The sequence below is a fragment of the Geotalea sp. SG265 genome (genome assembly GCF_022808985.1).
Taxonomy (GTDB): Bacteria; Desulfobacterota; Desulfuromonadia; order Geobacterales; family Geobacteraceae; genus Geotalea.
Map to the genome: position 1 here is coordinate 1 of NZ_JAKZFT010000001.1, position 56,337 is coordinate 56,337.

Consider the following 56,337-nt stretch of genomic DNA (forward strand, 5'->3'; position numbering starts at 1 on the left):
CAAACTACCAAACTTATTTCCGACTGTCAACAACTTTTTTTACTTCTTTTTTCTTTCAACCTTCTCCGCTCTCGCGGCGAAGTCCAATCTTATATCCTAACTGCTTTTCCCTGTCAAACTATTTTTTTTCGCCGGACAATCTTTTTTTCCACTCAATCTACCGGCCCCGTTCAACAGGAGGACGGTTATATCAGATCAGTTCTGACCGGTCAATAACTATTTGCTTAATTTTACCTAAGACAGCAGCGATCTTGAAAACTTGCGATGATTTCCCTGAGGCTGATAGCTGCTGCCGCTGAACACACCAAAAAGTAGGCATACGCTGTGTCTAATGCATCAAGACAGTTAGAGAATGCCTAGACAAAAATCACCTTAGCGAAACGCCGCTTGCCAACCTGGATGATTACCTCGCCGACCGCAGATACTTCACAATTTTCGTCGGCGATCTTCTCTCCATTGAGTTTAACTCCTCCCCCCTGGATGGAACGACGCCCCTCGCTGTTGGACTTGACCAGGCCGGCCTCGGCCAAAAGGCGCGCCAAAAGAATCTTTCCGTCCCTGGCAGCGACTTTTACCTCCGGCACCTCATCCGGGGTCTGTTTATCCCTGAAACGCTTGACGAAAATTTCCTCGGCCTCACCGGCAGCTTTATCGCCATGGAACCGCGCAACCATCTCCCTGCCCAGGCGCTTCTTGGCCTCCATAGGATGCACCGTGCCCGATTTCAGGTCCGCCTTGAGCTGCTGCAGTTCAGCCGTGCTCAAGTCGCTCAAGAGCTCATAGTAGCGGAGCATCAGCTCGTCGGAAACCGACATGACCTTGCCGAATATTTCATCGGCAGGCTCATTGATGCCGATATAGTTACCCAGGGACTTGGACATCTTGTTGACGCCGTCCAGTCCCTCAAGGAGAGGCATAGTAATCACCGTCTGTGGAGTCTGTCCCCACTCCCGCTGCAGTTCACGCCCCACAAGCAGGTTGAATTTCTGGTCGGTCCCCCCCAGTTCCACGTCTGCTTTGAGCGCAACGGAATCGTAGCCCTGAATGAGGGGGTACATGAACTCGTGGATACTGATCGGTTGCTGGTTCGAGAAACGTTTATCGAAATCTTCTCGCTCAAGCATTCTGGCAACGGTATATTTGGAGGCAAGGCCGATCATGTCCGAGGCTGAAAGCTTTGCCAGCCAGTCTGAGTTGAAAACTACCTTCGTCTTTTCCGGGTCGAGGATCTTGAAAACCTGCTCCTTGTAAGTCTCTGCATTTTTCAGCACGTCCTCCCGGGATAGAACCTTGCGGGTTTCCGATTTTCCGGTGGGGTCGCCGATCATGCCGGTAAAATCCCCGATGAGGAAATATATTTCATGGCCAAGCTGTTGGAACTGCCGCAGCTTGTGGAGGAGGACCGTATGGCCCAGATGAAGGTCTGGCGCAGTCGGATCAAATCCTGCCTTTATTTTCAGCGGAACCCCGGTAGAGACAGCTTTCTCCAGCTTCTCGACCAGTTCCTTCTCCAGCAGAATCTCGACAGCTCCCCGCTTTATTATTTCCAGCTGCTCTGCGACAGTCATACACCCTCCCAAAATGCTAGCCCGGCTCAGTTACCGCATGACACGGAAATCCGCTCTATGGACAGAGCTTTGCCGGATATATCGTCCACTTCAATAACAACGGCGTTAAGCCTGATGTTCTTTTTCGCCACCTCGAATTTGGTCGGCAATTGGGTAAGGAACCTCTCGATGGCTTCTTCCTTGCGGACGCCGATCACCGAATCGAATGCCCCACACATGCCCACATCGGTCATGTAGGCCGTGCCTCCCGGGAGAATCCGCTCGTCGGAGGTCTGCACATGGGTGTGGGTACCGACCACCGCGCTGACACGACCATCAAGGTAAAAACCGAGTGCGACCTTTTCAGATGTGGCTTCCGCATGGAAATCCACAAGGACAATGGGAGTTTCCGCATGAAGGCGGGCAATCTCACGGTCTGCCACCCTGAAAGGGCAGTCCAGATTGTTCATGAAAACACGCCCTTCCAGGTTGAGGACGGCAACTTTCACACCGCTTGCGGTTCTAACAATGGTACTCCCCTGCCCCGGCGTGCCCTCCGGGTAGTTTGCCGGGCGGACCAGCCGTTCTTCCTTTTTGATGTAGGAAAGGGCGTCCTTCTTGTCCCAGATATGGTTGCCGCTGGTGAGCAGATGGATGCCGCAACCGAAGAGGTCTTTGGCGGTTTCCTCCGTGAGGCCGAAGCCGCCGGCGGCGTTTTCGCCGTTGGCTATGACCAGATCCACAAAGTGGCGATCAACCAGCCGGTGCAGTTCATAGGAAAGGGCCTGCCGCCCGGGTTTCCCGACCACATCCCCCAGGAACAGCAGTTTAACGGGCATATTCAGTCGCCCTGGTCTCTCGAATAACATTTACCTTGATTTGGCCAGGATAGGTCATTTCCGTCTCGATCTTTTTGGCAATGTCTTTGGCGAGTATCAGGGAACGCTCGTCACTGACCTCTTCGCTGGCAACCATGACCCTGATCTCGCGGCCGGCCTGGATAGCAAAGGATGTGGTGACGCCACTGAATGAAGAAGCGATCCGCTCCAAGTCGTCCAACCGCTTGACGTAGGTTTCCATCATCTCGCGGCGGGCACCAGGGCGGGCACCTGAAAGGGCATCTGCCGCCTGGACCAGCACGGCAAGCACTGTTGCAGGCTTTTCGTCCTCATGGTGGGCCATGATTGCATGGACAATTTTCGGCGACTCCCCGTATTTCTTCGCCAATTCAGCCCCGATCACGGCGTGTGAACCTTCCACTTCGTGATCTACAGCTTTGCCGAGATCGTGAAGAAGTCCGGCCCGTTTGGCCTGCTTCACATTGATCCCCAATTCAGAGGCCATGATCCCGCAGAGGAATGCCACCTCCAGGGAGTGCTGGTACACATTCTGACTGTAGGAGGTCCGGTATTTGAGCCGACCGATCAGCTTCAGGATCTCCGGATGGATACCGTGGACCCCCAGGTCGAAGGCAGCTTGCTCGCCGGCTTCCTTCATGGCCTGCTCGATCTCTTCCTCGGCCTTGGCCACGACCTCTTCGATCCTTCCCGGGTGGATCCTGCCGTCGGCAATGAGCTTCTCTAGGGAAAGCTTGGCCACCTCACGGCGGACCGGATTAAAACCGGAGAGGATGACAGCCTCCGGAGTATCGTCAATAATGAGATCAATGCCGGTTGCTGCTTCCAAAGCACGGATGTTGCGCCCCTCGCGACCGATGATGCGCCCCTTCATCTCATCGGAAGGGAGGGCCACCACGGAAACGGTCCGCTCGGCCACGTATTCACCCGCATAGCGCTGAATGGCCAGGGCCATAATCTCCTTGGACTTTTTGTCTGCAGTCTCTTTCGCTTCTTCCTCGATGGCCTTGATCCGCTTGGCGGCATCCAGCTTCGCCTCACTTTCCATCGTCTCCATGAGGAGCTTTTTGGCCTCGACCGCCGTCATCCCTGAGATATTTTCCAGGCGTGTCCGCTCTTCATTGATCAACTGGTTCAGCTTCTCTTCTTTTTGCCCGATCCCCTGCTCCTTGGCGATCAGGGTCTGCTCTCTCTTGATGAATTCCGCATCCCGCTGGTCGAGCAGGTTAACCTTCTTATCAAGATTTTCTTCCTTCTGCTGCAACCTTTTTTCAAGGTTCTGCAGATCACGGCGCTTTTCCTTTGTCTCCCTTTCGAATTCAGCTTTGGCCTGATAGACTACGTCCTTAGCCTGCAAAGTCGCTTCTTTGGTAATGGTTTCCGCCTGGCGTTTGGACTCTTCCAGCATCTTGGCCGCCAATTCCTCTGCTGAGGCAACAATGGCATCGGAAGATTTTTTCTTTAAGAGACTACCTATCAAAAAGCCCGCGGCAGCAGTGATTACTGCTATTACAATTGTCATCATGTCTATTTGCAAATCCGTTTACCTCCCGTCTATATGGTTAAATCAAGGACGAACCATCCTTGTTTCGGTGAAGATCAGATCCATGGTTACATCATGGGGTTCGCCAACAATCTCATCCACCAGTTGAAAATCGTAGCAAAATCCTACCAATCGGCCGCGCCCTTCGAGGGCATGAAGGGTCCGGTCATAGAAGCCCTTACCATAGCCGATCCTTCGTCCAGCCAGATCGAATGCCACTCCCGGAATAACAAACAGATCAATACGTTCCGGAGGGAGAAGAACGGTATGTTCCCTGGGTTCGAGAATGCCGAAGGCCCCGTTGGTCAAATCGGAAGCGGCACGAATCACCTTGAATGTCAGGGTGCTTCCGTCCACCAACGGGTAAAGGACCTGCTTTCCAGCAAGCAGGGACTGGCATTGCAATGCTGCAGTGTCTACCTCATTATGAATGGGCGCATACAGTGCCAGGGTGCCGGCTTGGGCAAATTCGGCGGATGCTATGAAAGACTGCAGAATTCGGAGACTGTGCCCGGCAACTTCCGCAGGAGTCAACGCTCTTCTTTTTGCCAGCATCAACCGGCGCAGCAAACGCTTTGGCATGCCGTCCTTTTCAGTAGTGCGAATCGACAGTTTTCGGGGCGAGCCCGCAACAGGAGGGTACTCTGGAGGGAGATCGGGGGAGGAGGTCAGGTCAGCCAGGGACTGTCAGGTGAAGTCGCTCCGTACATGCGTCAGCTACTAGAGCAAACTTTACCTTTATTGGACATATTCATCATATGTATTACAGCCACCTATCAGCGAAACGAGGCAACCAGGCTCAGAAACTGCCTCGAAAAACTATACACCGACCTGCATCCAGAACCGCTTATATGAAAAATCTCCCTTTGAGAGACCCTTAAAAAACTAGTCCGCTAGCACACTCAGCCGCTCAAGCAGGCCAGCAATCCGCAAATCATCGGATTTTTGTTCCTTCTCAATCCGGTCAAGCAGCACCAGATAATCTTCAGCCAGATTGAGCAGAGTCAGAATGATTGCCAGATGGTTATCGCCAGTACTCCCCGCTTCTAAGACCTGCGCCACCTTTCCGGCGACAAACGATTCTATGCGGTGAACCGTGCTTTCATCGGCGGTGCTTCGGACATTTATTTCCTGCCCCAGCACCACTATCCGGTGGGAAGCGCTCAAAGATGCTCGACCTGCTGCAGCCTTGCCAGAATAGCATCTATACGCCTCTTGATACCGTTCCTGTCCTCTTGCAACTTGGTATTTTCGGTCCGCAGAAGATCGTTTTCCTGTCTCAGCGCTACGATAGTCTGCACGAGTTGCTCGACTTTACGCTCCAGCTCATCGAAGAGCAAATTGTCCATTCTGCCACCTTTTCGGCGGAAATCTTATGTAAATAACAGGCAAAAGTCAAGGTGATTATTGAGGTTATCTAAAATATGGCATCGACGAACTGCTGCGGCTCGAAGCGGCGAAGGTCTTCCACCCCCTCCCCAACGCCGATATATCGTACCGGTAAGGAAAACTCGTGGCTAACCGCTACAACGATCCCCCCCTTGGCTGTGCCGTCCAGCTTGGTGAGAATCAGGCCGGTGACCTGCGCCGCCTCTTTAAAGAGGCTCGCCTGGGAAACGGCATTTTGACCCGTTGCCGCATCGAGGACCAGCAGGGTCTCATGGGGGGCTCCTGGAATCTCCCGTTCGATGACCCGGCGGATTTTTTTCATCTCTTCCATAAGATTCACCTTGGTGTGAAGACGACCCGCCGTGTCAATGAGAAGGATGTCGCAGTCCCTGGCTACGGCAGCCTTACAGGCGTCGAAAGCCACGGCAGAAGGGTCCGCCCCTTCCTTGTGGCGCACAACCTCTGCCCCTACCCGCTCACCCCATATTTCCAATTGTTCGGCAGCCGCTGCGCGGAAGGTATCTCCGGCAGCAAGCAGCACCTTTTTCCCGGCCCTCCGGTACTGAGCCGCCAATTTACCTATGGTGGTGGTCTTACCCACACCATTTACACCGATAACCAATATGACGAAAGGCTTGGCTGCAGAGACATCCAGATCAGAATTCACTTGTGCCAGCCGATCACTGATTTCCTGTTTCAGGGCGGCTTTCAGTGCCTCACCGTCACCCAATTCATTCCGCTTCAGGCGTTGCTCAAGGGTCCTGATCAGCTCTACGGTCGTCTTGACCCCCATATCGGCAGTAATCAAAATTTCTTCCAGTTCCTCCAGCACGTCGGCATCGATCTGTTTTTTTCCCAGAAGAAGGGTATCGATCCTGCCGATAATGCTCTCGTGGGTCTTGGTAAGCCCTTGCTTCAGACGGTCGAAGAGACCTTTTTTCTCTTTCGGTTCGGCAGGTATGGCTTCTTCAGCCTGTTCAACTTTCGTATCGGAAGCGTCAGCAGTAAACTTGTTCAGCAAGCCCTTGAAAAAGCCCTTCTTTTCTTCGGCCATTAATATATCTCCTTTACCAGCAATCGGGTTGCGCGTGCAAAGGCTCGTTCAGCCCGGCCACGCAGCGCATCAGTCTCCATGGTCATTACCAGCGAGTAATCCGCACCGACTACACCGACAATGAAAAGCTGACTCTCGGTTTTTATGGACAGATGGGTCAGCTCGCCAGCTGCCGGAAATCCCTTGAGAACGTCCCTCAACTGGCTGATGATTATCCCCTGGTGGGCCGCCGTCACCTTCAGCTCGTACGTATCAGTCAGGCAGTACTGTTCAACGGCTTCACCCTCCCAGTCTGCCAGTATGGCCCCGGTCGAACCCGGAACACTTTCCACCAGTTCCTTCAGAATCGCGATAAAAGGCACGTCCAACTCCTCAGCTGCTCGGCTCAAGGCGCCGTAAGTAATGTCAGTTCAGCTTTACCGAAACCAGCTTTGAAACGCCGGGTTCCTCCATGGTAACGCCGTATAGGGTATCGACCACAGCCATTGTTGTTTTGTTGTGGGTTATGATGATGAACTGGGAGTTTTGGCTCATCTCCTTCACCATCTCATTGAACCGGCCGATATTTGCATCGTCCAGGGGAGCATCGACCTCGTCGAGCAGACAAAACGGCGTTGGCTTTATCAGGAAGAGGGAAAATATCAGCGCCACAGCACTGAGTGCTTTTTCCCCCCCTGAAAGAAGGGTGACGTTCTGCAGTTTCTTGCCGGGTGGCTGGACGATGATCTCCAGGCCACTCTCCAGCAGGTCATCCTCGTTGGTCAGTTTCAGTTCCGCTCGCCCACCGCAGAAAAGACGCGGAAAAACCTCCTGGAACTTCTCGTTGACCAGGTGGAATGTCTCCAGAAACCGCCTGCGGGTCGTCTTGTTTATCCGCTGGATTGCCTTCTGCAGCGAACGGAGCGATTCTTCAAGATCTGCCTTCTGCTCATCAAGGAACTGATAGCGCTTCTCAAGCTCCTGAAATTCTTCAATGGCGGTCAGATTCACATCACCCATATCTTCAACAGTCTTCAACAACTCACTCTGTCGGGCGAGCTTCTCGGCTTCGTCATAAACAATGGTATCGTACTGCGGCAGCATCTCCGCCAAGCCGAGGCGGAATTTGTCCAAAACGTGGGTTTCCAGCTGGCTCAGATGCATGGCAATCTGGGCTGCATTGAGGGTATGAGCCGAGATCGTTTCCTTGGAAGTAACCACCATCTCCCGTAGTTTTTTCTGTTGTGCCTCATCTTCCCGATGGGCGCCGAGCTCCGCGTCGTACTCTTCCTTCAGCGCATTGTAGGAGCCTTCCAGGGCGGCCTGTTTATCCAGCAGTGACTTCAGCAATTCCTCACTCTGGTCGATGGCAAGAAGCAGCTTCTCCCGATCCAGCACCGATTTTTCCACCTCTGCGGCGTGGTTTTCGGCTTGCTGCTTCAAAACGGCCATCGAGGATTCCACTCGGGCAATGTCCTGGCCTATGGCATCCGCTTTTTCCTTGAGCGATGCAACCTTCACCTTTCTGTCAGTGACCGCTTCACGGACATCGGCAATTCGTTCCTTCCGCACCTCCCACGACTGCTGCAGGTGCGCCAATTCCTGCTCAAGAACCGATTTCCGCTCATCGCCCCCGGAAAGGATCTCCCGCAGATCGGATATTTCCCGATCGAGAAGGAGTTTCTCTTCGTCAAGCTGCTCATTTTCGATCAAACTTACCGATGCGCGTTCATCAAGCCTTTCAACCTCTTCCCTGGCCCGCGTCAGGTCTTTTTCCGCGTTAAGCAAGGCTATTTCCGCCTGATGCAACTGCTGCCGTATCTCCCGGAGGCCTTCCCCCGTAGCAAGAAATTCCTCCTTCAGCTGAATTCTCAGCTCTTCCAACTGGGCGATCTGTTGCGACAGGAGTTCCGCCTCCTGGGTGAGCTCTTTTATTTCACGTTTTTTATGGATAAGTCCCTGATAGGCAGCCTCCGGCGAACCACCATTAACGATCGCACCGGAGTGAACCATATCCCCCTGGGAGGTAACGAACATCAGCTGGGGAAACTTTTTGCCAAGTACAAGCGCCGTATCCAGGTCAGCCACAAGGTAGGTGTCCGCCAGCAGCGGCTCGATGTACGCCCTGAATTGGCCGGCAATGGTTACATTATCCAGAAGGGGAGCGGCCTCCGGAGAAGCCGCTACTTGCTGCGGTCTGGTAGGATGCTGTAGAACGAAACTGCACCTGCCTCCCGATACTTCCCGCAAGTGGGCCACGGCATGCAACGCATCCGTATCATCGTGGCATACCAACCACTGGAGCTTCTCGCCAAGAGCCACCTCTACTGCAGCCTCAAAGGCCTCACCTGTTTCAACCATGTCGGCGACCATTCCCTTGAACCTGCTTTTAAACTGCTCATTGGACAAGAGAGTTTGGACCCCTTGGCCGTAGCCGGCAAACTGAGCCTCCAGTTCCTGCAACGATTTCAGCCGCGAGCTTTGCGCAGCAAAGCGGTTGCGCTTTTGGTTAAGATCCGTTTCAGCTGCGGACAGCAACGATTTCAACTCCACCTCGCGCTGGGCGAGGCAATTCATCTCTTCCGCATCCTGGTTTTTTGTATCCTTGATATTCTTGGAGGTAGTTTCGAGCCTGGATACAGCCTGGAATGCTTCCGCCCTTTGTTCTTGAAGTTTTACGATCTCGCGCCGGTTACGCTCATATTTTTCTGCCAGAGATTCCAGCCGCTTAATATCGGTTGTCAATTTGTTATTCGACTGGGCATTAGCGGAAAGCACCTGAAACAATTCGTTCCTTGTTTCCTCGATTTTAGCCGAGGCGCCCTGCTCGGTTCTCGTTGACTCCTCCAGAAGGCGCTCACTCTCAACCAGCAGGCCCGCTTCATGCTCCAGTTCGGCAAGCAGCAAAGTCTTCTGCTCATGTAAGGCAGCCAGCTCGGTCTGCGCCTCCCCATGGCGAAGATGGCAGGAATCATGCTCTTGCCGGGATCTCTCCACAAGCCGGTCGAGGTTTTCCAATTCCTTCCGATGGAATTCCCGGCGGCTCTCTCCGGCCAGAAGTTCGCCCTTTATCCTATATATCTCCTCCTGGGCTTTCTGGATGCGCTCTTCATGCTCAGCCAGGGTAAGGCGCTGCTGTGCAAAGACCAGTTCACCTCTCTCCTGATCGACAATCTGCACCGAAAGCTCTTTTTGCAGCAGCTCCAATTGCCGGTCAAGCTCCTCCTTCTCCTTCACTAGGGCCACATACTTCTTTACGGAGAAAAGAATTTCTATTTCTTTTAATTCCTCCCTGCATTCCCTGAACTTCTCCGCCTTCTTGGCCTGCCGTTGCAGCCCTCCCAGCTGCCTCTTTATTTCACTGATTATATCGGTAATTCTGAGGAGGTTGTTCCTAGTGAGGTCGATTTTTTTCAGGGCAACCTGTTTTCGGGCCTTAAATTTGGTGACACCCGCCGCCTCCTCGATCAATACACGGCGCTCCTCAGGCTTGGAGTGCAGGATCATCCCGATCTTGCCCTGTTCGATAATGGAATAAGCCCGTGCACCGACACCGGTATCCATGAACAGTTCGGCAATGTCCAGCAGGCGGCACGGAGATTTGTTGAGCAGGTATTCGCTTTCGCCGTCTCGATAAAGCCGCCTGGTCACCTGTATTTCGCTGAAACTGAGATATTTGGCGGGGACGCGACCATCCTCTGTGGAAAAGACCAGTGACACTTCGGCCATCCCCAGAGGCTTCCGGCTCTCGCTACCACCGAAAATAATGTCCTCCATCTGTTTGCCGCGAAGGTTCTTGGCAGACTGCTCCCCCATGACCCAGCGGATTGCATCAACCACATTGGACTTGCCGCAACCATTAGGCCCGACAATGCCGGTAATGCACTGCTGAAAATCAAGGGAAACCTTGTCATGGAAAGATTTGAAGCCCACTATGTCAACGCGTTTTATTTTCATAAGCTTTAAATATTAACAGAGTGTCTCTTGCGTTGCAAAGGTTAAGATCATGCGGCAGCAGCCATGCAAGGCCGCTTTCACCGTGTTGAGATAAAAAAAAAGGCACAGTTTCCTGTGCCTTTCATAGAAAAATCGAAGGGTGCCTTAATCAGCTTTGGCTTCGCAATCCTCGGCAGGGTCCTTAACCCCCTGTTGCACATCTGCTTCTTCAGCAACAGGAGCAGCTTTTACAGCCTTGGGTGCAGCTTTTTTTGCTGGTGCCTTCTTTTTGGCTTTCGGAGCCTGAACAGCCTCTTCAACCAATTCGATGACGGAAAGGGGCGCATTATCACCCGGACGGATACCGAGCTTGATGATGCGGGTATAGCCACCAGGACGATCTGCATAGCGAGGTGCTATGGTAGTGAACAGCTTGGTGACCACTTTCTTGTCGCGAATGAAGGCCGCAGCCTGCCGCATGGCAGTGAGATCGCCCTTTTTGCCGAGGGTGATCATTTTTTCGGCGATTGAGCGAAGCCCTTTCGCCTTGGCATCGGTGGTCGTTATCCTTTCGTGATTCAGGAAAGAGGTCACCATGTTCCTGTACATGGCTATCCTGTGACTTGTGGTTCTTCCCAACCTTTTACCTGCATTATTATGACGCATGACTGCTTGTTCCTTTCTCGTTTAAGCCTTGCGGATTATTCTTCTTCTTTCTGCTCGCCCCTCAGTCTGCGCATGATCTCAGGGTCGGGAAAGTTTTCCAGCTTCATCCCCAGCGTCAGTCCCATGTCAACAAGAATATCCTTGATCTCGTTGAGTGACTTCCTGCCGAAGTTCTGGGTTTTGAGCATCTCTGCTTCGCTGCGTGAAACCAGCTCGCCGATCAGTTTGATGCCGGCGTTTTTCAGGCAGTTTGCCGAACGAACAGACAATTCGAGCTCATCAACGGAGCGATAGAGGTTTTCGTTGAGACGCTCACGTTCTTCGATCGGCTCAGCCTCTTCGACCGGCTCAGCTTCCTCATCAAAATTGATGAAAATGGTCAACTGATCCTTGAGGATTTTTGAGGCATAGGCCACGGCATCCTGGGGCTTAACGCTGCCGTCGGTCCAGACCTCAATGGTAAGCTTATCATAATCGGTGATCTGGCCCACGCGGGCATTGGTCACAGTGAAATTCACCTTGGTCAGGGGCGAAAAAATAGAGTCAATGGGAATGGTTCCCACCGGCGCTTTTTCGTCGCGGTTCCTGTCTGCGGGCACGTAACCCTTGCCAAGTCTGACCACCATCTCCATTTCCAGATTCGCATCCTTGGAACAGGTGGCTATGTGATGGTTCGGATTAAGCACTTCTATATTGGGATCGGTAATAATATCGCCAGCACGGACAATCCCTTCGCCTTTCTGGGCGATTCTGACCACCCGCGGCTCATGGCCGTGCATCTTGAAGCGCACACCTTTCAGATTCAGAATAATATCGGTTGCATCTTCCGTAACACCGGGAATAGCCGAAAATTCGTGGAGAACCCCTTTTGCCTTTACGGAAGTGATCGCTGCCCCCTGGAGCGAGGAAAGTAGAACCCTGCGCAGGGAGTTGCCAAGGGTGGTGCCGAAGCCGCGCTCAAATGGTTCCGCATAAAATTTACCGTATGTATTTGTAAGCGATTCAGTCTCAACCTGGAGCTTCTTAGGCTTAATCAGGTCGCGCCAGTTTTTGTACATGTAATTCCTCCCTATACCGGGGTCTTTGAAGCTTTTACTTGGAGTAGAGCTCTACTATGAGTTGCTCTTGGATCGGCATGGTGATGTCTTCCCTGACAGGAAGCGTCTTTACCGACCCCTTGAAAGCCCCTTTATCAAGCTCAAGCCACTGCGGAATGCCGCGACGGACGACGGCTTCAAGTGACTCGCTGATGGAAGCCACTTTCCGGCTTTTCTCCCTGAGCTCGACAATGTCTCCGGTTTTGACCTGGATGGAAGGAATGGTGACCTTTCTCCCGTTGAGGGTGAAATGGCCATGTCTTACCAGCTGACGAGCTTCAATTCTTGAAGAAGCAAAACCAAGCCGATAAACTATATTATCGAGGCGCCGCTCAAGCAAGAAAAGCAGGTTTTCACCAGTAACGCCTTTCAGCCTGTCAGCTCTCTCGAAATAACCACGGAACTGGTTCTCCAGAATGCCGTAGATACGTCTTACCTTCTGTTTCTCGCGGAGTTGCACACCGTAATCGGAAGTTTTCGATCTTCCTTGCCCATGCTGACCCGGGGGATAGTTTCTTCTCTTGATGGCACACTTGTCCGTATAGCAGCGCTCACCTTTGAGGAACAGTTCTGTATTTTCCCTTCTGCACAATCTGCATGAGGGGCCTGTATATCTAGCCAATGAAGACCTCCTTCACTCTTTCCTGAAAATTTTTAAACCCTTCTGCGTTTGGGGGGGCGACAACCATTATGGGGGATCGGGGTAACGTCACGAATAAAGCTGATGGAAAAGCCAGCTGCCTGAAGGGCACGCAGAGCGGATTCGCGACCTGAGCCAGGTCCCTTGACATAGACCTCGACGCTGCGCATCCCATGCTCCTGGGCCTTTTTGGCGCAATCCTCTGCAGCTATCTGTGCAGCAAAAGGAGTGCTTTTGCGGGATCCCTTAAAGCCTTTGCATCCTGAGGTGGACCAAGCTACCACATTGCCGACAGGATCGGTAATGGTGATCATGGTATTGTTGAAAGTGGCCTGAATGTGCGCCACTCCATTGGGAATATTTTTCTTTTCTTTTTTCTTTTTGACGATTTTTTTAGCCGGGCTAGCCATTATTCCTCCAAGATCTTGACACTATTTCTTCTTACCTGCAACTGTACGTGCAGGTCCTTTTCTCGTGCGTGCGTTGGTCTTGGTCCTCTGACCGTGAACGGGCAGGCCCTTCCTGTGCCTGAGCCCCCGGTAACAACCCAGATCCATCAATCGCTTTATGTTCATGGAAATATCGCGACGAAGATCGCCTTCCACTTTGACATTCTTGTCTATATTTTCCCTGATCTTGGCGACCTCTGACTCAGTCAGATTGTCGCTGCGAGTATTGGCATCAACACCGGCTTCAGCCAGTATTTTCTGCGACGTTGCGCGACCAATACCATAGATATAGGTCAGAGCAATCTCAATCCTTTTATTCCTCGGTAAATCTATTCCAGCGATACGTGCCAATGCCCGTCCCTCCTATCCGTTACTTGTTGACCTATCCCTGTCTCTGCGAATGCTTGGGAATATCGCATATTACCCGCACAATGCCCTTACGTTTCACTATTTTGCATTTCTCGCAAATTTTTTTTACTGAAGCTCTTACCTTCATAGGAATTCCCTCTCATCCATTTGCTTTAAATCATTGTCAGTATTTCGGGTCCGTTCGGCGTTATGGCAACCGTATGCTCGAAATGAGCAGAAAGGCCACCATCAACGGTAACCGCTGTCCAGCCATCCTCAAGAACCTTGACATCAGGCTTTAATTCATTGATCATCGGCTCTATAGCCAGAACCATCCCTGGCTTGAGCTTTACACCACGACCGGGAGGTCCGTAATTGGGAATTTGCGGCCCCTCATGAAGGCTCCGGCCAATCCCATGACCTACGAAATCCCTTACAACAGAAAAACCCCGTGATTCCACATATGCCTGTACTGCATGGGAAATATCCGAAAGTTTGTTGCCTGCTACAGCCTGCTTGATGGCAACATACAACGATTCCTCTGTCACGGTAAGTAGCTTTGACGCAGCCGCACTGACCGAGCCAACAGGAATCGTCAAAGCCGCATCACCATAAAAGCCGTCAATCACCAGTCCAAAGTCTATACTGATGACATCACCGTCGATTAATTCACGACGTGACGGCATGCCATGCACGACTTCATCATTTACCGAGCAACACAGGGAATAAGGATAGCCACCATATCCTTTGAAAGCCGTCTTGGCTCCAAGTTTGGCAGCCTCGCGCTCAGCCTGGGCATTCAGCTCCAAAGTAGTAATACCCGGCCGAATCGTCCCCTTCAAGAGCTTCAGAACCTCTGCTACAGCCTTGCAAGGAACCCGCATTCTGTCGATCTCTTGTGGAGACTTTAGAATGATCACCTTTTCAGCCTTGCAGCGCGGATACAATCTTTTGTTGTATCTCTTCTATGGAACCAACACCCTGAATCGACCGGAGCAGCAATTCGCGTTGGTAATAGGCAATTAGGGGCGAAGTTTGCTGCTCATACACCTCAAGCCGCTTACGCATGGTGTCTTCCCGGTCATCATCACGCTGATAAAGCTCGGCGGAACAGTCATCACAGACACCCGCGTTTTTGGGAGGATCGAAGGTTACGTGGTACCCCTTGCCGCAGTTGCGACACGTTCTTCTGCCGGTAATCCTCTCCAGAAGTTCTTCCTTGTCGACAACAATGGATATGACATGATCAATGGAGCGCCCAAGGTCAGCCAACACTTTGGCCAGAGCATCAGCCTGAGCAACCGTCCTGGGAAAGCCATCCAGTATGAACCCTTTGTCACAATCAGCCTGATTCAGCCGCTCCTGAATAATGCCAATAACGACTCCATCGGGAACGAGCGCACCGGCGTCCATGTATGCCTTGGCTTTGAGCCCCATTGGAGTCATTTCTTTAACGGCACCCCGAAGGATATCACCTGTTGATATCTGCGGAATCTGATACTGCTTTATCAGCAGCTTAGCCTGAGTACCCTTACCGGCACCAGGCGGCCCCAAAAGAATCAGGTTCATGAATTGGCTTCCTTGAAAGACTAGCGCCGGCCCTTGATCCTCACACCCTTCATGAACCCTTCATAGCTACGGGTTATGAGGTGCGACTCGATCTGCGCGACGGTATCCATACCGACACCAACGGCGATGAGGAGGGCGGTACCGCCGAAATAAAAGGGCAGATTGAACTTCCCAATGAGTATCGAAGGCAACACGCAGACGGCCGAAATATAGATGGCACCGGCGAACGTCAGCTTAGTCAACACCCGATCGAGAAACTCGGATGTCTCCTTCCCAGGCCGAATACCGGGGATATACCCACCTTGCTTTTTGACATTTTCCGCCACATCAACCGGGTTAAAAGTTACAGCCGTATAGAAGTAACAGAAAAAGACTATAAAAGCAACATAAAAAAGGTTGTATGCCCAGTTTCCAGGCGTCAGGCTTTTCGAGGCCTTTTGAATCCAGGGGATATTGATGAAATTGCCGACAGTGGCCGGAAACATTATGATGGATGAAGCAAAGATCGGAGGAATGACCCCTGCCATATTCACTTTAAGCGGTAGATGCGAGGTTTGCGTCCCGTAAGTCTTCAGCCCGACGACGCGCTTAGCATAGTGGATCGGCAGCCTGCGCTGCCCGCGCTCGACGAAAACTACAGCAGCAATAACCAGGAACATAAGGGCAAGGACAAAAATAATGGCGAACAGCGGGAGCTCGCCGGTCTTGATAAGCCTGAAGCTGTTAAAAATGGCGGTCGGTATACGGGCCACAATGCCAGCAAATATAATCAGAGAAATACCGTTGCCGATCCCTTTTTCAGACATCTGCTCACCGAGCCACATGATAAAGGCCGTTCCGGCTGTGAGGGTGATTACGGTCATGAGGCGGAACCCCCAACCGGGATTCGGGACAACCAACTCACCTGCCGGGCCTCTCATGCTCTCAAGACCGATACTGATGCCCAGGGCTTGAACTACGCTCAGCACAATAGTGCCGTAACGAGTGTATTGAATGATCTTCTTCCTGCCAGCTTCTCCTTCTTTCGAGAGTTTTTCGATGGCAGGGACGACTACAGTAAGCAACTGAAAAATAATGGAGGAGGAGATATAGGGCATGATGCCCAGCGCGAACACGGTCAGCTTTTCAAGCGCACCACCGGAGAACATATCGAATAGCCCGAGAAGAGTGCCTTGTGCCTGTTTGAAAAAGTGGGCCAGAGCCTGACTGTCGATACCTGGTGTAGGGATATGACAGCCGACCCTATATACCGCAAGCATGGCCAGGGAGAATAGAACCCTTTTTTTCAATTCCGGGATTTTGAATATGTTCTGGAAGGCATCTAACAAGGTTATATCTCCTCGATGGTTCCACCGACAGAAGTAATTTTTTCCCGTGCTGCTGCGCTGAACTTGTTGGCTTTGATGGTAAGAGATTTTGTGAGTTCACCGGTTGCAAGTACCTTGATGCCGTCACAAACGTCTTTAATCAGGCCGCTCTTCTGCATGGCATCGGCGTCTACACAACTCCCCTGCTCGAATGCTTCCAGCTGGGAAAGGTTGACAACGGCATACACTTTTTTGGACAGGGATTTAAAGCCGCGCTTCGGCAACCGGCGATGCATGGGCATCTGCCCGCCTTCAAAGCCGGCTTTTACACTGCCCCCACTACGAGCCTTCTGGCCTTTATGACCCTTAGTGGCGGTTTTACCATGACCGGAGCCGGTGCCACGGCCAATCCTTTTCCTATTTTTCGAAGCACCTGCTGCAGGCTTTATGCTGTTTAATTCCATTTGACACCTCAAGAGGATTACTCATCAACTTTAAGCAGATGGCTCACTTTATTGATCATGCCCCGCACTTCGGGGGAATCCTTCAACGTGACCGTCTTTTGCCGCTTGGTCAACCCAAGACCATTGAGAACAGCTTTAACGCTGGTGGATTTTCCTATATGACTTCTGACAAGGGTAACTTTAACTTCTGCTGACATATCTTGTGCTCCTTAAGCGTTTTTGCTACTGCTCAGCAAGGCCCCTTCTCATGATCAGTTCTTCCGGCGTCCTGAGCCTCATCAGACCGGCGAAGGCAGCTTTAACAACATTGTGAGGGTTATTGGAGCCGAGACATTTGGCAAGAATGTTGTGAACACCTGCTGATTCAAAGACAGCCCGGGCAGCACCGCCGGCAATAACGCCGGTACCGGCCGAAGCAGGCATCATCAGAACTTTTCCTGCCCCGAAACGACCTTCGATCTCAAAAGGAATTGTCTGGCCTTCAACAATGGGAACCTTGATGAGATTCTTTTTTGCCTGTTCTACCCCTTTCCGGATAGCTTCCGGCACTTCGTTTGCTTTGCCGAGGCCATAGCCCACATATCCATTACCGTCACCCACGACAACAAGCGCGGAGAAGCTGAAGCGCCTACCACCCTTGACAACTTTGGCGACACGGCTAATATGAACGACTCGGTCCGTAAGATTAATCTCGTTTGGGTTGATCTTAAGCAATTAAATCCTCCTTAAACTGTCCTTAGAAGGACAAGCCGTTTTCACGAGCAGCGTCTGCAAGCGCCTTGATTCTGCCGTGGTAAAGAAAGCCATTCCGGTCAAACACGACCATGGTTATTTCTTTTGCCAGTGCTTTTTTAGCCAGTGCAGCGCCTACTTTCTGAGCAGCCGCTATGTTGCCAGTATAACCAAGACCGTTACTGACCTCGTCCAGCAAGGTAGAGGCCGAAGCCAAAGTCGAGCCGTCCACATCGTTGATCAACTGGGCATAGATATGCTTCGCCGACTTGAAAACATTGAGCCGTGGGCGCTCAGCGGTTCCTTTGATTTTTTTTCTGACCCGTACTTGCCTTTTCAGGCGGGAATTTTTTTTCTGGGATAGAGAACTCAATGTTCTTCTCCTTCTTATCTAATGCTATTTTTTACCGGTTTTGCCGGCTTTTCTCAGGATAGTCTCATCGGCATACTTGACACCTTTGCCCTTATAAGGCTCAGGCCCACGGAAATCCCTGATTTTCGCAGCAGTCTGGCCGACAAGCTCCTTATCCACACCCTTGACCAGTATTTTGGTCATCTTGTCGACTTCCACGGTAATTCCCTTGGGAAGCTGAAAGTTGATCGGGTGGGAGTAGCCGAGACTCAGGTTAAGCACGTCGCCTTTCAGCTCTGCCCGGTAACCGACGCCGTTTATTTCCAGAGCGGTCTCGAAGCCTTTAGTCACACCAGTTACCATATTGTTGATCAGGGTCCGGGTGAGTCCGTGGGCAGAGCGTGATTTGATCGCATCGTTATCCCTTGAGACGGAAACAGAATTTTCTGTCACTTCTATGGAAACGCCAGGCATGATGGTCCGGGAAAGAGTACCTTTGGGACCGACAACCTGCAGGTTCGAGTCTGTATAGGATATTTTTACTCCCTTGGGTATCTCTATGGGAAGTTTTCCAATTCTAGACATACATTGCTCCTTTAATGCTACCAGACTGTGCAGATAAGCTCGCCACCAATGCCAAACTCCCGTGCAGTCTTATCCGAGATAATACCTTTGGAGGTGGAAAGCACCGCGACGCCAAGGCCGTTCTTGACCTTGGGAATCCCTTCGCTGTCGACATATACCCGGCCACCTGGCTTGCTGATACGCTTGATCTCGTTGATGACATGATCCTTTTCATCAATATACTTGAGATAAACACGCAAAACACCCTGCTTGTTATCCGCGATAACCTTATAATTCTTGATGAACCCTTCGTTTCTCAGAAGGTTAGCCAGGCTGACCTTCAGGTTTGACGATGGGATATCAACTTTTTGATGCTTTGCCATACCAGCATTTCTGATTCGTGTTAGCATATCGGCAATCGGATCAGTCATCGACATTGAATCTACTCCTCTTTCCCTTTAACTTTAGATACTACCAGCTTGATTTGATGACCCCGGGGATTTGACCAGAAGAGGCAAGTTTTCTTAAGCAAATCCGGCACATGTCAAATTTTCTGTAGTAAGCTCTGGGACGCCCACACAGAGGGCAGCGGTTATACTCACGTACCTTGAATTTGCTTCCACGTTGCGCTTTTATAATCATCGATGTTTTTGCCACTGGTTCCTCCGAACTGGTCTTTAATTCCTGAAAGGCATGCCCATGAGCTTGAGCAGGGCTTTTCCTTCTTCGTCGTTCTTCGCAGATGTTACTATGGTTATATTAAGACCCTTGATCTTGTCGATCTTGTCGTAATCGATCTCAGGAAAGATAAGCTGCTCCTTTACACCCAGCGAATAATTACCTTTGCCGTCGAACCCCTTGCCCGAAATGCCCTTGAAGTCCCTGACACGCGGCAAAGAAACATTGATCAGGCGATCGAGGAATTCGTACATTTTTTCCCGGCGCAAGGTCACTGCACAACCAATGGGCATGCCCTGACGGAGTTTGAATCCCGCGATGGATTTCTTCGCCTTGGTAATAACCGGCTTCTGCCCCGAGATAAGCGAGAGCTCCGAAACGGCGGAGTCAAGAATCTTCACGTTCTGGATCGCTTCGCCCAAGCCCATGTTGATGACGATTTTTTCAAGCTTCGGAACCTCCATGATGTTCCGATAGTTGAAATCCTTCATCAGCTGTGGAACCAGCTCTTTATTATAAAGCTCACTTAGCCTTGCCATTCAATCCTCCAGACTATTTGTCAAATGCCTCGCCGCACTTCGCACATACCCTCACCTTCTTACCGTCTTCAAGGGTATTAGTGCGTGTCCGTACAGGCTTATTGCATTTGCTGCAGTATATCATAACGTTAGAAATGTGAATCACCGCTTCCTTTTCCACGATGGAACCGGCTTCACTTCCACGGGGCTTGCTGTGACGTTTCGTTATGTTGACTCCCTCGACAAGAACGCCATCTTTCTTGGGGAGTATTTGCAGAACTTTGCCGGTCTTTGCCTTGTCCTTTCCAGCAATTACCATAACGGTGTCATTCTTTTTTACATGCAGTTTTTTGCCCAGCATTGATTTATCTCCAAGATAAAAATTAAAGGACTTCCGGTGCCAGCGAAATAATCTTCATGAACTTCTTAGCGCGCAGTTCCCTGGCAACGGGGCCGAATATACGGGTTCCTACCGGTTCCTTCTGGTTGTTGATGACAACTCCCGAATTACCATCGAAGCGGATATAGGAGCCGTCGGGCCGACCAATCTCTTTTGCAGTCCGGACGACCACTGCCTTGACAACATCCCCTTTCTTGACCTTCGAGTTGGGGATAGCTTCCTTGACGGACGCCACTATGATATCGCCTATACCGGCATATTTACGTTTGGAACCGCCCAGTACCTTAATGCAAAACAGTTTCTTTGCACCGGAGTTGTCGGCAACATCCAAAATAGTCTGCATCTGTATCATTAGTTACTCCTACTTAAGCGTTTCGCTCGATGATCTGTCTGACTTTCCAGCGTTTGTCCTTGCTCATGGGACGTGTCTCTACAATGAGGACCCTGTCGCCGGTTTTGCAGCTGTTGTCAACATCATGGGCCTTATATTTGGCGGATCTCTTGATGTATTTGTTGTAGACGCTGTGTTTGATCAGGCGGTCAACCTTGACCACGACCGTCTTGTCCATTTTGTCGCTGACTACAACACCAATCTGCGTTTTTCTATTGCCACGTTCACTCATATAGCCTCTCTAGCCCCTTTTCGCGCGGAGTACGGTTTTTACCCGTGCAATGTCTTTCTTTATGCGAGCTGGTTTTGACGTATCTTCCAGGCGACCGGTATGAAGCTGGAACTTCAGGTTGAAGAGCTCTTTGGTTAACTCGGCTTCCGTCGACCGAAGCTCATCAACGGTAGATTTTATAAGATCGCTAGCCTTCATTGGCGTCCTTCCTTGATGTAAATTTAGTGGGTATCGGAAGTTTGTGGGCAGCAAGCCTAAACGCCTCGCGGGCCACCTCCTCGGTAACACCCTCCATTTCGTAAAGGATCCGACCCGGTTTGATGACACAGACCCAGGAGTCGGGCGATCCCTTGCCTTTCCCCATACGAGTTTCAGCCGGTTTTGCCGTCAGGGGCTTGTCGGGGAATATACGGATCCAGATTTTACCACCCCTTTTGATATAGCGGTTCATGGCAATACGGGCAGCTTCGATCTGTCTGGAGTCGAGCCAGCCGCACTCGGTAGCCTGCAGGCCGTACTCTCCGAAAGCCAATGAAACCCCTCTTTGCAGGGTGCCGGTCATCCGGCCCTTCATTTGCTTTCTATGTTTAACTTTTTTTGGCATTAACATCGCAAAAAACTCCTGTTTCTATTATTTGCCGGAGAGGACTTCGCCTTTGAAAATAAGCACCTTGACGCCGATGATTCCGTAAGTGGTCTTTGCCTCGGCAAAACCGTAATCTATATCTGCCCTCAACGTGTGAAGCGGTACCCTTCCCTCGCGATACCATTCGGTACGTGACATTTCAGCGCCGCCAAGACGTCCGGAGCAGGTGATCCTGATGCCTTTGGCGCCGAATTTCAGCGAGGAGGTGACGCTTTTTTTCATGGCCCTGCGGAACGCAACACGCCGCTCAAGCTGGAGCGCGATGTTTTCGGAAACTAGCTGCGCATCAAGTTCAGGCTTACGGACTTCCTGGATATTCAGATACACTTCCTTGTCGGTAAGTTTGGCCAGTTCCTTTTTCAGGGTTTCGACCTCTGATCCCTTCTTGCCGATAATCAGGCCTGGGCGGGCAGTGTATATGTTAATCTTGGCCTTTCCAGCGGCACGCTCGATCTCGATCTTGGACACACCGGAATGATAGAGACGTTTTTTGAGGAACGACTTCAGTTTCAAGTCTTCATGAAGAAGCTTGGAAAAGTCTTTTTCCGCGTACCATTTCGAGTCCCAGGTTTTGATTACGCCAAGTCTGAAACCAATAGGATTTACTTTCTGACCCAAAACTTCACCTCCAAGCTGTAAGCTTATTTCTTCTCCGCCAGCACAACACAGATATGGCTGGTCGGTTTTCTTATTTTGCTGGCCCGGCCCATGGCGCGCGGCACGAATCGTTTCAAGGCGGTACCACCGTTCACATAAATTGTTTTCACGTAAAGACGGTCAACGTCTGCCACACCCTTTTGCTCGGCATTGGCAACTGCCGAGGAAAGCAGCTTGGAGACAAGCTTTGCCGAAGGTTGCGGTGAAAAACGTAATGTATTGAGAGCGTTCTGAATCCCTTTACCCCTTACCATGTCTACAACCAGACGGGTCTTGCGGGGAGAAAGACGTGCAAATGACAATTTGGCGCTTGATTCCATTCATAACTCCTTTGAAAACTTACTTCTTTTTCAGCTTGCTTTTTTTGTCGGCGGCATGCCCGAAAAAGGTCCTGGTAGGAGCGAATTCGCCCATCTTATGTCCCACCATGTTTTCGGTAACAAAGACCGGTATGAATTTTCTGCCATTATGCACGGCAAACGTCAGACCGATAAAATCGGGTGTTATCGTAGAACGTCTCGACCATGTTTTAATAACTTTTTTTGAGGATGCCCCTTCTGCCTGGACTTTAGCTGCTAAGTGAGCGTCTACAAAAGGTCCCTTTTTTATCGATCGTGCCATCTTAAAATCCTCTGTTCAGTTTAAAGATTATTTTGTCCGCCGCTTAACAATGAATCGGGTCGAGGTCTTGTTAGTCCTGGTCTTGTACCCTTTGGTTGGAATACCCCACGGAGTAACAGGGTGACGGCCACCAGAAGTCCTACCTTCACCACCACCATGGGGATGGTCGACGGGGTTCATTGCAACGCCTCTTACTTTCGGCCGTTTGCCCAACCAGCGAGAGCGGCCGGCCTTGCCGATGGATACGTTTTCATGGTCAAGATTCCCCACCTGACCGATGGTTGCCATACAGTCCATAAGGACCATGCGCACTTCGCCGGACGGAAGTTTGACCTGGGCATATTTTTCTTCTTTAGCCATAAGCTGCGCAAAGGTACCGGCACTGCGGGCAAGCTGTGCCCCTTTGCCAATTTTCAGCTCAATGTTGTGAATAATGGTACCCAAAGGTATGGAGCGGATCGGCAACGCATTTCCCGGTTTTATGTCGGCGTTGGCACTGGCCAGGACCGTATCCCCAACTTTCAGGTCGAGCGGAGCGATAATGTATCTCTTTTCCCCATCAACATAATTGAGCAGAGCGATCCTGGCGCTACGGTAAGGATCGTACTCTACGGAAGCAACCTTTGCCGGGATATCCTTTTTGTCGCGACGAAAATCAATAATCCGGTACTTTTGCTTGTGACCACCACCGATATGACGCGAGGTAACCCTGCCGAAGTTATTGCGACCACCCGTCTTTTTCAGCTTGACGAGAAGCGACTTCTCAGGCTGGCTGGTGGTAATCTCTTCAAAGGTTGAGCAGGTCTGGTGCCTGCGCCCTGCTGACGTTGGTTTGTAACTTTTGATAGCCATTATCTAAACTCCGCAAAAAGGTTTATGCTTCAAAGAAATCGACATTGTTACCCTCTTTCAGGGTAACATAGGCCTTCTTCCAGTTCGAGCGCTTACCGATATTCTTACCGACTCTTTTGACTTTGCCGGCAACATTGACAGTCTTAACCGATTCAACTTCAACATTGAAAAGAGTCTTGACAGCATTCTTGATTTCAATCTTATTGGCGTCGTTGTCGACAATAAAGGCAATGACGTTGTGATCATCTTTCTCGATAGTAGTTTTCTCAGTGATCAGCGGCTTTTTGATAACACTGTAGATGTTCATGACTGTAATGCTCCTTCTACTTTGCGCACCGAATTTTCTGTGAAAATTACTCGCTGATATTTCATGAGATCAAAGATATTAAGCCCTTCCGACTTCAAAACCTTGACGTTCTTGATATTGCGAGCCGAAAGCTCCAGATTGCGGTTTTCTGCATCGGTAATGACCAGAGCCTTATCGAGGGAAAAACCTTTCAGAACGCCGGCGAAATTCTTTGTGGATATGCTGTCGAGGTTGAGCGCATCGAGAACAGTCAGCTTGTCGTTCTTGAACAACAGGGACAGCGCTGACCTCAGGGCGGCACGACGAGCCTTCTTATTCATGGACAGATTGTAGGTCTTCGGCTGGGGGCCGAAAGCAACCCCGCCGCCAGGATATTGGGGAGCTCTTTTGCAGCCCTGACGAGCCTGGCCGGTGCCCTTCTGCTTGAAAGGCTTTTTGCCGCTACCCGAAACTGCAGCCCGGTTCTTTACTGCCACGGTACCCGCACGACGGTTGGCCAGCTGGATTTTAACAGCTTCATGAATGAGGTACTCACGCACTTCATCGTTGAAAACCGCATCGCTGAGCTCTATCTCGCCGACTTTTTTGTGACTTGTATTGTATACATCAAGTTTTGCCATAACCTATCTCCAGACCAGCAATTATTTCTTTGCCTTAACGCTATCCTTTATGAGTACCAGACCGTTGGTGGAACCGGGGATTGCCCCCCCCACCAGAATAAGGTTGTCTGCAGCATCGACTCTGACAACTTTCAATCTCTGAACGGTAACCCGCTCGTTTCCAAGCTGTCCCGGCATCTTCTTGTTCTTGAATACGCGGGAAGGAGTAGCCGAGCAACCGATGGAGCCGGGAGCCCTGTGGAAGCGAGAACCATGACTGGAACGTCCACCCTTGAATCCCCAACGCTTGATGACGCCCTGGAAGCCTTTACCAATGCTCGTTCCTGTTACATCGATGAGATCGCCTGCAGAAAAAACGTCAGCGCTAAGAACATCACCGATATTATAGGAGTCCACATTATCTATGCGAAGCTCGCGGAAAAAGGTAAAGACGCCGCTGCCGGCAGACTTGCAGTGACCAACAGTCGCATTGTTTGCCTTGGCAGCCTCTTTGGCACCAAATCCTACCTGGATAGCATTGTAGCCATCCTTTTCCTTGGTTTTCTTCTGGATAACAACACAAGGGCCTGCCTCAACAACAGTCACCGGAATACGGCGGCCGTCCTCGGCAAATATTTGCGTCATACCAAGCTTTTTACCAATCAATCCCTTATTCATGGTTGATGATCCCCATCCTTATATTCTCAATTAAAGCTTTATTTCCACATCCACGCCTGCAGAGAGGTCCAGTTTCATCAGAGCGTCAACGGTCTGCTGTGTGGGCTCGAGGATATCGATCAACCTCTTGTGGGTTCTGATCTCAAACTGCTCACGGGATTTCTTGTCAACATGAGGTCCACGCAAGACGGTATATTTATTGACGACAGTCGGAAGAGGAATGGGGCCGGCAACCCTGGCACCAGTTCTCTTGGCTGTATCCACAATCTCACCGACGGAGACATCGAGCAGTTTGTGATCGTAGGCTTTCAAACGGATTCTTATCTTCTGACTTGGCATGGTACCCTCAACTTTTATTCGATAATGGAGCTGACAACCCCGGCGCCGACGGTACGGCCACCTTCACGGATGGCGAAACGAAGTCCTTCGTCCATGGCGATGGGGGTGATCAGATTTACGGTTACTGCTACGTTGTCGCCGGGCATGACCATCTCGGTGCCTGCGGCAAGCTCTACCACGCCGGTCACGTCGGTGGTCCGGAAGTAGAACTGCGGACGGTAGCCGTTGAAGAACGGGGTGTGACGGCCACCTTCTTCTTTGGTCAGAATGTAGGCTTCTGCCTTGAATTTGGTGTGCGGGGTGATTGAACCGGGCTTTGCCAGTACCTGACCGCGCTCGATGTCTTCACGTTTGACGCCACGGAGCAGGGCGCCGATGTTGTCGCCTGCACGCCCTTCGTCGAGCAGTTTACGGAACATTTCGACACCGGTGACGGTGGTCTTGGAGGTTGCGCGCATGCCGACGATCTCGACTTCTTCGCCAACTTTGACAATACCTCTCTCGACCCGTCCAGTGGCGACGGTTCCACGTCCGGAGATGGAGAAGACGTCTTCTACGGGCATGAGGAACGGACGGTCGATGGCGCGCTGCGGCTCGGGAATGTAGCTGTCTACGGCTTCCATGAGCTTCAGGATGGCGGGCTCGGCCAGTTCTCCCTGCTCGCCGTTCAGTGCCTGAAGGGCGGAGCCTTTGATGATGGGGATATCGTCGCCGGGGAAGTCATAGGAGGAGAGCAGTTCGCGGATCTCAAGCTCGACGAGTTCGAGGAGCTCTTCGTCGTCGACCATGTCGGCTTTGTTGAGGAAGACGACGATGTAGGGTACGCCTACCTGACGGGCAAGCAGGATGTGTTCGCGGGTCTGGGGCATGGGTCCGTCGGCTGCGGATACGACGAGGATGGCACCGTCCATCTGGGCTGCACCGGTGATCATGTTCTTGACGTAGTCGGCGTGGCCCGGGCAGTCAACGTGGGCATAGTGACGTTTTTCGGTCTCATATTCTACGTGGGCGGTGGCGATGGTGATTCCACGCTCACGCTCTTCAGGGGCGTTATCGATCTGGTCGAAGGCCTTGAATTCTGCCTGGCCTTTGCCTGCCAGTACTTTGGTGATGGCGGCGGTCAGAGTGGTCTTGCCGTGGTCAACGTGACCGATGGTCCCTATGTTTACATGGGGTTTAGTTCTTTCGAATTTCGCTTTTGCCATGAAGGTATCCTCCCTCTTATAGGAATTGCTTAGCCTTTAACTTTCGCAACTATCTCTTCGGCTACCGACTTCGGCACCTGCTCGTAATGGTCAAAGGTCATGGTATAAGTCGCACGACCCTGAGTTGCCGAACGGAGATCGGTTGAATAGCCGAACATCTGGGCCAGAGGTACCATGGCACTGACAACCTGTGCACCGGCACGGGAATCCATGCCCATAATGCGACCACGGCGGGAGTTGAGGTCACCGATAACGTCGCCCATATATTCTTCCGGGACAACTACTTCTACAGACATGATCGGTTCAAGGAGCACTGGTGCTGCTTTGGAACAGCCTTCCTTGAATCCCATGGAACCCGCAATCTTGAAGGCCATCTCCGAGGAATCGACCTCATGATACGAGCCGTCGATCAAGGTGACTTTAAAGTCAACAACCGGGAAGCCGGCCATGACACCGGTATCCATCGCTTCCTGGATACCTTTATCAACAGAAGGAATATATTCACGGGGCACGACCCCACCCTTGATGGCATCGACAAATTCATAACCTTTGCCGGGCTCCTGTGGTTCGAGTTCAAGCCAAACATGACCGTACTGACCACGACCACCGGACTGGCGTACGAATTTGCCTTCGACCTTGACCTTTTTGGTAATGGTCTCACGGTAAGCTACCTGGGGTTTGCCCACATTGGCCTCGACTTTGAATTCACGCATCAGTCGATCAACGATAATCTCTAGATGAAGCTCACCCATACCAGAAATGATGGTCTGACCGGTTTCCTCATCAGTCTTGACGCGGAAGGATGGGTCTTCCGAAGCGAGTTTCTGCAGGCTTAGGCCCAGCTTCTCCTGATCAGCCTTCGTTTTCGGCTCAATGGCGATGGAGATAACCGGTTCAGGGAATTCGATAGACTCCAGGATAACAGGATTATCTTCTACACAGAGAGTGTCGCCGGTGGTGGTGTACTTCAAGCCAACGGCAGCGGCTATATCCCCTGCATATACCTCTTTTATCTCTTCACGCTTGTTGGCATGCATTTTCAGAATGCGGCCGATACGCTCCCGCTTGCCTTTGGTAGCGTTATACACATAGGAACCGGATGTAAGCACACCTGAGTACACCCTGAAAAAGCACAGCTGGCCAACGAAGGGGTCTGTCATAATCTTGAAGCCCAGGGCCGAGAATGGCTCGCTATCGGATGCCTTACGCTCGATGGGGGCTTCAGTGTTGGCATCGATACCCTTGATGGCAGGAATATCGGTCGGAGCCGGCATGTAATCAATGACGGCATCAAGCAGGTTCTGAACGCCTTTATTCTTGAAAGCGGAACCACAGATGACCGGAATAATCTGGATAGCAATAGTAGATTTACGGATGGCAGCCACGATTTCGGCTTCCGTGAGCTCTTCCCCGGCAAGATATTTCTCCATCAGCGCATCATCGTGCGTCGACAGCTCCTCGATCATCTTCTCGCGGTATTCCTGGGCTAGCTCAAGCTCTTCTGCAGGAACATCGACGACCTGGAAGGTAGCGCCCAAAGATTCTTCATCCCAAAGGATCGCCTTCATTTTAACCAGATCAATGACACCCTTGAAAGTATCTTCCTTGCCGACTGGAAGCTGGATTGGTACCGGGTTGGCTTTGAGCCGATCCTTAATCATGGATACGCCACGAAAGAAGTCGGCACCGATACGGTCCATCTTGTTGATGAAGGCGATGCGCGGTACCCCGTACTTGTCAGCCTGACGCCATACGGTTTCAGACTGGGGCTCGACGCCGCCGACCGAACAAAAAACAGCCACGGCACCATCAAGCACGCGCAGCGAACGTTCAACCTCAATAGTGAAGTCCACGTGACCCGGAGTGTCGATGATATTTATGCGGTGATCCCGCCAGTTACAGGTGGTAGCGGCAGAAGTAATCGTGATACCACGCTCCTGCTCCTGCTCCATCCAGTCCATGGTAGCAGCACCATCATGCACTTCGCCGATTTTATGGGAAACACCGGTATAATAAAGGATACGCTCAGTTGTTGTCGTCTTACCGGCATCAATGTGAGCCATAATCCCAATATTGCGTGTCATTTCCAACGATACTAAACGTGCCACAAAAACCCCCGAAAACTATATATATGAAACTACCAGCGGTAGTGAGCGAAAGCCCTGTTGGCTTCAGCCATTTTGTGCGTATCTTCACGCTTCTTGACCGCTGCGCCACGATTGTTGTAGGCATCCAGAATCTCACCTGCAAGCTTATCGGTCACAGTCTTCTCGGACCGGTCATTGGCATACTTGACCAACCAGCGCATGGCCAGAGAGACGCGGCGCTCAGCCCTGACCTCGACAGGAACCTGGTAAGTAGAACCACCAACCCTCCTGGACTTCACCTCCAGCATTGGCTTAATATTATCAAGACTCTTTTTGAGAATCTTGACCGGCTCTTCGTTCACCTTTTCACTGACGATCTCAAGCGCTCCATACAGAGCCCTCTCGGCCGTGCTTTTTTTACCATCAAACATAATGATATTGACCAGCTTCGCAACAACCCGATCACCATATTTAGGATCAGGCAAGATCACTCTTTTAGCCACTTCTCTTCTTCTTGGCATACCTACCTCTCAAATTGTTCGTTTACTTCGGCCTTTTCGCACCATACTTGGAACGACTCTTCTTGCGATCCTTCACACCGACGGAGTCGAGCGTTCCGCGCACGATGTGGTACCTGACACCCGGCAAGTCCTTTACCCTGCCGCCGCGAATCAGCACAACCGAGTGCTCCTGCAGATTGTGCCCGACACCGGGAATATACGAGGTAACCTCAATCCCGTTCGTCAAGCGCACCCTTGCCACTTTACGGAGAGCAGAGTTCGGCTTTTTCGGCGTAGTGGTATACACCCTGGTACAAACGCCGCGCTTCTGCGGGCAACATTTCAAAGCAGGAGCAGTAGACTTATCCTTCTTGCTCTCCCTGCCGATACGAATCAACTGATTAATGGTTGGCATAACTACCTCTCGTACGCTTCATGCGCAGGGGTCCCCCTGCGGAAGCGATGAAAATAGCAATATAACTTTCGCTTGTCAAGCTTTTTATCAAGCAACTAATTTTTTTAGACGGAACCTATCCTGCAACCGCCTCTTCTGTCTGCTCCTGCGGAACGACGACAGGTTCCTCTACAACCAATTTCAGGTTTCTATACCGAGAAAGGCCCGTTCCCGCAGGAATCAGCCGCCCCATTATTACATTCTCCTTAAGTCCACGAAGACCGTCGATCTTACCTTCTATTGATGCCTGTGTCAACACCTTTGTTGTCTCCTGGAACGAGGCAGCAGAGATGAAAGACTCGGTAGAAAGCGAAGCTTTGGTGATACCGAGCAACAAAGGCTCTGCTATAGCGGGTTTACCACCCTTATCCAAGACCCTTTCGTTTTCGTCCTCGAAAACATAGCGTTCAAGCTGGTCATCGATGAGAAGGTTGGTGTCGCCCACATCCTTGATGCGGACCCTCCGCAACATCTGGCGGACAATGGTTTCGATGTGCTTGTCGTTGATCTTGACCCCCTGGAGACGGTAGACCTCCTGGACCTCATCCACAAGGTATTTAGCCAACTCTTTCTGGCCAAGGACCCGGAGGATATCGTGGGGATTGGAAGAACCATCCATAAGTGCCTCGCCTGCACGGACATGATCGCCCTCGTGAACGCTGATGTGCTTGCCTTTCGGAATGAGGTATTCTTTCGGTTCACCCATTTCCGGAGTGACTATGACCTTGCGCTTACCCTTGGCATCCTTGCCGAAAGTAACGACACCATCGATCTCGGAAATAACGGCAAAATCCTTGGGCTTGCGGGCTTCGAACAACTCGGCAACCCTCGGCAGACCACCGGTGATATCCTTGGTTTTTGTCGTCTCACGGGGAATCTTGGCAATAACGTCACCGGCATTGACAAAAGCATCTTCCTGAACGGTGATGTTGGCACCCACAGGGAGGTAGTACCTTCCCATGGTGGTCTCGTTGATCTTGGCGGTCTTCCCGGTTTCATCCTTGATGGTGATCCGGGGGCGTTTGTCGGCATCACGGGATTCGATCACGACCTTACGGGACAGGCCGGTGACCTCGTCCACCTGCTCTTCCATTGAGACACCTTCGACGATGTCCCCAAATTTAACCTTGCCGGCGATTTCGGTGAGAATCGGCATGGTGTATGGGTCCCACTCGGCAAGGGCTTCACCCTGCTTGATGACCTGACCTGCATTGACCTTGATCTTGGCACCGTAAAGGATGGAATATTTTTCCCGCTCCCGGCCTGTCTCGTCGACAATTGCCAGTTCACCGTTACGATTCATGACGATATGATGACCGTCGATATTAGTAACGTAATTAATGTTGATGAACTTGACGCTACCTTCGGTACGTGCTTCCAAGGAAGTCTGTTCCGCACGTCTGGAGGCGGTACCACCGATATGGAAGGTACGCATGGTAAGCTGGGTTCCCGGCTCGCCGATGGATTGGGCGGCAATGACACCGACAGCCTCTCCCATGTTGACCAAGTGTCCTCTGGCCAAGTCTCGGCCATAGCACTTGGCACAAATGCCGCGCCGGCTCTGACAGGTGAGCACCGAGCGGATCTTTACCTTTTCCAGCCCCGCCGATTCGATCTTTTGCACCAGGGTTTCATCGATCTCCTCGTTGGAGGCGACCAGAACGTCACCGGTAACCGGATCGAGGATGTCATCCAGAGCAACACGGCCAAGAATCCTGTCCCCAATATGTTCGATGACCTCGCCTCCCTCAGTGAGAGAGGACACAACCAGACCGTCCAGAGTACCGCAATCGGCTTCGGTAATAATGGCATCCTGGGCAACGTCAACCAAACGCCGGGTCAGATATCCAGAGTTGGCTGTTTTGAGCGCGGTATCGGCAAGGCCCTTCCTAGCACCGTGAGTAGAAATGAAGTACTGGAGTACGGTAAGACCCTCACGGAAGTTGGCGGTAATGGGTGTTTCGATAATCTCGCCCGACGGCTTGGCCATGAGGCCACGCATACCGGCAAGCTGACGGATCTGCTGTGCAGAACCCCTCGCACCCGAATCGGCCATCATGTGAATGGCGTTGAAAGAAGGTACCTTGACCTCTTTGCCGTCAGGTGCATGGACGATATCCCGGGAAAGGTTATCCAACATCTCCTTGGCAATCTCTTCGGTGGATTTCGCCCAGATGTCGATGACCTTGTTGTAGCGTTCGCCATCGGTGATGAGACCTTCAGTATACTGATTCTGGATCTCCTTGACATCTTCCGATGCCCTGTTGATGATGGCCGTTTTCCCTTCCGGGATGACCATATCATTGATGCTGATGGAAATACCGGCAATGGTCGAATAGCGGAAGCCGATGGATTTCAGCTTATCGGCAAGAATAACCGTTTCCTTGTTGCCGGCCAGGCGGTAGCAAACGTCCACCAGGTTGGAGAGTTCCTTCTTGGTCATAACCTTGTTTATGGTAGCAAAGGGAACCGCATCGGGGAGAACCTCCCTGAGAACGACACGGCCAGGCGTGGTTTCCACGAGCTGCGGTTTCTCATCGGTGGCCAGATTCTTCAGGCGCACCTTGACCCGTGCCTGCAGATCCACTTCGTCGGCATCGAGAGCAACCCGCACCTCGTCCTGTGACGCGAATATCTTGCCGTCACCCTTGGCGAAGAATTTTTCGCGGGTCATGTAGTAGATGCCGAGAACCATGTCCTGGGAAGGAACGATAATCGGTTTACCATGGGCAGGCGACAGAATATTGTTGGTGCTCATCATGAGAACGCGCGTCTCTACCTGGCTCTCAACTGAAAGGGGGAGGTGAACGGCCATCTGGTCGCCGTCGAAGTCGGCGTTGAACGCTGTACAGACAAGCGGATGCAGCTGAATAGCCTTGCCCTCGATCAGCACCGGTTCGAACGCCTGGATGCCGAGACGGTGAAGAGTCGGAGCACGGTTCAACATGACCGGATGCTCTTTGATGACCTCTTCCAGCACGTCCCAAACTTCTGGCCGTTCTTTTTCCACCATCTTTTTGGCGCTCTTGATGGTAGTAACGAAGCCTTTCTCTTCAAGCTTGTTGTAGATAAAGGGCTTGAAGAGCTCCAGTGCCATCTTTTTCGGCAGACCGCACTGGTGCAACCTGAGCTCGGGGCCGACGACGATAACGGAACGGCCGGAATAGTCCACGCGCTTACCGAGCAGGTTCTGACGGAAACGGCCCGACTTTCCTTTCAGCATGTCCGAAAGGGATTTGAGGGGACGCTTGTTGGGTCCGGCTATGGCGCGACCTCGGCGGCCGTTGTCGAACAGGGCATCGACAGCCTCCTGCAGCATGCGCTTCTCATTGCGGATGATGACCTCTGGCGCTTGAAGCTCCATAAGCCTTTTCAGGCGATTGTTGCGGTTGATGACCCGACGATAGAGGTCGTTCAGGTCGGAGGTGGCGAAACGGCCCCCATCCAGGGGAACCAACGGACGCAGCTCGGGAGGAAGCACCGGGATGCACTCCAGGATCATCCACTCCGGTTTGTTGCCGGAAGATTTGAATGCCTCGACCACCTTGAGGCGCTTCGCGGTCTTTTTCCGTTTGGCTTCGCTGGTCGCTTCGAGCATTTCCACGCGGAGCTGCTCGGCCAGCACATCCAGGTCCATGGACATAAGACACTCACGGATAGCGGCAGCTCCCATGCCCGCCTCAAACTGGCCGTTGTATTCTTCCATCGCCTTCAGGTACTGGTCTTCTGAGAAAACCTGGGCAAAGGGGAGACCGGTATTTTTCGGATCGGTGACAACGTACGCTTCGAAATAGAGGACCTTTTCCAGGTCCTTCAGGGTGATGTCCATCAAGTTGCCGATCCGTGAAGGAAGCGACTTGAGGAACCAGATGTGGGCAACCGGCGTTGCCAGGTCGATATGCCCGAGCCTCTCGCGCCGGACTTTCGAGGGAATGACCTCGACGCCGCATTTCTCGCAGACGATGCCGCGGTGTTTCATTCGCTTATATTTGCCACAGTTACACTCGTAGTCCTTGGTGGGACCAAAGATTTTTGCACAGAAAAGACCATCCCGTTCCGGCTTAAAGGTACGGTAATTGATGGTTTCAGGCTTCTTGACCTCGCCGAATGATCGCTCACGGATCTTTTCAGGCGAAGAAACGGAGATTCTGATGGCGGAAAAATGAAGGGGATCCTTCGGTTTATCGAAAAAATTAAAGATATCTTCCAAAATATATTCCTCCTCGTTTTTAGGAGTTATAACCAGAAATTTGTTTTAGTTGCATCGGGGAAGCGCGAATCAGTCTTCCTCGTTCTCAAGAAGCTCCACATCCAGTCCCAAGGACTGCAGTTCCTTGATGAGAACGTTGAAAGATTCAGGCAGACCCGGCTCCAGGGTATGTTTGCCCTTGACGATCGCTTCGTACATTCTGGTACGTCCTGCCACATCGTCAGATTTGACGGTGAGGAATTCCTGGAGCGCATAGGCAGCGCCATAGGCCTCCATCGCCCAGACCTCCATCTCCCCGAGACGCTGACCACCAAACTGGGCCTTGCCGCCGAGGGGCTGCTGCGTAACTAGACTGTAGGGGCCGATAGAACGGGCATGTATCTTATCATCAACCAGGTGGTGCAGCTTCAGCACATACATGACGCCGACGGTGACCTTGTGCTTGAAGGGTACGCCTGACTTGCCGTCATAGAGGGTAACCTGTGCCGCATGGGCAGCACCCGCCTTGCCCAGCATTTCCTGGATGCTCTCTTCCGATGAGCCCTCGAAAACCGGGGAAGCCATGGGCACGCCGCGCTTGAGGCGCTTGGCCACATTTTCCAGTTCTTCATCCCCAAGCGTATCAAGGAACTTGTTCATCTCCTTGTTGCCGTAGACCTCTTTCAAGTAGGTTTTGATCTTTGTCTTCGGAGAGTTCTTCTCTAGCATCTCCTCGATTTGCCAGCCAATGCCCTTGGCTGCCCAACCCAAATGGGTCTCCAGGATCTGACCCACGTTCATACGGGAAGGAACGCCCAGCGGGTTGAGAACGATCTCGACAGGGCGGCCGTCCTCAAGATACGGCATATCCTCTTCAGGAAGGATACGGGAAACGACACCCTTGTTTCCGTGGCGGCCTGCCATTTTGTCACCCACTTGCAGCTTACGCTTGATGGCGATATAAACCTTGACCATCTTGATGACGCCGGGGGGCAGGTCGTCGCCGCGCTTCAGCTTCTGCACCTTATCGTCAAAAACGTATTTGATGATATCGATCTGCTGGTTGAGGGTGGACAGAACCTGGGCAACCTTGTCGTCGGTCGTTTCGTCACCGGCAACGGAGATTTCGTCCCATCTGTCGATGGGGATGGAACTCAAGGCCTCCTCGGTGATAGCCTTGCCCTTGACGATAAGGACCTTGCCGTCCTTGCCTTCAACCTTGACTGCGGCCGTCTTCCCTATCAGCAGTTTCTTCAGTTTGCTCACTGCGGATTCGCGAATGATGCGTATCTCGTCCTGCTCGTCCTTGCGCAATTTTTTTTCTTCTGCCTGCTCAATCGCGTCGGTGCGCGCATCCTTGTCCGCCCCCTTGCGGGAGAATATCTTGGCGCCAATAACGGTACCTTCAACCCCTGGCGGCACGCGCAGTGAGGTATCCCGCACATCTCCGGCTTTTTCGCCGAAAATTGCCCGGAGCAGCTTCTCTTCAGGGGAGAGTTGCGTCTCCCCCTTGGGAGTGATTTTTCCGATGAGGATATCACCAGGCCTTACCTCGGCACCGATGCGGATGATGCCCGACTCGTCCAGGTCCTTGAGGGTCTCTTCACCCAGGTTTGGGATGTCGGCAGTGATCTCTTCCTTGCCCAGCTTGGTGTCACGGGCGACGCACTCAAACTCTTCAATGTGGATGGAGGTATAGCGGTCATCCTTCACCAGCCGTTCAGAAATGAGGATCGAGTCCTCGAAGTTGTAGCCACCCCACGGCATGAAGGCAACAAGCACGTTCTGACCGAGAGCCAGCTCTCCCATATCGGTGGAGGGGCCGTCAGCAATGACGTCGCCATGCTTGACGTGGTCCCCTATTTTAACCACCGGCCGCTGGTTGATGCAGGTGTTCTGGTTGGAACGGGCGAACTTGATCAGGTTGTAGATATCCACACCCGTTCCTGTTTCATCATATTCATCTTCATCGATCTTGACGACGATGCGGGATGCATCAACCGACTCGACGACGCCGTTATGGCGGGCAACTGCGGACACGCCGGAGTCGCGGGCCACGACCCGCTCCATGCCGGTACCGACCAATGGGGAGTCGGCCCGGAGCAGGGGCACAGCCTGACGCTGCATGTTGGAACCCATGAGCGCACGGTTGGCGTCGTCATTTTCCAGGAAGGGGATGAGCGAGGCGGCAACCGATACAAGCTGCATGGGCGCAACGTCCATGAGCTCAAGTTCATCCTTCCCCACCAGCACGAACTCACCGCTTTTACGGGCCGAGATATAATCGGCAACGAATCGGCCGTCAGCATCAACCTCCGCATTGGCCTGGGCGATGGCATGACCCTCCTCTTCCAGTGCGGAGAAGAATTTTACTTCGTTGGTAACTTTGCCTTCATTGACCAGCCGGTACGGAGTTTCAACGAAGCCGTGCTCGTTGATCCGGGCATAGGTGGACAAGGAGGCGATGAGACCGATGTTCGGGCCCTCCGGTGTTTCAATGGGGCAAACCCGGCCGTAGTGGGTCGGATGAACGTCACGCACCTCGAAGCCGGCACGCTCACGGGTCAGACCGCCAGGTCCAAGGGCAGAAAGACGCCGCTTATGGGTAACTTCGGAAAGGGGGTTGGTCTGGTCCATGAACTGGGAAAGCTGGGAAGACCCAAAGAATTCCTTGACCACTGCCGAAACGGGTTTGGAATTGATCAGGTCGTGGGGCATGAGGTTTTCCACTTCCTGCAGGCTCATCCGCTCCTTGATGGCGCGCTCCATGCGCACGAGGCCGATCCGGTACTGGTTTTCCAGTAGCTCACCCACCGCGCGGACACGGCGGTTGCCCAGGTGATCGATGTCATCAATGTTTCCCTTACCGTTCTTGAGATCGATGAGGTAGCGGACAACCTCCAGGACATCCTCTCTGGTAAGGGTCATGCAATCAAGGGGCACCTGCAGCCCTAGCTTGTAGTTCAGCTTTAGACGACCGACTGCGGAGAGATCGTAGCGCTCAGGGTTGAAAAAGAGATTCTCGAAGAGCGACAGAGCGCTTTTTAGCGTCGGAGGATCACCCGGACGTAGCCTTCGGTATATTTCTATTAGCGCATCGTCGGTGGAGCCGATCTTATCGATGAGGATCGTGTCGCGAAACGATGAGGTCACGTGAAGATTGTCGATAAAAAGAACCTTGAAGATATCGATTCCCTTCGACTTGATCTCTTCCAGCTTGGCCTGGGTCAACTCCTCGTTGCACTCGGCAATGATCTCACCGGTAGAGGGATCGACGATGTCATGGGAGGAAATCTTGCCGACCAACTCTTCGATGGTGATGGGTATAGACTTTATGCCATGCTCAGCCATTTTTCTGATGGCGGCCTTGGTGAATTTCCGGTTCGCCTTAACCAGAACTTCACCGGTGGCCGAGTCGACGATGTCGATGGCAGCCTTCTGGTTGGTGAGCAGCTCGGGATCGGCAACCTTGGTCAGGTTCTCCCCGGCGAAATTGATCTCCTCGCTCTTGTAGAAGAAGTTGAGCAGTTCGTCCGTGGAGTAGCCGAGAGCCTTGAGAAGTACGGTTGCCGGCATCTTGCGACGACGATCTATGCGCACATAAAGGATGTCTTTATGATCGAATTCGAAATCAAGCCACGACCCCCGGTAAGGGATGACCCGGGCGGAATACAGCACCTTGCCGCTGGAGTGGGTCTTACCCTTGTCGTGGTCGTAGAAAACGCCGGGAGAACGGTGAAGCTGGCTGACAATAACCCGTTCCGTTCCGTTTATGATGAACGTTCCATTCTCGGTCATGAGAGGAATCTCGCCGAAGTAGACCTCCTGCTCCTTTATGTCGCGGATGGAGCGGGTGCTGGGCTCTTTGTTCACATCCCAAACCACCAGCCGCACCTTGACTTTCATAGGAGCGGCAAAGGTCATGCCCCGCTGATGACATTCTTCCACGTCATACTTGGGGATGCCGAGAGAATAGGAAACGTATTCGAGGGAAGCAGTCTCGCTAAAATCCTTTATGGGAAAAACACTTTTGAAAACGGCCTCAAGACCGGAATTTTTTCTAGCTTCAGCGGGAACGTCTAACTGGAGGAATCTCTTGTAGGAGTTTTTCTGGATGTCAATGAGATTTGGTATATCAATGATCTTCTTTATTTTGGCGAAGTTCTTGCGTAACAGGGGGTTATTCGCAATTGAATAAGCCATATCTTCTCCTTTGGCCAACGCCGTAAGGCACTAACCCGGTGGATTTCTTACTAAACTCTTGACCCAGACAACCGGCTTGAGTGGCTATCAAACTAAAATAGAACAGCCAAGGCCGCATAAAGCGACCTTGGCTAGAACTAGAATTGATGAAAACAATTCTTATTTAATTTCAACTTCTGCGCCGGCTTCAACAAGCTGCTTCTTGGCCTCTTCGGCTTCTTCCTTGGAAACGCCTGTTTTGAGCGGCTGGGGTGCGCCGTCAACCAGGTCTTTGGCTTCTTTCAGGCCAAGGCTGGTCAGGGCACGGACGACCTTGATGACGCCGATCTTGTTTGCACCTGCAGATTTGAGGATAACGTCGAATTCAGTTTTCTCTTCAGCAGCCTCAGCAGCGCCACCTGCAGGAGCAGCAGCGGCAACAGCCACAGGAGCGGCTGCAGAAACACCGAACTTTTCTTCGAGCTCCTTCACCATTTCGGCAAGCTCAAGAACGGACATTTTCTCGATAAAACTAATTACATCAGCTTTGGTAATTTCAGCCATTTTGTATTCCTCCATTAATATTTATACGAATGTTGGGTAAAAGTATCAGTGACCTTCTTTTTGGATCCGGATAGCATTGAGTGCCCTGACAAAGCTGCCTGGCACAGCAGCAAGCACGCCGACGAAGTTGCTGGCGGGAGCCTGCATGGAGCCGAGCATTTTGGCGATAAGTACTTCGCGGCTGGGCAGATCGGCCAATGCCTGGATGTCGGCGACACTCAGAGCTTTGCCCGAAAGTACGCCGGCTTTCAAGGTGAACGGATTGGTCGTTTCCTTGGCAAAACGGGACAGTACTTTTGCTGCAGCGACAGGATCGTCGTAGGTGATGGCAACCGCAGTAGGTCCGGCAAAATGCGGCTGCAATGCCTCTTTGTCAGTCCCCTTCGACGCCAGTTCAAGCAGGGTGTTTTTGATAACCTTGAACTCGACAGCGGCCTTGCGGAGCTCATTCCTGAGATCGGTGGCCTGCCCAACGTTCATGCCACGGAAATCGGCAAGAAAAACGGCTTTTGCCCGCTGGAGCTTGTCGTGTACTTCGGTTACCAGTTGTTGTTTGGTTTCCTTATTCAAGCGCCTTCCTCCTTTCTTTTGGTTTCGGGTGGTTGACCCCGCCAAAGTCAGGAAGTTTCGGGAAATGATCCAGTTCCTTCAACTACCGCCAGTCTCGGTAGGCCAGATACCTGTTTATGTTGCCGCAGACCGGCAACACCTACTGTCTTTGACTTTGGCAAATCTATTAATTTATGCAACCTGTGAAGAAACGTCGGACACGTCAAGATTGACACCAGGTCCCATGGTGGAGGAAACGCTGATTTTCTTGATGTAGGTTCCTTTTGCTGCAGACGGCTTGGACTTGACCAGCGCATCGATGAGAGCGAGGAGGTTTTCCTTCAACTTTGCGGTGTCGAAATCGACTTTGCCAACCGGCGCGTGAATAATGCCGGCTTTCTCAACCCTGAATTCAACCTTGCCCGATTTTGACTCGCTGACTGCACGCCCCACATCAAAGGTGACGGTACCAACCTTCGGGTTCGGCATCAGGCCCCGGGGGCCGAGGAGCTTACCGATCTTACCGACGACACCCATCATATCGGGAGTGGCAATGGCGGTATCGAACTCGAACCAGCCTTCCTGGATCTTGGCAACCAGGTCATCGGCTCCCACATAATCAGCTCCGGCATCGCGGGCTTCCTTCTCTTTTTCACCCTTGGCGAAAACCAGCACCCGGACTTCCTTGCCGAGACCGTTAGGAAGAACAACTGCACCACGCACCATCTGATCGGCATGCCGTGGATCGACACCCAGCCTGACCGCGACATCTACCGTCTCGGTGAATTTGGCAAATGCAGCACCTTTCACCAGCTCGAGGCCGTCATTCAGGGTATAGGTCTTGCTCCTGTCTACCTTGGCAAGAGCTTCTTTAAGTTTTTTACTGGTAGCCATCTTCTTTTACCCTCTCTTTATCTATACAATCTCAACGCCCATGCTGCGAGCGGTTCCCTCAATGGTTTTCATGGCAGCTTCGAGGCTCGCAGCGTTCAGGTCGGGCGTCTTTTTGGAAGCAATCTCCTTCACCTGGGCCTTGGTCAGTTTTCCAACCTTATTCTTGTTGGGCACGCTGGAGCCGCTTTCGATACCGAGCGCTTTCTTGATGAGAACGGAAGCAGGAGGGGTCTTGGTAACGAAAGTGAACGATCTGTCTGCATAAACAGTAATGACTACTGGGGTAATGGTTCCTTCGTCTCCTTGGGTTTTGGCATTGAAGGCCTTGCAGAACTCCATTATGTTGACGCCATGCTGGCCAAGTGCAGGGCCAATCGGCGGAGCAGGGTTTGCTTTACCGGCCGGCACTTGAAGCTTGATATATCCAGTGATTTTTTTAGCCATTACTAAACTCCTTTAACTGTTCCTTTAAATCAGATGTATATCTTCAGATCGCAGATAGTGCCATCAGTTACTGTTTCTCGACCTGCATGAATTCCAGTTCCACTGGAGTCGCACGTCCAAAAATACTGACCATGACCCGCAGTTTGCCTTTTTCCGGCTTAACATCTTCTACCACACCGGCAAAATTGAGGAATGGCCCATCGATAACCCTGACCGTCTCGCCCACTTCGAAAAGCACCTTCGGGCGCGGTTTTTCGGCCCCCTCTTCCATGCGCTGGGTAATCTTTGCAACCTCTTCATCGGGAATGGCAAAAGGATTGTTGCCGCCGACGAAGCCGGTGACCTTGGAGGTTTCCTTGACCACATGCCAAGTTTCGTCGTCCAGCTCCATGTTGACCAGGATATATCCGGGAAAGAATTTACGGGACGAGGTTCGCTTCTCTCCCTTCTTCAACTCGACAACTGTTTCGCAGGGGATGAGAACTTCGCCGAACTTTTCCTCTAGTCCCAGGTTTTTGATGCGCTCCAAGAGCGACAGTCTGACTTTATTTTCGAAGCCGGAGTAGGTATGTACGCCGTACCATTTATGCGCCATTGTGAGTCCTCTAGCGGAGTATGAACCTGATCAGCTTGGCCAGGACAACATCACAAGCACCAAGATAAAGGGAAATCAAGACAATGATCACTACAACAACCCATGCTGTAGAAATGGTCTCCTTGCGGGCAGGCCAGGTAACCTTACCCAACTCAGCTCTCACTTCCTCCAAAAAGTTTTTGGTCTTTACCAGCACTCGTGCCACCCCACAATTATTAGGTTAAAAAAAATGGCAGGCCAGGAGGGATTCGAACCCACAACACCCGGTTTTGGAGACCGGTGCTCTAGCCGTTAGAGCTACTGGCCTGCATGAAGGAGCCGCACGAATTAGCGGCCCATTTTCGAATTATTTCGTTTCCTTATGTGACGTGTGCGTACGACAGAAGCGGCAGTACTTCTTCAGCTCCAGCTTTTCCGGAGTCGTCTTCTTGTTCTTTGTCGTCGTATAGTTTCTCTGCTTGCACTCGGTGCAGGCAAGGGTAATGATATCGCGCATTGCAGCCTTCCTTTGTGTTGATCGACAAAGGCGGGGTTACCCCCGCCCCTGAATAATTATTCGATAATGGAGCTGACAACCCCGGCGCCTACGGTACGGCCACCTTCACGGATGGCGAAACGAAGTCCTTCGTCCATGGCGATGGGGGTGATCAGATTTACGGTTACTGCTACGTTGTCGCCGGGCATGACCATCTCGGTGCCTGCTGCAAGCTCTACCACGCCGGTCACGTCGGTGGTCCGGAAGTAGAACTGCGGACGGTAGCCGTTGAAGAACGGGGTGTGACGGCCACCTTCTTCTTTGGTCAGAATGTAGGCTTCTGCCTTGAATTTGGTGTGTGGGGTGATTGAACCGGGCTTTGCCAGTACCTGACCGCGCTCGATGTCTTCACGTTTGACGCCACGGAGCAGGGCGCCGATGTTGTCGCCGGCACGCCCTTCGTCGAGCAGCTTACGGAACATTTCGACGCCGGTGACGGTGGTCTTGGAGGTTGCGCGCATGCCGACGATCTCGACTTCTTCGCCGACTTTGACGATGCCTCTCTCGACCCGTCCAGTGGCGACGGTTCCACGTCCGGAGATGGAGAAGACGTCTTCGACGGGCATGAGGAACGGACGGTCGATGGCGCGCTGCGGCTCGGGAATGTAGCTGTCTACGGCTTCCATGAGCTTCAGGATGGCGGGCTCGGCCAGTTCTCCCTGCTCGCCGTTCAGTGCTTGAAGGGCGGAGCCTTTGATGATGGGGATATCGTCGCCGGGGAAGTCGTAGGAGGAGAGCAGCTCGCGAATCTCAAGCTCGACGAGTTCGAGGAGTTCTTCGTCGTCGACCATGTCGGCTTTGTTGAGGAAGACGACGATGTAGGGTACGCCTACCTGACGGGCAAGCAGGATGTGCTCGCGGGTCTGGGGCATGGGTCCGTCGGCTGCGGATACGACGAGGATGGCGCCGTCCATCTGGGCTGCACCGGTGATCATATTCTTGACGTAGTCGGCGTGGCCCGGGCAGTCAACGTGGGCATAGTGACGTTTTTCGGTCTCATATTCTACGTGGGCGGTGGCGATGGTGATTCCACGTTCACGCTCTTCAGGGGCGTTATCGATCTGGTCGAAGGCCTTGAATTCTGCCTGGCCTTTGCCTGCCAGTACTTTGGTGATGGCGGCGGTCAGGGTGGTCTTGCCGTGGTCAACGTGACCGATGGTCCCTATGTTTACATGGGGTTTAGTTCTTTCGAATTTTGCTTTTGCCATGAAGGTATCCTCCCTATAAATGAATGCCTTAAATATTCGTTTTGCCGACTTTTGAACTGATTAAATGGAGCCCACATCCGGACTCGAACCGGAGACCTCTTCCTTACCAAGGAAGTGCTCTACCTCCTGAGCTATGTGGGCGATCGAAGAAAATTGGAGCGGGAAACGGGACTCGAACCCGCGACCCTCAGCTTGGAAGGCTGATGCTCTAGCCAACTGAGCTACTCCCGCCAATTCCTGTAATCAGAAGATTTTTGAATCGATAAGCAGCACTGCAACCCAGTTCATGCGACCTTAGTCTCCTGAGGCCTGCCGTGATCTCATCTCTTCTGTAGTATTTTATGGTGGAGGGAGGAGGATTCGAACCTCCGAAGTCTACGACGACAGATTTACAGTCTGTTCCCTTTGGCCGCTCGGGAATCCCTCCAGATGAAGACGTTTCCTGATAGTGGAGCTGGCGATGGGACTCGAACCCGCAACCTGCTGATTACAAGTCAGCTGCTCTACCAATTGAGCTACGCCAGCAACGCTTTTTTAACCTTAATAACCTTTTTTGCAGGCCGGTCAAAGATGCTTCAAAAAGCGAAGTTCCTTGTATAGATCAATTCAACTTTGCTGTCAACATTTTTTTAGAAAAAAATCGTTTGTTATTTTTCCGCCTTCTTTCTTTTACCCGGTATCCTGCCACAGCCAGAGCCGCCAGTTCCCCCCAAGAGCTCAATAGCGGCCGATTCCCGGTTACATGCACGCAGAGCCTCCATGACCTGCTTTCTTTCCTCCGGCAGATGGGCGAGAAGCAGGGACTTCTGCAGCCTCTTCTCCCGATCACCCCTTGCCACATGAACAGACTCTCCAGTAAACGGATCTGTTCCCGTATGATAGATGCAGGTGGAAAGGGTGCCGGGGGTGGGGGTAAAGTCCTGCACCTGTTCGACTCTCAACCGATTCCGTTTGAGGAAAAGGGCCAGATCGACCATGTCCGACAGGGTAGTTCCGGGATGTCCAGACATAAAGTAGGGCACGACGTGCTGCTTCTTGCCCACAAGGGCACTCTCCTCCCTGAAACGGACAAGAAATTTCTCAAAGGCGGCAGCGCCGGGCTTGCGCATCAGGTCGGTTACCCTTTTCGACGTGTGCTCAGGCGCGACCTTTAGTAATCCTCCCACGTGATGCCGCAACAGCTCGAAGAAATAGGACTTCTGGAGAGCCAGCAGATCGTAGCGGATTCCCGATGAGACCGCTGTGTGTTTTACCCCTGCCAGCTTCCTGGCCTTGGCCAGGAGGGCAGCTGCTCGTTTGTCCAGAATACGCAGGTTGCTGCAGGGATGCGGATAAAGACAGCTCTCCCGGCGACAGACAGCTTCGGCAGAAGGATTACTGCATGTCACACCATACATGTTGGCCGTCGGGCCGCCGATATCGCTAATACTCCCCCTGAACCACTTCCTGGAGGTGAGCTGCCCTATTTCCTTCAGGATAGAGGCTTCGCTTCGGGACTGGATGGTTTTACCCTGATGATGGGTAATGGCACAAAAGGCACACCCGCCGAAACAGCCGCGATGGCTGGTGATGGAGCTTTTGATCTGTTCGTAGGCAGGAATGGTCTCCCCATAGGAAGGATGGGGCGCCTTGACGAAAGGCAGGGCATAAATTGCGTCAAGGACCTTCTCCCCAAGGGGAAAGGCCGGCGGATTGCAGACTAGGTAGCGGTCGTCGTGCTGCTGAATAAGCCGCTTGCCGCAGAAGGGGTTCTGCTCACTGGAGATAAGCCGGAAAGCCTCGTTGAATTTGTGACCATCGGAAGAAACATCAGCAAATGAGGGAATTTCCCGAGCTGCTGCGCTCTGGTCTTCCGCTGTCCTGGAAATGAACGCGGTGCCGCGAATATCCGTTATCGATCTGAAATCTTCTCCCCCATTGACTCTTTGCGCCAATTCCAAAAGAGGCGCTTCTCCCATCCCATAAACCAGCAGGTCTGTCTTGGCATCGAAGAGAATGGAACGACGGACCTTGTCTTCCCAGAAATCGTAGTGGGCAAATCGGCGCAGAGAGGCTTCAATGCCGCCAATGACGACAGGAACCTGCCGATATGCTTCCTTGAGGCGGGAAGTATAGACGATGGTGGCCCGATTGGGCCGTGCTCCATGCCTGTTGCCGGGGGTGTAGGCATCATCGTGGCGCAGCTTGCGCGCCGGCGTGTAATGGGCGACCATGGAATCCATGGCCCCTGCTGAAATGGCGAAAAACAGGCGGGGAGCACCCAGCGCCATGAATGCATCTTTCGAGTGCCAGTCAGGCTGGGCAATGATGCCGACCCTGAAACCGTGGAATTCGAGCCATCGCGCCAGGAGCGGAATGCCGAAGGAGGGATGGTCGATGTAGGCATCGCCGCTGACAAAGATGATATCCAGCTCTTCCCAGCCCCGCTTTTCCATATCTTCCCGTGAGACAGGGAGAAAAGACATTTGCAGCAGTTCCTTTTTGGAGGATCACTCCTGTCGTTGCTAGGGAAATAGCCCCAGGGATTCCAGGCCGAGGTTCTCCGGAAAACCGTTCATGATGTTCATGTTCTGCACGGCCTGGCCGGAGGCCCCCTTTATGAGGTTATCTATGGCCGAGATGACGATGACTCTGCCGGTCCGCATATCGATGGTGAGGCCGATATCGCAGAAATTAGAGCCGCGAACGAAGGCGGTGGATGGAAGGGCCTTCTCCGGCAGTACCCGTACAAAGGCTTCACCCTTATAAAAATCCTGGTACAAATCCACAATGGCCTGGGAAGAAAGCTCACCGACCGGTGCGGCATAAATGGTCGAAAGAATGCCCCGGTCCATGGGCACGAGATGGGGGGTAAAGGATATCTTCAGCTCTTTCCCCGCCAGCAAGGACAGCTCCTGTTCAATCTCCGGAATATGGCGATGGGCGCCGCCAACCCCGTAGGCCTTGAAGCCATCGTTGACCTCACAGTACAGATTGTCCACCTTGGCGCTGCGCCCTGCCCCACTAACTCCGGATTTGGAGTCGGCAATGATCGTTGCTGGGTTTATGAGCTTTTTTTTCAGAAGCGGAGCCAAGCCGAGAATAATGCTAGTTGGGTAACAGCCGGGATTTGCCACCAGATCGGCCTCGGCGATCTTTTCCCGCCGCAGTTCCGGTAAACCATACACCGCCTTTTTCAAGAGTTCCGGATTCATGTGGGGCTCATACCAGGCGGCATACTCCTTTGCATCATGGAGTCGATAATCGGCGGAGAGATCCACCACCCTTTTACCCAGCTTCAGGAAGGTGGGGACCACCTCCATGGCGGCCTTATGCGGCAGGGCGGTGAAAATGAAATCGGCCTGTTCTGCGATCCGCACCGGCTCCAGGTTTTCCAGCACTAAATTGTAGCGGCTACGCAGGGTGGGGAAAATGGCCGCCACGTTCTTGCCGGCACTTTGCTCCGATGTGACGCAGGTAACGGCAACTTCCGGATGGCCGTGAAGCAGCCTTAACAGCTCGATGCCCGTATAACCGCTGGCACCTACTATTGCAACCTTCAGCATATGGATTCCTCCCGCGTTAATGGATTTGCCAATGAAAAAAGGGGAAAACCCTCAGCGGATCTTCCCCTTGATACCAAGATTCGGTTGTAACTAACAGCTCCCGATTAACGTTTGGAGAACTGGAAGCTGGCGCGGGCAGCCTTCTTGCCGTATTTCTTCCGCTCTTTGATACGCGAGTCGCGGGTAACGAAGCCGGCTTTTTTCAGCGGGGCACGCAGGGCAGCGTCAACCTCAAGGAGAGCCTTGGTAATGCCATGCTTGATGGCACCGGCCTGGCCGGAATCTCCACCACCGCTGACAGTCACATAGATATCGAACTTGCCCAGGTTTTCGGTCAGCTCAAGTGGTTGCTTGACGACCATCTTAGAAGTCTCGCGGCCGAAATATTCATCAAGGGTCTTGTGGTTGACCGTAATAACGCCGGTACCCGGCTTCAGCCATACCCTGGCGATGGAAGATTTTCTTTTTCCTGTTCCGTAAAAGCTTGCTGCTGCCATTTTTCTATCTCCTGATCTGAATAGAATCGAAAATTATATGTTCAGCGCCTTGGGCTGCTGGGCCGCATGGGGGTGATCGGTGCCGGTGTAGATCTTCAGCTTTTTGATCATGTGACGAGCCAGCTTGTTCTTCGGCAACATGCCTTTAACCGCTTTTTTGATCAGATCTTCCGGTTTTTTCTCCAGAAGTTTACCGGCAGAGATTTCCTTGAGCCCGCCGGGAAAACCGGAGTGGCTGTAATAAATCTTGTCGGCATTCTTGTTACCAGTAAGCTGGATCTTCTCAGCATTGACAACGATGACGAAATCGCCGGTGTCGACGCTGGGGGTAAAGGTGGGCTTGTTCTTGCCGCGAAGCACATTGGCTATTTCGGTGGCGATCCTGCCGAGAACCTTATTATCAGCATCAACCAGATACCAATCCCTGGCCACTTCATTCTTTTTCGCAATTTGCGTAGTCTTCATCTAACCCTCACAACTGGCTGAAATTTATTCATGCTGGATCACAGAAAGTTCGTAACATAATACATCGCCAAGATGCTGTCAAGGAAAATTCTTTACCGACTTATAAAAGGTCGATAGAATACCTCCATGAGACAAAGCCCCTGCGGCGGAGCGGTAATACCGGATGCAGCCCTGTCCCCCCCGGCAAGCAATCCGGGAATAGCGCCGGCATCCAGTTTCCCCTGCCCCACAGCCGCCAAGGTGCCCGCAATCACACGCACCATGTTCTTCAGAAATCCCGAGCCATGGACGTCGATGATGACTGAGTCCCCTTCTTTGGCAACTGAGACAGCAAAAAGCCGCCGGACGGTGGTCTTCGCAACACAGTTGGAAGCGCGGAAAGCGGCAAAGTCGTGCTCACCGACAAAATAAGAGGCTGCTTCCCGCATTTGCCCCACGTCCAGCTCGCCCCGCAAATGCCACGAGGTGAGCCGCATCAGGGGAGACCGGCGCTTGGCGTTGTAGATGGTATAGCGATAGTGCTTGCCGATGGCATCGGCACGGGGATTGAACGAGAGCGGCACCTCCGCAGCTTCCCTGATGGCGATATCCGGAGGAAGGAGGCAGTTCAGCCCATCGGAGTAAGCCCGAAGCGGCAGCTCCTTTGCCGTTTTAAATGACGCCACCATACCCAGGGCATGGACACCGGCATCGGTACGACCCGAAGAATGGAGACGGACCGCTTGCCCCAGCATTTTCGCCAGGGCCTCTTCGATGACCTGCTGAATGGTGATGCCGTTCGGCTGCAATTGCCAACCGCAGTAGGAGGTACCATCGTATTCTATGACCAGTTTGACAGCTCGCATGGGATAATGGCAGCAAAAATTACTTCAGGTAATCGCGGATCAGTATCTCGGCAATCTGCACCGCATTGGTGGCCGCTCCCTTGCGGATATTGTCCGCCACCACCCACAGATTGAGACCATTGGCTATGGATTCGTCCTTGCGGATTCTTCCCACCTGGACGAGGTCCTGGCCGGCGGCATCAATGGGCATGGGATAGATCCCCTCACCAACCTCATCCACCAGCTCGCACCCCGGTGCAGCGGCAATGAGCTCCATAGCTTTTTCCACGGTAATTTCCTTTTCGGTCTCTATATTGATCGATTCGGAATGACCGTAAAAGACCGGAACGCGTACTGTGGTAGCGGTCACCCGGATGTCCGCCTCCATGATCTTCCGGGTCTCGTTGACCATCTTCATTTCTTCCTTGGTGTAGCCATTTTCGCAGAAGGAATCGATCTGGGGGAGACAGTTGAAGGCGATCTGGTAGGGATAGACCTCATTGTTGGCCGGCCGACCATTGAGCAGTTCACCCACCTGGACGCGCAGTTCGTCAATGGCTTTCCTGCCGGTGCCGGAAACGGCCTGGTAAGTGGAAACGACGATACGCTCGATCTGTGTGTAGTCATGGAGCGGCTTCAGGGCCACCACCATCTGGATAGTGGAGCAGTTGGGATTGGCGATGATCCCTTTCTTTGTATAGTCGGCAATGGCATGGGCATTTACTTCAGGCACCACCAGCGGCACATCCGCGTCCATGCGCCAGGCACTGGAATTGTCGATGCAGACGGCACCGGCCTTGACCGCAGAAGGGCAGAATTCGCGGGAGCGCTCGCCACCTGCGGAAAAGAGGGCGATGTCGATGCCGTCGAAGGAATCGTGGGTCAATTCCTCCACCATGATCGGCTTGCCGTGGAACTCCAGAATTTCACCGGCGCTGCGGCTGCTGGCCAGGTACTTGATCTTCCCCACCGGGAACTCACGCTCCTCAAGACACTCGATCATCTGCGTGCCAACGGCACCGGTCGCACCGACCATTGCAATATTCCATAGTTTTTTTGCCATAACGTCATTTCTCCATTCTTCACCTAGCCTGCATAATTGCAGACGCAACCTTCATAAACTTGAATCCTCCGCTGAAACCGGAGGGATAAAAGACGTCATGTATATACCAACTGTTACTTTCAGAGCAAATGAAATTCTGCCAGGGAGCTGCCGGCTTGGCAGGGAAATTTGTCAGAATCACGCAAGCGGCAGATCATCGGGGGCATGGGCGGAAACGACCGGACAGTAAATTTCGCCACGCTCATCGTTCATGCCGACCGGCTTTGCCGCCTTGAGGAGCGTTATCCAGACCCGGACATTATCGACGATAATGATCGTCACCAGGGCAATAACAACGATGCTGAGAACGGTGTTGAGCATCATCCCTTTATCCAGGTAGAGCCTGATGTTCATGTAACCTGCGGCAAAGGTCGTCAGGGCCATTACGGCGCACGGTACCGCCGTGATAAGAGCGTAGCGCTTTTTCGTCGCAATCCGGAGAATGATCGTTGTCCCGATTGCCAAAGCCAGCGCCGCCAGCGTCTGATTCGTCACACCGAACATGGGCCAGATGGTTGTTACGTCTCCCGTGTAGAGTATATACCCCCAGGCAAAGGAAACGGTGCCACTCGTCAATATGATGCCAGGTAACCAGTCGGTCTGCTTGAGCGGTGCATAGAGGTTGCCCAGGACATCCTGCAAGATGTAGCGCGCCACCCTCGTCCCCGCATCGATCGTTGTCAAAATGAACAGCGCCTCGAACATGATGATGAACTGAAACCAGTATTTCATCGTATGCTGCAGTCCCTCGCCCATATGGGAGAAGATATATGCAGTACCTACTGCCAACGAGATCGCCCCGCCGGGGCGATGGGTAACATCGAGCCCCACCAGGCGGCACAACTCCGGCAGGTCCTTGACCTGCATATTGAGTTTGGCGAAGGCCTCCGCCGACGTATTGATGGCAAAGTAATCGTTGGGAACCAGTGTCACGGCGGCAAGGAGTGCCATCAGCCCGATAAAGGCTTCAGTCAGCATGGCGCCGTACCCTACCATACGAATCTGTGTTTCCTTTTCCAGCATCTTGGGGGTAGTACCGGAGCCGATCAGGGCATGGAATCCGGAGATGGCGCCGCAGGCGATGGTGATGAACACATAGGGCCATACCGGTCCGGGAATGATCGGTCCGCTGCCATTGACAAACTGGGTCGCAAAGGGCATCTGCACGGTGGGGTTGACGATGAAAAGCCCCAGCGCCAGCCCCGCGATAACGGCGATCTTCATATAGGTACTGAGGTAGTCCCGCGGCGCAAGGAGCAGCCAGACTGGCAGGGCCGCAGCACAAAATCCGTAGAGCGGCAGAATGATCGACAGGCTCTGTTTGCTGAAGGTGAACCAGCCGGCAAGGGAAGATTGTGCGACGGGGGCCCCTAAGTAAACGGCGGCAAGCACGGCGGCAACGCCAAAGATGGTTCCGGACAGGATCGCGCCCGGCTTGATTTTGAACATATAGAGACCGACAACCATGGCAATGGGAATGGTCATGCCGATGGTGAATACACCCCAGGGGTTGTTGTAGAGGGCATTGGCCACAGCCACGGCAAGACCGGCCAGGGCGATGATAATGATGAACAGGGTAACGAACGCGGTGGTGACCCCGGTAAGCCTGCTCACGTCCTTTCGTGCGATAACCGACAGGGACTGTCCCCGATGGCGGACCGACGCAAAGAGTATGATCATGTCATGGACGCAACCGGCAAAAACCGAGCCCAGCAGAATCCAGAAAAAGCCCGGACCCCACCCATACTGGACGGCCAACGTCGGACCGATCAGTGGTCCCGCTCCCGCAATGGCCGCGAAATGATGTCCGAACACGACCCACTTGTTCGTGGGTACGTAATCCTTACCGTCATTGCAGGTAAGTGCCGGTGTAACATTCCGGTCGTCGAGCATCAACACCTTGGCGGCAATGAAGGCCGAGTAGTAGCGGTATGCCAGGGCAAGGGCACAAAGAGCAGATACCAATAGATAGATTACACTCATGATCAATCCCCTTCTTTTGAGACTCTCAGCGGCAAAGAAAAGGCGCGGAGCCAAAACTCCACGCCTTTCTTCGTGTCTCAGATAACAAGCTGCATAGAATAAGCCTACCGCTCCATGAGGATACGCAGCATCCTTCTCAACGGTTCTGCCGCGCCCCACAGCAGCTGATCGCCGCAGGTGAAGGCCTGTACGAACTGCGGCCCCATCTTCATCTTCCGCACCCGGCCGACCGGGACAGTGAGAGAACCGGAGACAGCAGCCGGGGTCAAGTCATTGAGGGTCTCCGCCTTGGTGTTGGGCACGAATTTCACCCACTGGTTGTCGTTCTTGATCAGGTTCTCGATGTCGGCAAGGGGCAGGTCCTTGTTCAGCTTAATGGTCAGGGCCTGGCTATGGCAACGCATGGCGCCGACCCGCACACAAATGCCGTCCACGGGGATCGGTGCAGTCGTGCCGAGGATCTTGTTTGTCTCGGCAAACCCTTTCCACTCCTCGCGGCTCTGTCCATCTTCCACCTCCCTGTCGATCCAGGGGAGGACGCTGCCTGCCAATGGGTAGCCGAACTCCTTGGTGGGAAGGGAGCCGTCGCGCAGGGTGGCTGTCACCTTCCTATCGATTTCAAGGATCGCAGAGGCCGGATTTTTCAGTTCCTCGGCAACAACGCCGTGGAGGGTGCCCATCTGGCTCAACAGCTCCCGCATGTTGGGGGCGCCGGCGCCGCTAGCCGCCTGGTAGGTCATGGAGGTGAGCCACTCCACGAGCCCCGCCCTAAACAAGCCTCCCAAGCCCATGAGCATGAGGCTGACGGTGCAGTTGCCGCCGATGAAATCCTTCTGTCCTTTAGCCAGCGCAGCATCGATGACATTGCGGTTCACCGGATCGAGGATGATGACCGCGTTGTTTTCCATGCGCAGGGTGCTGGCGGCATCGATCCAGTAGCCCTGCCAACCCTGCTTGCGCAGTTCCGGATGGATTGCCTTGGTATAGTCTCCCCCCTGGCAAGTGAGGATGATATCAAGCTTCTTCAACTCCTCGATGTCATCGGCCTTCTTCAGGGTCCCCGCATTCATGGGGGCAGGCTGACCTGCCTGGGACGTTGTGAAAAACACCGGCTCGAAGCCGAGACTGAAATCTTTCTCCTCCTGCATCCGCTGCATGAGGACAGAACCAACCATACCGCGCCAACCGACGATTCCGACTTTCATATGTCTATACCTCTTCCGTTGAGATAATGTGAATCTTGATTATGACAAGTGCTGCAACAAAATTGCAACAAGTTATTGGGCATTGACCGGCAGCCCATTTGCTCCGAAAAACTCAGGTTGTCAAAAATAGTCAGGTCGTCGCACCGCAGGAAGCTCGCGGAGGCGTAGCAGCGCTACGCCGCACAAGGCGGCTTTCGAGGACGGCGGCGAGATGGCTGTTTTTCAACAACCTATTAGAGGGCAGCGATGATCGCCTTGCCGATCTCGCTGGTGTTTACCAGCTTCTCCCCATCCTTCTTCTGATAAATGTCCCTGGTCCTGTAACCCTGATCCAGAACCTTTGCCACCGCCTTATCAATGGCGTCGGCAGCTTCAATCAGGCCGAAGGAGTAGCGCAGCATCATTCCTGCCGAGAGTATCTGGGCAATGGGGTTGGCAATACCCTGGCCGGCAATGTCGGGTGCAGAGCCACCGGAAGGTTCATACATGCCGAAGGTCCCCTCGGCTAGGGATGCGCTGGGGAGCATACCCAGGGAGCCGGTGAGCATGGCGGCCTCGTCGGAAAGGATGTCGCCGAACATGTTCTCGCAGAGAAGAACGTCGAACTGCTTGGGCCAGCGCACCAGCTGCATGGCGCCGTTGTCCACGTACATGTGGGTCAGCTCCACATCCGGATATTCCTTGCCGATGCCAGTCACCACCTCGCGCCAGAGCACGGAGGAAGAAAGGACGTTGGCCTTGTCGATGGAGCAGACCTTTTTTGAGCGTTTGCGGGCCGCCTGGAAGGCCACGTGGGTGATGCGCTCGATCTCGGGTACGCTGTATTTCATGGTGTCGATGCCGATCCGGTCGCGCCCTTGCCCCTCTATACCCTTGGGCTGTGAGAAATAGATACCGCCGGTCAGTTCCCGGACCACCAGAACGTTGAAGCCGCCGGCGATGACCTCTTCCTTCAGGGACGAGGCGCCGGTCAGAGAGGGAAAAATGATGGCAGGACGGAGATTGGCATAGAGGCCGAAGATCTTGCGTAGCGGAAGCAGCGCGCCACGCTCCGGCTGCTCGTCGGGGGGCAGGGTTTCCCATTTTGGACCGCCCACCGAGCCGAAGAGGATGGCGTCAGCAGCCTTGCAGATATTGACGGTTGTTTCGGGAAGGGCCTTACCCTCGTTATCGATTCCGGCTCCACCCACATTGGCATGGGTCCGCTCGAATTTCACATCGTATTTAGTCTCGACAGCGTCCAGGACCTTGAGGGCCTCGGCCATTACCTCGGGGCCGATGCCGTCGCCAGGCAGAACCGCCACTTTAAATGTTTTTGCCATTGTTCATTCCCCCCGCTCATTTTAAAAAATTGGTCGATATTATTTGCCCCGAGCGGTCATTGTCAACAAAAAAGGACCGCTTTCAGGCGATCCTGGGCAAAAAGACAGCGCAGAGCAAGGATTGATCGTCAGGAAACTTCGCCCCCTTCCCTGGCAAACGCCTCCGCCACTTCATGTTCGAGGCGTGCCCCTTCCCCCTTGTATTTCGCAGAAAAATGAAAGGGTGTAACCCGTGCAGCGCCAGCCCTGCGGGCAAGGGAACCAGCTTGGGCCGCAGTCAGGTGGCATTTTTCCCGGGCCCGATCCGCCTCTTCATCCAGGAAGGTTGATTCGATGAAGAGGTAGTCGGCATTACTGGCAAGGGCGACGATTTTTTCTGCATTGGCCGGGGAAAAGACCACATCGGTGACATAGGCGATTTTCTGTCCGGGCACTACCTGCAGCACCTTCCCCTTCAGCTCGCCGAGCCTGAAAATTCGCTCCTCCGAGCCGGCGACGGTCCTTCTCCTGGCACGAATGAGCGTATCATCCTCCTTTTCCTGCAGTACGGCCCGTTTCAGCTCTGCCAGCCATGGTCCCACTTGGAGCCCCAGTTCTTCCAGGCAGTTTTTCATGACATTCACATGCTGCTTTTCCTCCAGACAGAAGGCAAGGCTGGTGGTACGGTGATCGAGGAAGGCACAGCGGATGGAGAAAGTCTCCTCATCCAGCAACAGCCCCCCATCAATGGTGAACGGCGGCCGATCTCTCCTGCGGAAGCCTTCCCGGCAATGGAATTCGGCAGAAGAGGCGGAACCGTCTTTGGTCACTTCAATGGCAACGACCGTGAAGTCGGTGGGGTAATTCTCAACCAGATTCCAGGTATAGCCCGCCAGGCGGTGCCCCACCTGATCGACGAAACCTGCGGGTCCATACAAATGGATGGTTTTATCCCGCCCGAGGCAGGTCCGCACCAGCTGATCGAAACCGATGAAGTGATCGACGTGGGTATGGGAGATGAAGATATGGCCCACGCGCAGCAGTTTCCGTGGGGAAAGCCTGGACAGGTCACCAAGATCGAAAAGCACCGCCCGGCGCTCGAAGAGGAAGTCGATGTAGAGACCGGGATCGTCCAAGGGATCATTGATGAGAAACGGATGGAACTGTGGCGTCATGGGCACCTCTGTTTCTGCCATGAATCAATTGTAGCGGCAACGGGATAACAGTCAAAATGCCGCACAATCGTGAAGTTGCCACCGTCAAATGCTGTTGACAGGTGCGGGTCGAGGAATTAGAGTAAGTGGAAATTTTAATACTGGGGGGATTGATGGCAATCAAACTGGGTGAGATACTGGTGGAGTCGGGTAAGATCACACAGGCTGAACTGGACGAAACATTGAAAAGCCAGGTCATCTTCGGCGGCAAAATCGGCACAAACCTCATCGAGATGGGATATATAGAAGAAGAGGAACTGGCCCAGTTCCTCAGCAAAAAGCTCGGTGTGCCCTGTGCCAAGAAGGAGCACCTCTTTAACCTCTCCCCCGCCACAGCAAAACTCATCCCGGAAGAAACCGTCAGAAAATACCGGGTCATCCCCCTGGGACTGGACAAGAAAAAACTCTACGTAGCCATGGAGGACCCCTCCAATCTGGCCTCCATCGACGAGATATCATTTATCACCGGCTTTATCGTTATACCGATGATCGCCACGGAACTAAGCATCATTCTTGCCCTGGAGAAGCACTACGGCATCAAGCGGGAAACACGCTACATCACCGTCGCCAACGGTGGAAGACGGCAAGCACGGGCTGCCAGGAGTACCGGCCCTTCCCAAGCCACGGTATCAACACCGCCATCGGCAAAACCCGCGCCTCCCCCGGAAGAAGAGGTCATCGAGCTTCCCCTTCTCTCCGAACTGGCAGAGATGGAGATTGGGCCTGCCGGCTCCAGTGCGCCGGCACCTGCGTCATTCAGCACAGCGGCAAAAGAGACCATCGATAAATACACCATCGACACCCTTTCCATGGAACTGGCGGAGGCGGAGGACCGGGATGCCATCGCCAGCCTCATCGTCACCTTTGCCGGGCAGGAATTCGACCGCGTCGCACTCTTCATGGTCAAGGGAAATACCGCCGGCGGGTGGAGCGCTGTTTCACAAGGCAAGCCCCTTGCAGGTTTCGAGGAATTCCAGGTGCCGTTAAAGGCACCATCGGTGCTGCAGATCGTCACCGAAGGCAAGAGCTTTTACCTGGGGCCTCTGGCGGACACCCCCGGCAACGGCACCATGCTCGCGGCACTGGGGGGAGGAAAACCGGTGACCGCGCTGCTGGTGCCGCTGGTCATGATGGGCAGGGTGGTTTCCATCCTCTATGTCGAGGGGGGTAAACAGCCCCTGGGTGAACGGGTCGTCGACATGCAGAAGGTTATCGGCAAAGCCGCCATGGCCTTCGAGATTCTCATCCTCAAGAGCAAGATCCTCATGACCTGAGGGAAGACTCGTGGAATTCAGGAATAAGAAAAGCTCGGTCCGGGAATTTCGGGGAAACCAAGGCAGTCGTGACGTCGTCCGTTCGCTCTGTCGCCACAGCTGCGGACCTT

General features: G+C 52.9%; 64 protein-coding genes and 5 tRNA genes. 1 reads left to right on the forward strand and 68 read right to left on the reverse strand.

Features of this window, described 5'->3' with window-relative positions; all coding sequences use genetic code 11:
* Positions 1 to 356 precede the first annotated feature (356 nt).
* From tyrS to ML541_RS00340, 68 genes are all read right to left on the reverse strand, one after another.
* The gene (gene tyrS / locus ML541_RS00005) at positions 357 to 1,568 is read right to left on the reverse strand and encodes a tyrosine--tRNA ligase (protein WP_243369534.1); all 1,212 of its coding nucleotides are present in this window, start codon (positions 1,566 to 1,568) and stop codon (positions 357 to 359) included.
* A gap of 26 nt (positions 1,569 to 1,594) precedes the next feature.
* Positions 1,595 to 2,386: a TIGR00282 family metallophosphoesterase gene (locus ML541_RS00010; RefSeq protein WP_243369536.1), complete on the reverse strand. Its 792-nt coding sequence runs from the start codon at positions 2,384 to 2,386 to the stop codon at positions 1,595 to 1,597.
* On the reverse strand, positions 2,376 to 3,941 hold the full coding sequence (gene rny / locus ML541_RS00015) for a ribonuclease Y (protein ID WP_243369538.1): 1,566 nt from the start codon (positions 3,939 to 3,941) through the stop codon (positions 2,376 to 2,378). Before rny ends, ML541_RS00010 begins: the two co-directional genes overlap by 11 nt.
* Positions 3,942 to 3,971: 30 nt before the next feature.
* The gene (locus tag ML541_RS00020) at positions 3,972 to 4,529 is read right to left on the reverse strand and encodes a 5-formyltetrahydrofolate cyclo-ligase (protein ID WP_243369540.1); all 558 of its coding nucleotides are present in this window, start codon (positions 4,527 to 4,529) and stop codon (positions 3,972 to 3,974) included.
* A 303-nt stretch (positions 4,530 to 4,832) separates the two neighbouring features.
* On the reverse strand, positions 4,833 to 5,114 hold the full coding sequence (locus tag ML541_RS00025; RefSeq protein WP_243369542.1) for a cell division protein ZapA: 282 nt from the start codon (positions 5,112 to 5,114) through the stop codon (positions 4,833 to 4,835).
* On the reverse strand, positions 5,111 to 5,296 hold the full coding sequence (gene zapB / locus ML541_RS00030; RefSeq protein ID WP_243369544.1) for a cell division protein ZapB: 186 nt from the start codon (positions 5,294 to 5,296) through the stop codon (positions 5,111 to 5,113). Before zapB ends, ML541_RS00025 begins: the two co-directional genes overlap by 4 nt.
* 68 nt (positions 5,297 to 5,364) lie before the next feature.
* Positions 5,365 to 6,390: a signal recognition particle-docking protein FtsY gene (ftsY, locus tag ML541_RS00035; RefSeq protein WP_243369546.1), complete on the reverse strand. Its 1,026-nt coding sequence runs from the start codon at positions 6,388 to 6,390 to the stop codon at positions 5,365 to 5,367.
* Positions 6,390 to 6,752, reverse strand: coding sequence for a roadblock/LC7 domain-containing protein (locus ML541_RS00040; protein WP_243369548.1), 363 nt, complete (start codon positions 6,750 to 6,752; stop codon positions 6,390 to 6,392). The genes ftsY and ML541_RS00040 overlap by 1 nt, the downstream gene beginning before the upstream one ends.
* A 43-nt stretch (positions 6,753 to 6,795) precedes the next feature.
* The gene (gene smc / locus ML541_RS00045; RefSeq protein WP_243369550.1) at positions 6,796 to 10,326 is read right to left on the reverse strand and encodes a chromosome segregation protein SMC; all 3,531 of its coding nucleotides are present in this window, start codon (positions 10,324 to 10,326) and stop codon (positions 6,796 to 6,798) included.
* A gap of 144 nt (positions 10,327 to 10,470) precedes the next feature.
* On the reverse strand, positions 10,471 to 10,971 hold the full coding sequence (rplQ, locus tag ML541_RS00050) for a 50S ribosomal protein L17 (RefSeq protein ID WP_243369552.1): 501 nt from the start codon (positions 10,969 to 10,971) through the stop codon (positions 10,471 to 10,473).
* Positions 10,972 to 11,006: 35 nt separating this feature from the next.
* Entirely contained in the window at positions 11,007 to 12,029 is a 1,023-nt protein-coding gene (locus tag ML541_RS00055; RefSeq protein ID WP_243369554.1) for a DNA-directed RNA polymerase subunit alpha, read from the reverse strand.
* A 34-nt stretch (positions 12,030 to 12,063) separates the two neighbouring features.
* Complete coding sequence (rpsD, locus tag ML541_RS00060) at positions 12,064 to 12,690, reverse strand: 30S ribosomal protein S4 (protein WP_243369557.1); 627 nt, start codon at positions 12,688 to 12,690, stop codon at positions 12,064 to 12,066.
* A gap of 32 nt (positions 12,691 to 12,722) precedes the next feature.
* Entirely contained in the window at positions 12,723 to 13,118 is a 396-nt protein-coding gene (gene rpsK, locus ML541_RS00065; protein ID WP_012648670.1) for a 30S ribosomal protein S11, read from the reverse strand.
* Positions 13,119 to 13,139: 21 nt separating this feature from the next.
* Positions 13,140 to 13,508, reverse strand: a complete 369-nt coding sequence (gene rpsM, locus ML541_RS00070) for a 30S ribosomal protein S13 (RefSeq protein ID WP_243369561.1) — start codon at positions 13,506 to 13,508, stop codon at positions 13,140 to 13,142.
* A gap of 31 nt (positions 13,509 to 13,539) precedes the next feature.
* Positions 13,540 to 13,653: a 50S ribosomal protein L36 gene (gene rpmJ / locus ML541_RS00075; RefSeq protein WP_083767176.1), complete on the reverse strand. Its 114-nt coding sequence runs from the start codon at positions 13,651 to 13,653 to the stop codon at positions 13,540 to 13,542.
* A gap of 25 nt (positions 13,654 to 13,678) precedes the next feature.
* Positions 13,679 to 14,425: a type I methionyl aminopeptidase gene (gene map, locus ML541_RS00080; protein WP_243369563.1), complete on the reverse strand. Its 747-nt coding sequence runs from the start codon at positions 14,423 to 14,425 to the stop codon at positions 13,679 to 13,681.
* Between the two features lie 4 nt (positions 14,426 to 14,429).
* Positions 14,430 to 15,074, reverse strand: a complete 645-nt coding sequence (locus ML541_RS00085; protein ID WP_243369565.1) for an adenylate kinase — start codon at positions 15,072 to 15,074, stop codon at positions 14,430 to 14,432.
* Between the two features lie 20 nt (positions 15,075 to 15,094).
* Positions 15,095 to 16,402, reverse strand: coding sequence for a preprotein translocase subunit SecY (secY, locus tag ML541_RS00090; RefSeq protein WP_243369567.1), 1,308 nt, complete (start codon positions 16,400 to 16,402; stop codon positions 15,095 to 15,097).
* Positions 16,403 to 16,404: 2 nt separating this feature from the next.
* Positions 16,405 to 16,845, reverse strand: a complete 441-nt coding sequence (gene rplO / locus ML541_RS00095; protein WP_243369569.1) for a 50S ribosomal protein L15 — start codon at positions 16,843 to 16,845, stop codon at positions 16,405 to 16,407.
* 17 nt (positions 16,846 to 16,862) lie between these two features.
* Positions 16,863 to 17,042, reverse strand: a complete 180-nt coding sequence (rpmD, locus tag ML541_RS00100) for a 50S ribosomal protein L30 (protein WP_012648676.1) — start codon at positions 17,040 to 17,042, stop codon at positions 16,863 to 16,865.
* A gap of 25 nt (positions 17,043 to 17,067) precedes the next feature.
* Positions 17,068 to 17,559, reverse strand: a complete 492-nt coding sequence (rpsE, locus tag ML541_RS00105) for a 30S ribosomal protein S5 (RefSeq protein WP_012648677.1) — start codon at positions 17,557 to 17,559, stop codon at positions 17,068 to 17,070.
* A 22-nt stretch (positions 17,560 to 17,581) separates the two neighbouring features.
* Entirely contained in the window at positions 17,582 to 17,950 is a 369-nt protein-coding gene (rplR, locus tag ML541_RS00110; protein ID WP_243369571.1) for a 50S ribosomal protein L18, read from the reverse strand.
* Positions 17,951 to 17,974: 24 nt separating this feature from the next.
* Positions 17,975 to 18,514, reverse strand: coding sequence for a 50S ribosomal protein L6 (gene rplF / locus ML541_RS00115; RefSeq protein WP_243369573.1), 540 nt, complete (start codon positions 18,512 to 18,514; stop codon positions 17,975 to 17,977).
* A 17-nt stretch (positions 18,515 to 18,531) separates the two neighbouring features.
* The gene (gene rpsH, locus ML541_RS00120; protein WP_243369575.1) at positions 18,532 to 18,930 is read right to left on the reverse strand and encodes a 30S ribosomal protein S8; all 399 of its coding nucleotides are present in this window, start codon (positions 18,928 to 18,930) and stop codon (positions 18,532 to 18,534) included.
* A gap of 34 nt (positions 18,931 to 18,964) precedes the next feature.
* The gene (locus ML541_RS00125; protein ID WP_012648681.1) at positions 18,965 to 19,150 is read right to left on the reverse strand and encodes a type Z 30S ribosomal protein S14; all 186 of its coding nucleotides are present in this window, start codon (positions 19,148 to 19,150) and stop codon (positions 18,965 to 18,967) included.
* A 20-nt stretch (positions 19,151 to 19,170) separates the two neighbouring features.
* Positions 19,171 to 19,710 (reverse strand): 50S ribosomal protein L5, encoded by a 540-nt coding sequence (rplE, locus tag ML541_RS00130; RefSeq protein ID WP_243369577.1) that lies wholly within the window; start codon positions 19,708 to 19,710, stop codon positions 19,171 to 19,173.
* A gap of 13 nt (positions 19,711 to 19,723) precedes the next feature.
* Positions 19,724 to 20,050, reverse strand: a complete 327-nt coding sequence (gene rplX / locus ML541_RS00135) for a 50S ribosomal protein L24 (RefSeq protein WP_243369579.1) — start codon at positions 20,048 to 20,050, stop codon at positions 19,724 to 19,726.
* 22 nt (positions 20,051 to 20,072) lie between these two features.
* Positions 20,073 to 20,441 carry a 50S ribosomal protein L14 gene (gene rplN / locus ML541_RS00140; protein ID WP_011938005.1) on the reverse strand — a complete coding sequence of 123 codons (369 nt, stop codon included), beginning with the start codon at positions 20,439 to 20,441 and terminating at the stop codon, positions 20,073 to 20,075.
* A gap of 13 nt (positions 20,442 to 20,454) precedes the next feature.
* A complete protein-coding gene (gene rpsQ / locus ML541_RS00145) occupies positions 20,455 to 20,712 on the reverse strand; it encodes a 30S ribosomal protein S17 (protein ID WP_012648684.1) in 258 nt (85 codons plus the stop codon).
* A 9-nt stretch (positions 20,713 to 20,721) separates the two neighbouring features.
* Positions 20,722 to 20,910, reverse strand: coding sequence for a 50S ribosomal protein L29 (gene rpmC / locus ML541_RS00150; protein WP_243369581.1), 189 nt, complete (start codon positions 20,908 to 20,910; stop codon positions 20,722 to 20,724).
* Positions 20,900 to 21,322 carry a 50S ribosomal protein L16 gene (gene rplP / locus ML541_RS00155; protein WP_243369583.1) on the reverse strand — a complete coding sequence of 141 codons (423 nt, stop codon included), beginning with the start codon at positions 21,320 to 21,322 and terminating at the stop codon, positions 20,900 to 20,902. The genes rpmC and rplP overlap by 11 nt, the downstream gene beginning before the upstream one ends.
* Positions 21,323 to 21,343: 21 nt before the next feature.
* Positions 21,344 to 21,976, reverse strand: coding sequence for a 30S ribosomal protein S3 (rpsC, locus tag ML541_RS00160; protein WP_243369585.1), 633 nt, complete (start codon positions 21,974 to 21,976; stop codon positions 21,344 to 21,346).
* A 23-nt stretch (positions 21,977 to 21,999) separates the two neighbouring features.
* Positions 22,000 to 22,335 carry a 50S ribosomal protein L22 gene (gene rplV, locus ML541_RS00165; protein WP_243369587.1) on the reverse strand — a complete coding sequence of 112 codons (336 nt, stop codon included), beginning with the start codon at positions 22,333 to 22,335 and terminating at the stop codon, positions 22,000 to 22,002.
* 19 nt (positions 22,336 to 22,354) lie between these two features.
* Entirely contained in the window at positions 22,355 to 22,636 is a 282-nt protein-coding gene (gene rpsS, locus ML541_RS00170; RefSeq protein ID WP_243369589.1) for a 30S ribosomal protein S19, read from the reverse strand.
* Positions 22,637 to 22,663: 27 nt separating this feature from the next.
* Complete coding sequence (rplB, locus tag ML541_RS00175) at positions 22,664 to 23,488, reverse strand: 50S ribosomal protein L2 (protein ID WP_243369591.1); 825 nt, start codon at positions 23,486 to 23,488, stop codon at positions 22,664 to 22,666.
* A 22-nt stretch (positions 23,489 to 23,510) separates the two neighbouring features.
* On the reverse strand, positions 23,511 to 23,795 hold the full coding sequence (locus ML541_RS00180; protein ID WP_243369593.1) for a 50S ribosomal protein L23: 285 nt from the start codon (positions 23,793 to 23,795) through the stop codon (positions 23,511 to 23,513).
* A complete protein-coding gene (gene rplD, locus ML541_RS00185; RefSeq protein WP_243369595.1) occupies positions 23,792 to 24,415 on the reverse strand; it encodes a 50S ribosomal protein L4 in 624 nt (207 codons plus the stop codon). Before rplD ends, ML541_RS00180 begins: the two co-directional genes overlap by 4 nt.
* A 21-nt stretch (positions 24,416 to 24,436) precedes the next feature.
* The gene (gene rplC, locus ML541_RS00190; RefSeq protein WP_243369597.1) at positions 24,437 to 25,072 is read right to left on the reverse strand and encodes a 50S ribosomal protein L3; all 636 of its coding nucleotides are present in this window, start codon (positions 25,070 to 25,072) and stop codon (positions 24,437 to 24,439) included.
* 30 nt (positions 25,073 to 25,102) lie between these two features.
* Positions 25,103 to 25,411: a 30S ribosomal protein S10 gene (gene rpsJ / locus ML541_RS00195; RefSeq protein ID WP_243369599.1), complete on the reverse strand. Its 309-nt coding sequence runs from the start codon at positions 25,409 to 25,411 to the stop codon at positions 25,103 to 25,105.
* 14 nt (positions 25,412 to 25,425) lie between these two features.
* A complete protein-coding gene (tuf, locus tag ML541_RS00200; RefSeq protein ID WP_243369601.1) occupies positions 25,426 to 26,616 on the reverse strand; it encodes an elongation factor Tu in 1,191 nt (396 codons plus the stop codon).
* Between the two features lie 29 nt (positions 26,617 to 26,645).
* Entirely contained in the window at positions 26,646 to 28,724 is a 2,079-nt protein-coding gene (gene fusA / locus ML541_RS00205; protein WP_347710773.1) for an elongation factor G, read from the reverse strand.
* 29 nt (positions 28,725 to 28,753) lie between these two features.
* The gene (gene rpsG, locus ML541_RS00210; RefSeq protein WP_243369604.1) at positions 28,754 to 29,224 is read right to left on the reverse strand and encodes a 30S ribosomal protein S7; all 471 of its coding nucleotides are present in this window, start codon (positions 29,222 to 29,224) and stop codon (positions 28,754 to 28,756) included.
* A 22-nt stretch (positions 29,225 to 29,246) separates the two neighbouring features.
* A complete protein-coding gene (rpsL, locus tag ML541_RS00215) occupies positions 29,247 to 29,618 on the reverse strand; it encodes a 30S ribosomal protein S12 (RefSeq protein ID WP_012648698.1) in 372 nt (123 codons plus the stop codon).
* Positions 29,619 to 29,733: 115 nt separating this feature from the next.
* A complete protein-coding gene (gene rpoC, locus ML541_RS00220) occupies positions 29,734 to 33,867 on the reverse strand; it encodes a DNA-directed RNA polymerase subunit beta' (RefSeq protein WP_243369606.1) in 4,134 nt (1,377 codons plus the stop codon).
* Between the two features lie 69 nt (positions 33,868 to 33,936).
* On the reverse strand, positions 33,937 to 38,049 hold the full coding sequence (gene rpoB, locus ML541_RS00225) for a DNA-directed RNA polymerase subunit beta (protein WP_243369608.1): 4,113 nt from the start codon (positions 38,047 to 38,049) through the stop codon (positions 33,937 to 33,939).
* 159 nt (positions 38,050 to 38,208) lie between these two features.
* Positions 38,209 to 38,592 (reverse strand): 50S ribosomal protein L7/L12, encoded by a 384-nt coding sequence (gene rplL / locus ML541_RS00230; RefSeq protein WP_243369610.1) that lies wholly within the window; start codon positions 38,590 to 38,592, stop codon positions 38,209 to 38,211.
* A gap of 45 nt (positions 38,593 to 38,637) precedes the next feature.
* On the reverse strand, positions 38,638 to 39,162 hold the full coding sequence (gene rplJ / locus ML541_RS00235) for a 50S ribosomal protein L10 (RefSeq protein WP_243369612.1): 525 nt from the start codon (positions 39,160 to 39,162) through the stop codon (positions 38,638 to 38,640).
* Between the two features lie 171 nt (positions 39,163 to 39,333).
* Positions 39,334 to 40,035 carry a 50S ribosomal protein L1 gene (rplA, locus tag ML541_RS00240; RefSeq protein ID WP_243369614.1) on the reverse strand — a complete coding sequence of 234 codons (702 nt, stop codon included), beginning with the start codon at positions 40,033 to 40,035 and terminating at the stop codon, positions 39,334 to 39,336.
* Positions 40,036 to 40,056: 21 nt separating this feature from the next.
* Complete coding sequence (gene rplK, locus ML541_RS00245) at positions 40,057 to 40,479, reverse strand: 50S ribosomal protein L11 (protein WP_243369616.1); 423 nt, start codon at positions 40,477 to 40,479, stop codon at positions 40,057 to 40,059.
* 67 nt (positions 40,480 to 40,546) lie between these two features.
* On the reverse strand, positions 40,547 to 41,074 hold the full coding sequence (nusG, locus tag ML541_RS00250; RefSeq protein ID WP_243369618.1) for a transcription termination/antitermination protein NusG: 528 nt from the start codon (positions 41,072 to 41,074) through the stop codon (positions 40,547 to 40,549).
* A 10-nt stretch (positions 41,075 to 41,084) separates the two neighbouring features.
* Positions 41,085 to 41,270: a preprotein translocase subunit SecE gene (secE, locus tag ML541_RS00255; protein ID WP_012648706.1), complete on the reverse strand. Its 186-nt coding sequence runs from the start codon at positions 41,268 to 41,270 to the stop codon at positions 41,085 to 41,087.
* Between the two features lie 34 nt (positions 41,271 to 41,304).
* Positions 41,305 to 41,381: transfer RNA gene (locus ML541_RS00260), tRNA-Trp, on the reverse strand.
* Between the two features lie 39 nt (positions 41,382 to 41,420).
* Complete coding sequence (gene rpmG / locus ML541_RS00265; protein ID WP_012648707.1) at positions 41,421 to 41,570, reverse strand: 50S ribosomal protein L33; 150 nt, start codon at positions 41,568 to 41,570, stop codon at positions 41,421 to 41,423.
* 56 nt (positions 41,571 to 41,626) lie between these two features.
* Entirely contained in the window at positions 41,627 to 42,817 is a 1,191-nt protein-coding gene (gene tuf, locus ML541_RS00270) for an elongation factor Tu (RefSeq protein ID WP_243369601.1), read from the reverse strand.
* Positions 42,818 to 42,882: 65 nt separating this feature from the next.
* Positions 42,883 to 42,958: transfer RNA gene (locus tag ML541_RS00275), tRNA-Thr, on the reverse strand.
* Between the two features lie 13 nt (positions 42,959 to 42,971).
* Positions 42,972 to 43,048 (reverse strand) — tRNA-Gly (locus tag ML541_RS00280).
* 111 nt (positions 43,049 to 43,159) lie between these two features.
* A tRNA-Tyr gene (locus ML541_RS00285) sits at positions 43,160 to 43,244 on the reverse strand.
* A gap of 22 nt (positions 43,245 to 43,266) precedes the next feature.
* Positions 43,267 to 43,342 (reverse strand) — tRNA-Thr (locus ML541_RS00290).
* Between the two features lie 122 nt (positions 43,343 to 43,464).
* The gene (locus ML541_RS00295) at positions 43,465 to 45,282 is read right to left on the reverse strand and encodes a YgiQ family radical SAM protein (protein WP_243369620.1); all 1,818 of its coding nucleotides are present in this window, start codon (positions 45,280 to 45,282) and stop codon (positions 43,465 to 43,467) included.
* Positions 45,283 to 45,321: 39 nt separating this feature from the next.
* Entirely contained in the window at positions 45,322 to 46,362 is a 1,041-nt protein-coding gene (gene argC / locus ML541_RS00300) for an N-acetyl-gamma-glutamyl-phosphate reductase (RefSeq protein WP_243369622.1), read from the reverse strand.
* A gap of 104 nt (positions 46,363 to 46,466) precedes the next feature.
* Positions 46,467 to 46,859: a 30S ribosomal protein S9 gene (rpsI, locus tag ML541_RS00305; RefSeq protein WP_243369624.1), complete on the reverse strand. Its 393-nt coding sequence runs from the start codon at positions 46,857 to 46,859 to the stop codon at positions 46,467 to 46,469.
* 33 nt (positions 46,860 to 46,892) lie between these two features.
* Positions 46,893 to 47,324, reverse strand: a complete 432-nt coding sequence (rplM, locus tag ML541_RS00310; RefSeq protein WP_243369626.1) for a 50S ribosomal protein L13 — start codon at positions 47,322 to 47,324, stop codon at positions 46,893 to 46,895.
* A gap of 92 nt (positions 47,325 to 47,416) precedes the next feature.
* Complete coding sequence (gene truA, locus ML541_RS00315; protein WP_243369628.1) at positions 47,417 to 48,169, reverse strand: tRNA pseudouridine(38-40) synthase TruA; 753 nt, start codon at positions 48,167 to 48,169, stop codon at positions 47,417 to 47,419.
* 19 nt (positions 48,170 to 48,188) lie between these two features.
* The gene (locus tag ML541_RS00320) at positions 48,189 to 49,211 is read right to left on the reverse strand and encodes an aspartate-semialdehyde dehydrogenase (RefSeq protein WP_243369630.1); all 1,023 of its coding nucleotides are present in this window, start codon (positions 49,209 to 49,211) and stop codon (positions 48,189 to 48,191) included.
* Between the two features lie 177 nt (positions 49,212 to 49,388).
* Positions 49,389 to 51,233, reverse strand: a complete 1,845-nt coding sequence (locus ML541_RS00325; protein WP_243369632.1) for a carbon starvation protein A — start codon at positions 51,231 to 51,233, stop codon at positions 49,389 to 49,391.
* A 104-nt stretch (positions 51,234 to 51,337) separates the two neighbouring features.
* Positions 51,338 to 52,438, reverse strand: a complete 1,101-nt coding sequence (asd, locus tag ML541_RS00330) for an aspartate-semialdehyde dehydrogenase (RefSeq protein WP_243369634.1) — start codon at positions 52,436 to 52,438, stop codon at positions 51,338 to 51,340.
* Positions 52,439 to 52,671: 233 nt separating this feature from the next.
* The gene (gene leuB, locus ML541_RS00335) at positions 52,672 to 53,760 is read right to left on the reverse strand and encodes a 3-isopropylmalate dehydrogenase (RefSeq protein WP_243369636.1); all 1,089 of its coding nucleotides are present in this window, start codon (positions 53,758 to 53,760) and stop codon (positions 52,672 to 52,674) included.
* Positions 53,761 to 53,888: 128 nt separating this feature from the next.
* Positions 53,889 to 54,914 carry an MBL fold metallo-hydrolase gene (locus ML541_RS00340; protein WP_243369638.1) on the reverse strand — a complete coding sequence of 342 codons (1,026 nt, stop codon included), beginning with the start codon at positions 54,912 to 54,914 and terminating at the stop codon, positions 53,889 to 53,891.
* Between the two features lie 152 nt (positions 54,915 to 55,066).
* Between ML541_RS00340 and ML541_RS00345 the strand changes: the two genes are divergently transcribed.
* Positions 55,067 to 56,227, forward strand: coding sequence for a general secretion pathway protein GspE (locus ML541_RS00345; RefSeq protein WP_243369640.1), 1,161 nt, complete (start codon positions 55,067 to 55,069; stop codon positions 56,225 to 56,227).
* Positions 56,228 to 56,337 lie beyond the last annotated feature (110 nt).

Coding starts and splice junctions, on each gene's coding strand:
- ML541_RS00180 (WP_243369593.1), bottom strand. CDS start 23,795: ATGAACATCTACAGTGTTATCAAAAAGCCGCTGATCACTGAGAAAACT.
- ftsY (WP_243369546.1), bottom strand. CDS start 6,390: ATGGCCGAAGAAAAGAAGGGCTTTTTCAAGGGCTTGCTGAACAAGTTT.
- zapB (WP_243369544.1), bottom strand. CDS start 5,296: ATGGACAATTTGCTCTTCGATGAGCTGGAGCGTAAAGTCGAGCAACTC.
- ML541_RS00325 (WP_243369632.1), bottom strand. CDS start 51,233: ATGAGTGTAATCTATCTATTGGTATCTGCTCTTTGTGCCCTTGCCCTG.
- rplA (WP_243369614.1), bottom strand. CDS start 40,035: ATGGCTACCAGTAAAAAACTTAAAGAAGCTCTTGCCAAGGTAGACAGG.
- ML541_RS00340 (WP_243369638.1), bottom strand. CDS start 54,914: ATGACGCCACAGTTCCATCCGTTTCTCATCAATGATCCCTTGGACGAT.
- rpsI (WP_243369624.1), bottom strand. CDS start 46,859: ATGGCAGCAGCAAGCTTTTACGGAACAGGAAAAAGAAAATCTTCCATC.
- truA (WP_243369628.1), bottom strand. CDS start 48,169: ATGCGAGCTGTCAAACTGGTCATAGAATACGATGGTACCTCCTACTGC.
- ML541_RS00085 (WP_243369565.1), bottom strand. CDS start 15,074: ATGAACCTGATTCTTTTGGGGCCGCCTGGTGCCGGTAAGGGTACTCAG.
- rplB (WP_243369591.1), bottom strand. CDS start 23,488: ATGGCTATCAAAAGTTACAAACCAACGTCAGCAGGGCGCAGGCACCAG.
- tyrS (WP_243369534.1), bottom strand. CDS start 1,568: ATGACTGTCGCAGAGCAGCTGGAAATAATAAAGCGGGGAGCTGTCGAG.
- rplK (WP_243369616.1), bottom strand. CDS start 40,479: ATGGCTAAAAAAATCACTGGATATATCAAGCTTCAAGTGCCGGCCGGT.
- rpmC (WP_243369581.1), bottom strand. CDS start 20,910: ATGAAGGCTAGCGATCTTATAAAATCTACCGTTGATGAGCTTCGGTCG.
- rpsS (WP_243369589.1), bottom strand. CDS start 22,636: ATGGCACGATCGATAAAAAAGGGACCTTTTGTAGACGCTCACTTAGCA.
- rplL (WP_243369610.1), bottom strand. CDS start 38,592: ATGGCTGAAATTACCAAAGCTGATGTAATTAGTTTTATCGAGAAAATG.
- rpsH (WP_243369575.1), bottom strand. CDS start 18,930: ATGTCGATGACTGATCCGATTGCCGATATGCTAACACGAATCAGAAAT.
- rplX (WP_243369579.1), bottom strand. CDS start 20,050: ATGCTGGGCAAAAAACTGCATGTAAAAAAGAATGACACCGTTATGGTA.
- rplV (WP_243369587.1), bottom strand. CDS start 22,335: ATGGAATCAAGCGCCAAATTGTCATTTGCACGTCTTTCTCCCCGCAAG.
- tuf (WP_243369601.1), bottom strand. CDS start 26,616: ATGGCAAAAGCGAAATTCGAAAGAACTAAACCCCATGTAAACATAGGG.
- nusG (WP_243369618.1), bottom strand. CDS start 41,074: ATGGCGCATAAATGGTACGGCGTACATACCTACTCCGGCTTCGAAAAT.
- ML541_RS00295 (WP_243369620.1), bottom strand. CDS start 45,282: ATGTCTTTTCTCCCTGTCTCACGGGAAGATATGGAAAAGCGGGGCTGG.
- rpmD (WP_012648676.1), bottom strand. CDS start 17,042: ATGTCAGCAGAAGTTAAAGTTACCCTTGTCAGAAGTCATATAGGAAAA.
- rpsQ (WP_012648684.1), bottom strand. CDS start 20,712: ATGAGTGAACGTGGCAATAGAAAAACGCAGATTGGTGTTGTAGTCAGC.
- rplM (WP_243369626.1), bottom strand. CDS start 47,324: ATGAAGACTACGCAAATTGCGAAAAAGAATGAAGTGGCCAGGGATTGG.
- rpsK (WP_012648670.1), bottom strand. CDS start 13,118: ATGGCTAGCCCGGCTAAAAAAATCGTCAAAAAGAAAAAAGAAAAGAAA.
- rplQ (WP_243369552.1), bottom strand. CDS start 10,971: ATGCGTCATAATAATGCAGGTAAAAGGTTGGGAAGAACCACAAGTCAC.
- tuf (WP_243369601.1), bottom strand. CDS start 42,817: ATGGCAAAAGCAAAATTCGAAAGAACTAAACCCCATGTAAACATAGGG.
- rpsJ (WP_243369599.1), bottom strand. CDS start 25,411: ATGCCAAGTCAGAAGATAAGAATCCGTTTGAAAGCCTACGATCACAAA.
- ML541_RS00055 (WP_243369554.1), bottom strand. CDS start 12,029: ATGTACAAAAACTGGCGCGACCTGATTAAGCCTAAGAAGCTCCAGGTT.
- rplD (WP_243369595.1), bottom strand. CDS start 24,415: ATGGCAAAACTTGATGTATACAATACAAGTCACAAAAAAGTCGGCGAG.
- rpmG (WP_012648707.1), bottom strand. CDS start 41,570: ATGCGCGATATCATTACCCTTGCCTGCACCGAGTGCAAGCAGAGAAAC.
- rplP (WP_243369583.1), bottom strand. CDS start 21,322: ATGTTAATGCCAAAAAAAGTTAAACATAGAAAGCAAATGAAGGGCCGG.
- ML541_RS00320 (WP_243369630.1), bottom strand. CDS start 49,211: ATGGCAAAAAAACTATGGAATATTGCAATGGTCGGTGCGACCGGTGCC.
- ML541_RS00020 (WP_243369540.1), bottom strand. CDS start 4,529: ATGCCAAAGCGTTTGCTGCGCCGGTTGATGCTGGCAAAAAGAAGAGCG.
- leuB (WP_243369636.1), bottom strand. CDS start 53,760: ATGGCAAAAACATTTAAAGTGGCGGTTCTGCCTGGCGACGGCATCGGC.
- smc (WP_243369550.1), bottom strand. CDS start 10,326: ATGAAAATAAAACGCGTTGACATAGTGGGCTTCAAATCTTTCCATGAC.
- rplC (WP_243369597.1), bottom strand. CDS start 25,072: ATGAATAAGGGATTGATTGGTAAAAAGCTTGGTATGACGCAAATATTT.
- ML541_RS00010 (WP_243369536.1), bottom strand. CDS start 2,386: ATGCCCGTTAAACTGCTGTTCCTGGGGGATGTGGTCGGGAAACCCGGG.
- rpsG (WP_243369604.1), bottom strand. CDS start 29,224: ATGCCAAGAAGAAGAGAAGTGGCTAAAAGAGTGATCTTGCCTGATCCT.
- rplN (WP_011938005.1), bottom strand. CDS start 20,441: ATGATACAGATGCAGACTATTTTGGATGTTGCCGACAACTCCGGTGCA.
- rpoB (WP_243369608.1), bottom strand. CDS start 38,049: ATGGCTTATTCAATTGCGAATAACCCCCTGTTACGCAAGAACTTCGCC.
- rpmJ (WP_083767176.1), bottom strand. CDS start 13,653: ATGAAGGTAAGAGCTTCAGTAAAAAAAATTTGCGAGAAATGCAAAATA.
- argC (WP_243369622.1), bottom strand. CDS start 46,362: ATGCTGAAGGTTGCAATAGTAGGTGCCAGCGGTTATACGGGCATCGAG.
- rplF (WP_243369573.1), bottom strand. CDS start 18,514: ATGTCTAGAATTGGAAAACTTCCCATAGAGATACCCAAGGGAGTAAAA.
- rpsL (WP_012648698.1), bottom strand. CDS start 29,618: ATGCCAACCATTAATCAGTTGATTCGTATCGGCAGGGAGAGCAAGAAG.
- asd (WP_243369634.1), bottom strand. CDS start 52,438: ATGAAAGTCGGAATCGTCGGTTGGCGCGGTATGGTTGGTTCTGTCCTC.
- ML541_RS00345 (WP_243369640.1), top strand. CDS start 55,067: ATGGCAATCAAACTGGGTGAGATACTGGTGGAGTCGGGTAAGATCACA.
- rplO (WP_243369569.1), bottom strand. CDS start 16,845: ATGGAATTAAACAGCATAAAGCCTGCAGCAGGTGCTTCGAAAAATAGG.
- rplE (WP_243369577.1), bottom strand. CDS start 19,710: ATGGCAAGGCTAAGTGAGCTTTATAATAAAGAGCTGGTTCCACAGCTG.